Origin of the sequence: Ochrobactrum sp. C6C9 (assembly GCF_022627935.1) — a bacterium.
Lineage (GTDB): Bacteria > Pseudomonadota > Alphaproteobacteria > Rhizobiales > Rhizobiaceae > Brucella > Brucella teleogrylli.
In genome coordinates this window covers 57,001-113,154 of the sequence record NZ_JABXGB010000001.1, presented here as the reverse complement: position 1 = coordinate 113,154, position 56,154 = coordinate 57,001, and the positions used below count along the sequence as shown (strand labels likewise).

Here is a 56,154-nt window from a genome sequence, read left to right as displayed (position 1 = left end):
GTTTGCGAATATCGGCAACCTGGCGCACGCCGCCACCGACAGTCAGCGGCATGAAGCACTGTTCTGCCGTACGGGCCACCACATCGAAAATTGTCTCGCGATTGTCCGAGGACGCCGTGATGTCGAGGAAGCACAATTCGTCTGCGCCCGCTGCATCATAAGCGCGGGCGGCTTCAACCGGATCGCCCGCATCGATCAGATCGACAAAGTTGACGCCCTTGACGACGCGACCGTCCTTCACATCGAGACAGGGAATTACACGTGCCTTGAGTGTCATACTGTGGCCCTCAACAATGACAGCGCTTCAGCCGGATCGATGCGACCGTCATAAAGCGCACGGCCCGAAATCGCGCCTTCGAGCTTGCGCGCATCCGGCGCGGCCAGACGCTTGATGTCGTCTATCGAAGCAAGACCGCCCGATGCGATCACCGGAATGGATACCGCTTCGGCGAGCGCCAATGTCGAATCCCAGTTAATTCCGGCCAGAACGCCGTCGCGGTCGATATCCGTATAGATAATGGCAGCAACGCCTGCGCCCTCGAACTTCTTCGCCAGTTCGATCACGCCAAGTTGTGAGGCTTCGGCCCAGCCTTCAACGGCGACCTTGCCGCCCTTGGCGTCAATGCCGACAGCGACCTGTCCCGGAAAAGCCTTGCAGGCTTCGATCACCAGCGCCGGGTCGCGCACGGCAACCGTGCCGAGGATAACGCGGCGCAGCCCCTTGGAAAGCCAGCTATCAATGTGCTGCAAGGTGCGAATACCACCACCCAGCTGCACCGGGTTTTTTGTGGCCTTGAGGATTGCCTCGACCGCTGCGCCATTGACGCTTTCGCCTGCGAAAGCGCCGTTGAGATCGACCACATGCAGCCATTCAAAGCCCTGATCTTCAAAGGCCTTGGCCTGCGCAGCCGGGTCGGTGTTGTAGACGGTGGCCTGATCCATGTCGCCAAGCTTCAGGCGCACGCACTGACCGTCTTTCAAATCGATGGCGGGAAAAAGGATCATGTCTTCAAGGCTTCCATTTCAGGAAATTGGCAATGAGCGAAAGGCCGAGCAGCTGGCTCTTTTCCGGGTGGAACTGGGTTCCCACCATATTGTCGCGACCGACAGCGGCGGTAACATCGCCACCGTAATCCGTCACGGCCAGAACCTCGTCAGCCTTCTTCGCGTCGAACATATAGGAATGGACGAAATAGGCGTGCAAACCGTTCTCGCCGGTCTTAATGCCGTCGAAAATCGGATGCGCCTGATGCGATTGTTTCACGTGAATCCGATTCCAGCCGATCTGCGGAATCTTCAGCGTCGGGTCAGACGGCGTCATTTCGCGTACATCACCCGCGATCCAGCCCAGACCTTCGGTCACGGTCTTTTCCAGTCCGCGCTCGGACATGAGCTGCATACCGACGCAGATGCCGAGAAACGGATGGCCCTTCTGGATGACAACCTCATCGAGCGCTTCAACCATGCCCGACACGGCGTGGAGACCGGCACGGCAATCGGCATAAGCGCCAACGCCCGGCAGCACTACGCGGTCGGCAGAGGCCACCCGTGCGGCATCCGCCGTTAGTTCGATTTCGGCATTTATGCCGCTTTCGCGGGCGGCACGCTCAAAGGCCTTGGTGGCCGAGCGAAGATTGCCGGAACCATAATCGATTATCGCAACACGCATTTTCAGTTTTCTCCGCGATGACCCACGAAGCCGATCGTGGAGCCAGTAGAGGAATAAGTGGGACGCAGGGACGCCTTGTCCCATCGATGGGCAGAAACCGGCTCCGATGCAGGGACAGGCTTTTCCGCGAGAGTGGTTTCAGCCGCCGCACGTCGGAAGAAATAGCGGATTTCCGCCTCGTCGAGATCACTGGCGTCGATTGCCGCCCGTTCGATATAGCCCTGACGCTTCAGTTTCGCGATTTTCCAGTTCGCACCTTCAAAGGCGACGAACAGAGAAACGATCAGCGTCAGCAGAGGAACCGCCTCGGCAATGCCGAAGTAACTCCCGGCAAAACCGAGCAGAGCCGTGACACCGAGAATGGCGAAAGCCTCGAACCAGAGGCGTTGCGCCAGAAGCCAGACAAAGGGCAGAACCAGCGCCAGAACATGGAAACCGTCACGCACGAACACGGAATGTTCAACGCTCGTCCCGCCGCGCTTCTTTTTGAAAGACGCTTCGGTTGGTTCCAGAATGACGAACTGGGCCATGAATTATCCCTTCAGCGACCCCTTGGTGGAGGGGATTGCATCCTTCTGGCGCGGATCGGTTTCCAGCGCCGTGCGCAGAACCCGGGCCACCGCCTTGAAGATCGACTCGGCGATATGGTGATTATTGGCGCCATAATGATTGTTGATATGCAGCGTAATACCTGCATTCATCGCAAAGGCCTGGAAGAATTCGCGCACAAGCTCGGTATCGAAGGTGCCGATCTTGGCCGTCGTGAAGTTGACATTCCACACCAGAAAAGCGCGACCGGACACATCGACCGCAGCCCCGGTCAGCGTGTCATCCATGGCGAGATTAAGCGAGGCATAGCGCACGATGCCGCGACGCTCGCCGAGGGCCTTGGCGACGGCCTGACCGAGCGCGATGCCGGTATCCTCAACCGTGTGATGATCGTCGATATGCAAGTCGCCCTTGGCCATGACGCGCATATCAATGAGCGAATGTCGCGAAAGCTGCTCGAGCATATGATCGAAGAAGCCGACACCGGTGGTGATGTCGAACTTGCCGACGCCATCCAGATCGACAGAAACGGCAATGCTCGTCTCTTTCGTGGAGCGTTCGATACTTGCCTTGCGGGTGCTTTCAGCGGTCATAAGCGGTCCTCATTGGGTACTGGACGCGTTCTAGAACAGCTTGCCCGCTTTGCCAAATGCTTTCGGCAATCCGGCAAGCAGCAATTCGGCATTTGCAATTCAGTATTTGCAATTCAGGGGGCTGTTCTTAAATATCCACATTGAAACGCGATTCATCCGGCAAAATCACCGGCTGGCGCGGTTCACCCTCAGATGAAGGGGCTTGTGGGATCGCCGTCCGGGATTGCATGAGCCGCCAAAGGAGCATCCATGATCGAACACAATCCCACAACGATTTACGGCACGACCATCGTGACCGTCCGCAAGAACGGCAAGGTCGTGATTGCAGGCGACGGCCAGGTCTCGCTCGGCAATACCGTCATGAAGGGCAATGCGCGCAAGGTTCGCCGCATCGGCAAGGGCAATGTCATTGCCGGTTTCGCTGGTGCCACCGCCGACGCCTTCACCCTTCTCGAACGCCTTGAAGCCAAGCTGGAACAATATCCCGACCAGCTGATGCGCGCTTCTGTCGAACTCGCCAAGGACTGGCGCACCGACCGCTATCTGCGCAAGCTCGAAGCAATGATGCTTGTCGCCGACAGCAAGGTGACGCTGGCGCTTACCGGCACCGGCGATGTGCTTGAACCGGAACATGGCGTGATGGCCATCGGTTCGGGCGGCAATTATGCGCTGGCTGCGGCCCGTGCGCTGATCGACACCGACAAGTCGGCCGAAGAGATCGCCCGCAAGGCCATGGAGATCGCAGCCGATATCTGCATCTACACCAACCACAATATCCTCGTGGAAAGCCTGGACGCAGAATGAGTTCGCTTGCGCAGGTCACCAAACCGAGTGCACAACGCTGGGGCCTGGGCGTCCTGATCGTCATTGCCATTGTTGCGGTGCAAGCCATCTGGCTGCATCTCGACGGGCGGATTGCCATGTGCGAATGCGGCACCATAAAATTATGGTCGGGTTCGCTGAAATCGGAGAATTCGCAGCATATTGCCGACTGGTATACGCTGTCGCATATCATCCATGGCTTTCTTTTTTACTGGCTGTTCACGGTTATCGCGCCCAAAGCCCCGCTCGGCTTGAGACTTGCGGCTGCGGTCGGCATCGAAGCGGTATGGGAACTGGTCGAAAACTCGAATTTCATCATCGAGCGCTATCGCGCCAATACGTCCTCCGTGGACTATTTCGGCGACAGCATCGTGAATTCAGTTTCCGATACGCTCGCCGCCGCGCTCGGCTTTCTGATCGCAGCAAAGCTGCCAACCAAAATCACCGTCGCCATCGCGCTCTTCTTTGAAATTCTGGCGCTGATCGTCATTCGCGACAATCTTACGCTCAACGTGATCATGCTGCTGCATCCGTTTGAGTTCATCAGGCAGTGGCAAAGTGGGTTGTAAAATGAGTAACTTCTCCCCCCGTGAAATCGTTTCGGAGCTTGATCGCTTCATCATCGGCCAGAACGACGCCAAGCGCGCCGTGGCCATCGCCTTGCGCAATCGCTGGCGCCGCCAGCAGCTCGAAGGGCAGATGCGCGAAGAGGTCATGCCGAAGAACATTCTCATGATCGGACCGACCGGCGTGGGCAAGACGGAAATCTCGCGCCGTCTCGCCAAGCTTGCAGGCGCACCTTTCGTCAAGGTCGAAGCCACCAAGTTCACCGAAGTCGGCTATGTCGGCCGCGACGTCGAACAGATCATCCGTGACCTCGTTGAAGTCGCCATCGGGCTCGTGCGTGAAAAACGCCGCGAAGACGTGAAGGCCAAGGCGCATCTGAACGCCGAGGAACGCGTTCTCGAAGCTCTGGTCGGCAAGACGGCAAGCCCTGCCACCCGCGACAGCTTCCGCAAGAAGCTGCGCAACGGCGAGCTGGACGACAAGGAAATCGAAATCGAGGTCGCCGATACCGGATCGAACTCGAATTTCGAGATCCCGGGAATGCCGGGTGCCAATATCGGCGTGCTCAACCTGTCGGACATGCTGGGCAAGGCGATGGGCGGGCGCACCAAGACGCGCAAGACCACGGTGAAGGATTCCTATGCGATCCTCGTCAATGATGAATCCGACAAACTGCTCGATCAGGACCAGATCGTGCAGGAAGCGCTGCGCGTCACCGAAGACGAAGGCATCGTGTTCATCGACGAGATCGACAAGATCGCCTCCCGCGAAGGCGGGGGTGGGGCTGGCGTTTCACGCGAAGGCGTGCAGCGCGATCTGCTGCCGCTCGTCGAAGGCACCACGGTTGCGACCAAATACGGGCCGGTGAAGACGGACCATATCCTCTTCATCACCTCCGGCGCGTTCCACGTGTCGAAGCCGTCCGATCTTCTGCCGGAATTGCAGGGCCGCCTGCCGATCCGCGTCGAGCTTTCCGCTCTGACGCGCGAAGACTTCCGCCGTATCCTCACAGAAACGGAGGCAAGCCTGATTAAGCAGTATATTTCGCTGATGCAGACGGAAGAAGTGACGCTGTCCTTTACCGACGACGCCATTGACGCTCTGGCCGATATCGCGGTCGATCTCAATGCGACGGTCGAAAATATCGGCGCGCGTCGCTTGCAGACGGTGATGGAAAAGGTTCTGGACGAGATTTCGTTCACCGCTCCGGACAAGACCGGCGCGACCTTCACCGTCGACGCCAATTACGTGAAGGACAAGGTGGGCGCTCTGTCGAAGAACACCGACCTGTCGCGCTTCATTCTGTAAACCGCGACAATAAAGTGACCGGAAAGCCACGGCCCTAGTCGCTTTCATGCTTCTAAAAAGAAACCCCTCGACTTGCGTCGGGGGGTTTTCTATTTTGCCCGCGAATTGACGATCCATTTACCATATTGGGACTGCTTCCGCACAATGATGAGCAACAGTACACTGAACCGCATTGCTGGCTTTTGTTTCCGCGCCATGTCCAATGCAAAACCGGTTTCCGCTGTTGCTGGCGCTGCCTTGGCCTTCATGCTTGCAAGCCAGAGCGCCTATGCGGTGACGGTCGTGCCGCCCGGCAACCGCAATGCAGAGCAGCCGCCCATTCCCGGCGCTTCGGCCAAGCGCACGCGGGAACTCAGTACCACCTATGAGAAGAAGTACCAGAAGATCTATAATCTTCTGAAGAAGGACGCCTCGCTGCGCTCGAAAATCCGGTCGACCGCCGCAGCCTATGGCATCGATCCCATTCATATCGTTGGCGCGATTGTTGGCGAACACACCTATAATGTCGATGTCTATGACCGGCTTCAGACCTATTATGTGAAAGCCATGTCCTATGTGAATCAGGGCGTGAGCTTCGGCTATAATGGCGAAAGCATCGGGCAATTCATCAAGCGGCCTGAATTTGCCGACTGCCTGAAGTTCAAGGATAGCTATTCGCTGTGGTCCTGCCGGGAAAATGTCTGGAACAAGACTTTTCGCGGCAAATCGGTGGGCGGGAACTCTTATCCCAACAATCGGTTCAGCGCCGTGTTCTTCCAGCCCTTCTATGCCGGGCAGACATTTGGCCTTGGCCAGATCAACCCGCTGACCGCCTTGCAGATGTCCGACATGGTGAACCGCGTTTCCGGCCTGCCGAAACTCGATGCCGAAGACGGCAGCGTCGTCTACAAGACCATCATGGACCCGGACCTGACGCTGCCTTACATCGCGGCGACACTGAAACAGTCGATCAATTCCTATCGCCAGATTGCCGGTTTCGACATTTCCAAAAATCCGGGTCTCACCGCCACGCTCTATAATACCGGCGGCGCCGATGCCCGCGCCCGTGCGCTGGCAAATGAGAATGCTGGGCGCTCCGACCCGCAATTGCCGCAGGAAAATTACTATGGCTGGCTGGTCAATACCAAGCTGGATGAACTGAAGGCGCTGTTCTGACAGGAAGTCGCATTCAGGCCTTCGGTATGATGCCCCGGCGGCGCTTGCGCGCCGTCTCTATATCATCGCTCAGGCGTTTGATGGTTTCCTTGTCGATGATGCGGATATTGCGCGCCAGAAGATTGGCAAGCTCCGTTGCCTGCGGCGACAGGCCTGATGTATCGATCACCACGCGCGGATGCGAAACAGCCGCAAGGCTTTGCAGCTCTTCCGCTTCATCCCAGATGATATTGAAAAATGTGATGATGCGCTGGAGCAAATCCCAGGTCGGTTGACCGCGCCGTCCATGTTCCAGCGCCGAGAGATAGGCGGGTGAAACGCGCAGCGCCGCCGCCATTTCCTTCTGCGTCACGCCGCGCTCTTCGCGCAGTTCCCGCAATCGCTTTCCAAACGGGGTCATCGCTGCGGCCTGCCTCCGCTCAAACCGCCCAAGCCACCACCAAGCAGGTTCTGCTGGGTCTGGCGGCGCAACCGCACATAAAGCGCGCCGTGACCACCATGATGGCGCGCGGCGTCTTCATAGGCGCTGACCAGCAAACGGAACAGCGGCGTGGAGAACCAATGCGGCACGGCCTGACGCAAAATGCCCTCGCTGCCAAAAGACCGGCCTTTGCCGGTAATCACCATTACGTGGCGCAGACCGCGGGCATGAGCGCTGACCAGAAAGCTGTAGAGAAGCCCATGCGCCTCATTCTGGGTGAGGCCGTGAAGATCGATCCGCGCCTCGATATCGACCCGGCCTTTGGCGATCTTGCGATGGGTCGGCTTGTCCAGCGACTGGATTTGCATTTCACTGAGCGACGACAGGCCCTTTTTCGGCTTGTTTCCTTCATCGGCAGAGGTTTGCGGCATTTTCAGCGCCGGACGCTTTTCTTCTTCTGCCACCAGGGTCTTGAAATCGGGCAGCTCTTCCGCGACCGGTTTCTGCCGCGACAAGGGCTTCGCAGTCTTCGCAACCGTTTCCCAGAGAATGCGGTCTTCGGGCCGCAGATAATCCTTGCCGGATTTTTCGGTGTCGCGCGCCATGGTCACGCTCCCACCAGCTGGCGCGGCACGAGCGCGTAGAAATCCGCAGCGCTCTTGATGCCGCCCGCAATTTCGCCCGCTGCATCGCCGGAACCGGCGAACAGATCGCCGCGTGCCGGGCCGACAATGGCCGTACCGGTATCCTGTGCGATCATCAGGCGGGCGAAAGGCGCACCATCGAAAACAGTGACGGTCGGCGCATCGACATAAAACGGCGTGCCGAATGTATGCAGCAGCCGGTCAACAGCCAGCGACCGGCCCGCCGTCAGCGGAACCTTGGCGGCTGCAATCGGACCGGCATCGACATCGTCCACCGGCGCTTCCCGAAAGAAGATGTAGGACCGGTTCTGCCAGATCAGCGCATCCGCCTTGTCGGGATGATCCTTGAGCCAGCGGCGGATTGTCTGCATGGAAATATCGGCTGCGGGAATTTCGCCATTCGCCACCAGGATGCGCCCAATGCCCGTAAATGGATGCCCCGCCTTGGCGGCATAGGTGATGCGCATCATGCTGCCATCGTTGAGTTTCAGCCGGGCAGCGCCCTGAACATGGGCGAAAAATGCATCCACCCGGTCGGCAACGAAGGCAATCTCCAGTCCCCGCCCGGCGAGACTTCCCTGTTCGATCTGGCGGCGGTCGTCATATTCGACAAGCCCGGTATCTGTCTGGCGCGCAAAGGCGTAGGTCGGATCGAAACCTGCGGGACGGTTATCATCCGTCACCTTGACGAGATCGCCCGGTTTTCTCAGAAACGGCACCGTGAACCGTTCATCCGCAGTAAGGGATGCTTCGATTTCCGGCTCGTAAAAGCCGGTGACAAATCCCTGTTCCTGTTCGGGAACAATCTGGCATGGCACGAAATGCTGTTCGAAAAAGGCGCGGGCGGTGATCGTATCGGGATCATCCAGAAGCCGCGCTGCCGCAAAAACAGGTTCCAGCGCCTCAAAACTGATGCCGAGACTGCCGCTATGATAGGTGTTTTTAGCAGCGTAATCGGCGGAACGGCGGAAAGCGGCAAATGCCAGCGCCTGATCGTCCCGGTCCCAGCCGGGGCAATCGGAAAAACCCACCGGGCGGAAAATCCTCGCCAAGTCGCTCACAGCTACATCCGCTATCAAGTAAAAACAAAAAGGCCGCTGAAATCAGCGGCCCGATTCATAAGCCTTCTCTTAATCTTCCGCTTCGGTCGCGACAAGCTTCCAGTTCGGATCACGCGAGCGCGTATCGCGGGCAAAGGTCCACAGGTCCTTGATCTCGACCACATTTTCCAGATCGCCGTCGATCAGCGTGCCTTCCTTGTCGAGCGTCGCCGAAATCATCTGGCTGACGATATTCAGCGTCACATGCGCCTCCGAGCCCTTCATTTCAGCAGCCGCGATTTCCGCCTTTTCGATGCCCACGAAGGAAGAGCGCACGCTTTCGCCGCGCTGCTCGCGCTCCTCGATGGCCGAAACGAAGCCTTCATAGACTTCCTTCGACAGAAGATTCTTCAAAACCTTGCGATCGCCATCGGCAAAGGACATCACAATCATTTCATAAGCGATCTTCACGCCATCGACGAAACGGGCTGGTTCGAAGGTGGGATCGGCGGCGTAAATGGCCCGCAGACCGTCATTGATCGGCGTTCCCGCCGCAGCAATCTTGTCGATTGCCGTAAAGTCCTTCTCACCGGCACGGCGCGGCAGAGCCACGACATTGTCAGTATCCGACCCGGCGGGCGCGGCATTGTCGGCGCTTTTGGCCGATGTATAGGGATCGAAGGGCGGCTTTTCATTTCCAGTACGGCGGCCAAGAACATTCCTCAGCTGGAGAAAAATGATCACCGCTGCGATGAAGAAGAAGATTGTGCCGAAGTCGAAAAATTCCATGCCGCCTGCCATAGATTGAAGGAGAGGGCGTCAAATCCCTTCCAATCGTGAATTTCTGTTTCATACATATAGATCGGCAGGCGCAATCATTCAAATCCCGATCACGCGTACCTATTTGATATTTCATGTTAACAGTTTCATTTTCGTTCCGAACCTGAAAAAGCTACATTTGTCGCTATGTTCGCAACGTCAATCACACAACAAAAGGTCCTGACTCACGTGTCGTCTTCTTTCGCCCCTCTCGTCATGCTGGCAATGCCTTTCATCGAGATCGCCGGTTTTGTGATCGTCGGCAGCCATATCGGCGTATTCGCGACACTGGGTCTGGTGATCTTGAGCGCCATGCTGGGCTTTTTCCTGCTGCGTGTGCAGGGGATCGGCCTTCTCCAGCGCATCCGCACCGAAACGGCGGCAGGCCGCGTGCCGGATCGCGAAATGGTGCATGGCGCCATGCTGGTTCTGGCCGCGATCATGCTGATCGTGCCGGGCTTCGTGACCAGCACCATCGGCATTTTGCTGTTCATCCCGTTCATTCGCGATATCGTCTGGGAAAAATTCGTGCGTGGCCGCATGGTCGTCGCCACCTCGGCGCGCTATTCGGACGGCTATGGCCAGTATAAGCAACCGCGTGAAGATCGTGTCATCGATCTTGACCCCGAAGATTATACGACCAAGCCGAATGACAATTCGCCATGGAAAGGCGAGCGCAAAGACGGCTAACAGCAGCAATAGCTAACGTTAAAAGCCTTCCTTGCCTCATTCCCGTTCACATGCTAGCCAAGCATTCCAGTGGAGTTAATTTGACGTTTGAACGCCGTTCGACATAAGCGCAGCTTCAAACGTCAAATTTGAAAACTCCACTGAAGATTTAAAGTTGCTGGTGGTCTTTTGATTCCGACATTTGCCCAGCGGCTGTAGCACGGAAAGCAAATGTCGGAATCAGACCACCAGCCTTTTGGGGCAACGAGTTTAATTACCGAAAAGAAGGCATACCGATAATGAGCGATAAGGCCGCTGCGGGCGAAGTAAAGAATGGCAATGGCGCGACCGCCGAGCCGTCCCTCAACATTCTGGCGCAATATGTGAAGGATCTGTCCTTTGAAAGCCCGGGTGCGCCGCTGTCGCTGCGCCCGCGCGATAAGGCTCCTTCGATCAACATCAATGTCAACGTGAACGCCAATCCGCTTTCCGAAACGGATTTCGACGTCGTTCTGACGCTGGAAGCCAAGGCTATGGACGGCAAGGACGTTCTGTTCAACACGGAACTGGTCTATGGCGGCGTTTTCCGCATTGCTGGCATCCCGCAGGAACACATGCTGCCGCTGCTGTTCATCGAATGCCCGCGCCTGCTGTTCCCGTTCGCGCGCCAGATTATTTCTGACGCAACGCGCAATGGCGGCTACCCGCCGCTGATGATCGACCCAATCGATTTCGCGCAGATGTTCCAGCAGCGCATGGCCGAAGAACAGGCCAAGGCCGCCGTCAAAAGCTGAGCTCTACATACGGCTTGCAATAAAAACCCGGCTCAAGGCCGGGTTTTTTGTCATATTCATCCAAAAATTCAGGCCAAATATTTTTTCCAGATTGCCTTGTCACCCATACCCTCAATCAGTGCGGCATGGGCTGCACGTTCCGTTTCGCTGATGCGGGGAGCAAGCGGGGCAGGGCGCACCGCCAGCACAATGGCGGCGCTGCCATCGGCTGCATTATCCCTGTTTGCCCCACCATCCTGGCTGAGACCAAGCGCCGTCTGCTTGCCGCCGATCAGCTCGATATAGACTTCCGCCAGAATCTGGGAATCGAGCAAAGCGCCGTGCAGCGTGCGGTGCGAATTGTCGATGCCATAACGCTTGCACAGTGCGTCCAGCGAATTCGGCCCCATCGGATGTTTGCGGCGCGCCAGCGCCAGCGTATCCACAATGCGCTCCGCAGCGATTTCCGGTTTTCCAAGACGCGCGAGTTCGGCATTCATGAAGCCAAGGTCGAACATGGCATTGTGCGCGACCAGCTTGGCGCCGTCGAAGAATTCCAGAAACTCGTCCAGAATTTCAGCAAAAGTCGGCTTGTCCAGCAATTGCTCATTGCTGATGCCATGCACGGCCAGCGCTTCCGCATGCACCTGACGTCCCTGCGGATTGATGAATTTATGGAATGTGCGGCCTGTGGGAAACTTGTTGATCAGTTCCACGCCGCCAATTTCGATCACGCGATCCTCCAGCCTTTCCAGACCGGTGGTTTCGGTATCGAAAACGATCTCACGCATTGAAGAACCTCTCAAGGGATTATCTCGAACCTTATAGCACGACGAATGCGGCTATTCGGTCGCGACCGCCGGCTTTCCACTCAATTTCTCGATGACCGCTGTAATCTGCTGACGCAAATTGTCAAAACTGCCGCTGGTATCGAGCACGAAATCGGCACGGGCGCGCTTTTCGGCATCCGGGATCTGACGCGCGAGAATGGCGTCGAGCTTTTCTTCTGTCATGCCGGGCCGCGCCAGAACGCGGGCGCGCTGAATATCGGCAGGCGCAGAGACGACTACGATCCTGTCCACGCGCTTTTCGCCGCCGGTTTCAAAAAGCAGCGGAATATCGACCAGAGCGATGGCCGAGCCTTGCGCTTCCGCCTCACGCAGAAACGCTTCTTCTTCCTCGCGCACCAGCGGATGCACGATGGCTTCCAGCTTCTTCAGGGCATCCGGCTTGCCGATCACCGTAGCGGATAGTTTTTCACGGTCCACGGTGCCGTTCGTCACCGTTCCGGGAAAAGCCGCCTCGATCAGCGGCGCGGCACGGCCTGAATAAAGCCGGTGGACTGCATCGTCGGCGCTATAAACAGGAATACCCGCCTCGGCAAACATATTGGACGCCGTGGTCTTTCCCATGCCGATGGAGCCTGTCAGTCCGAGAATGATCATAGAGCGCCAGCCTTTGCCATATCCGCCAGAATATGCTCCCGCAGCGCCGCCGTCACCTCAGGCTTTTGGCCAAACCAGCGTTCGAAACCCGGGACTGCCTGATGCAACAACATGCCAAGCCCGTCCACGGTGTTCAGTCCGGCCTCTTCCGCAGCTTTCAGAAAGGGCGTTTTGAGCGGAACATAAACAATATCGGTCGCGATGACGCCTTCCGCTGCGACGCTCAGATCAAGCGGAAACCTGCCTTCGTCATCCTGATCGCCGCCATGACCGCTCATGCCGAGCGAGGTGGTGTTGACGATCAGCCCGGCATCAGCAACGCGTTGCTGCGCGGCATCCCAGCCGGAGGCCGAAACGGCAGCGCCGAAATGCGCGGCCAGTTCTTCTGCCCGGCTTGCCGTGCGATTAGCGATCCAGACCTTTGAAAAGCCGCGCGACAAAAGCGCGTGAACGACGGCGCGGCTTGCGCCGCCCGCACCCAGAACAAGCGCCGTTTCGGCGTTGTCCCAGCCCGGCGCATAATCGTCGAGATTGGCGGCGAAGCCATAGGCATCCGTATTGCCGCCGCGCAGCCTGCCGCCTTCAAACCACAGCGTGTTGACCGCGCCGATGGCCGTTGCGGCACCATCAAGGCTTTCCGCTGCCGCAAAAGCCGCTTCCTTATGCGGGATCGTGACATTGCCGCCCGCGAAACCATTGGCTGCAAGCGCTGCGGCGAAAGCCGCGAAATCTTCCGGTTTGACCTCGATCGGTTGGTAAGAACCGTCAATGCCGAGCGTTTCCAGCCAGAATCCGTGGATCAATGGGGAACGCGAATGTTTGATCGGAAAGCCGGTGACGAAAGCCTTCGGTCCCGCCACGGATGTCGTGTCAGCCATCGATAAGTTGTTCCTTGCGCAGTTCGGCAAGCAGCGGCAGCAGCGGCAGGCCGACAATCGTGAAATAATCGCCTTCGATTTTTTCGAAAAGCTGGATGCCCGGACCTTCCACCTGATAGGCGCCGACGCTGGAAAGCGCGCTGTCGCCAACCCGACCGAGATAGCGCCCGATAAAAGCCGGGCTCAATGCCCGCATTGTCATGCGCGCCACCGAAACGTGACGCCATAGAGTCTCGCCGTCCTTCACCAGAACCACCGCGCTGTTGAGCTGGTGCGTCTTGCCGGAAAATTGCAGAAGCTGGCGACCCGCCGCTTCCATATCGGCGGGCTTGTGGAAAATATCTTCACCGAGCGAGAGAGTCTGGTCGCAGCCGATCACCACGGCGCCAGGATTTTTCTCGCTCACGTCCAGCGCCTTGGCTTCAGCCAGAACCTGCGCCACATCTTCCGGCGTAGCGCCCGTTTCATAAAGCGGGGCTTCGACGGCGCGCTCATCGATATCGGCACTTTCGTTCGAAAATTCGATACCTGCATTTTTCAACAGCGCAGAACGGAACGGGCTTTTGGAAGCAAGAATGAGCCTGGTTGTCATGACTGAAATCCTTCGTTCTTTCCAGATCGCAAAAGCGCCAATATGGCGGCTGCCGTTTCCTCGATGGAACGGCGCGATACATCGATGATCGGCCAGCTGTGCCGGTTGCAGATGTTACGCGCATAGGCCAATTCTTCAGAAATTGACACCCGGTCCGTATAAAGTCCCGTATCGAGCGACGGCACACTGCCAAGCGGGCGGTTCTGGCGGATTTGCGAAATCCGCTCGGCGGTCGCCACCAGCCCCACAATCAGCGGTCGCTTGGCCGTGAACAGCACTTCGGGAATAGGAATGCCCAATACGATTGGCACATTGGTCGCCTTCACGCCGCGATTGGCCAGATAAATACTGGTCGGCGTCTTGGACGTGCGCGAAATACCGACCAGAATGACGTCCGCCTCCTCGATATCGAGCGGCAATTGCCCGTCATCGTGCTCCATCGTGAAATTGAGCGCGTCGATCCGGCGGAAATAATCGGCATTGAGCACATGCTGCGCGCTGGCGCGGCGGTGTGCGGGCGCGCCGAGATAGGATTGAAACGTGGTCAGCACCGGTTCCAGCACAGACACGCTTGGAATACCCATTTCCGCACAGGACTGATCGATGATCGCAGCCAGTTTCTGATCCACAATCGTATAAAGCACAATGCCAGGTTCGGCGTCGATGCCTTCCAGAACCTTGCGCAACTGCTTCTCGGTGCGGATCAGTGGATAAATATGCTCGATGGCCCGCGCATTGGCATATTGCGCCGCCGCAGCGCGCCCGGCTGCAAGGAGAGTCTCTCCGGTCGCATCAGAAATCAGATGGAGATGAAAGTAGGAAAGCGGTCTGGTCACAGTTTTGTTGCCCTCCTGTTGACGGCTGTGCGTAAGCCCGAGGCTTCTTCCACAAGCCATGGCAGGCCGTGGAAAAATTGGCAAGTCATCCACAGCGGGCGAACATGTGAGAAGCCGCCATCAACATGTGTGGACAAGACTCGCAAAATCGGGAAACCTCTCAATAATTCCCAGCTTTTCCACAAAAGCTCATGAACTGCGTCAATTGGTAACCCTTTATATTAAAAGAGGGAATTGAGTTTTTTCCGTTTTCGGTCAGACTGGCGGCGAAAAATTGCACAGGATGCGTTGGCAATTTCTGAACTGTGGGGAAAACCGGAACAGACCTTAATCCCCGATTCCAACAGACTCTAAGAATCAAAAGATTCCTGAATCATCCTTTCTTTATGAGAACCGGACTGGATAACTTCAGACCAAAACCGGATCAGACAACCAACAGGGCGGAAAAAAATCAGATGAAGCGCAAAGTCTTGAGAGTGATCGACGGTGAAGCGGTCTTTCCACCTCCCATCTGGATGATGCGTCAGGCCGGTCGCTACCTTCCGGAATATCGCGAGACACGGAAGAAGGCAGGGAGCTTTCTCGATCTGTGTTATTCACCCGACCTGGCAGTCGAAGTGACGCTTCAGCCGATCCGCCGTTTTGGCTTTGATGCAGCCATTCTGTTTTCCGACATTCTGGTCATCCCTCACGCCCTTGGACGTGACCTTCGCTTTGAAGAAGGCAGGGGGCCTTTGATGACCCCGATCGACGCGGACGAGATATTCTGGCTTGAGACCGAAGGTGTCGCCAAACGGCTGGAGCCGGTCTACGAAACGGTTCGGCTACTGCGCGAGCAACTGCCCGACGAAACGACGCTGCTTGGCTTCTGTGGCGCGCCCTGGACCGTTGCGACCTATATGATCGCCGGTCACGGTACACCGGATCAAGCGCCAGCCCGCCTTTTCGCCTATCGTTTCCCGGAAGCCTTCGAAAAGCTTTTGAATGATCTGGCGGATGTGTCCGCCGAATATCTCATCGAACAGCTGGATGCAGGCGCGGACGCCGTACAGATTTTCGATTCCTGGTCTGGTGTTCTGGACGAAGATTGCTTTGAGCGGTTCTGCATCCAGCCGGTGGCGCGGATCGTTCAGAAAGTTCGCGCGGTCTATCCCGAAGCCCGCATTATCGGTTTCCCGAAGGGAGCCGGAATGCTTTATGCGGGCTACCGCGAAAAGACTGGCGTGGACGTGCTCGGCCTCGACTGGTCGGTTCCGCTCAATTTCGCCGCCGCCTTGCAGGAAGATGGCGCCATTCAGGGCAATCTCGATCCGTTGCGCGTTGTCGCGGGCGGTTCGGCACTCGATGAAGGTGTAGACGCGATCCTGGAACGTCTCGGGAAAGGTCCGCTGATCTTCAATCTCGGACATGGTATTACGCCGCAAGCGCCGGTCGAGAATGTCCAGCGCATGATTGATCGCATTCGTGGAGAAAAATCGTGAGCCAGCCGACCTCGAAGGGCAGCACCAAGGCCGCCTATATTCGCATGATCGCAGCGCTTGTCATCGTGGTGCTTGGCGTTTGGGCATTGTTTCACGTGAATCCAACCGATGCCTATCTCTGGGTAAAGGCGGTTCACGTCATTGCCGTCATTGCCTGGATGGCCGGAATGCTCTATCTGCCACGGCTTTTCGTCTATCACACAGCGGCCGAGCCGGGCTCAGAAGCTTCCGAGACTTTCAAGGTGATGGAAAAGCGACTGCTGCACTTCATCATCAATCCCGCCATGGCGGTGACCTGGATCGCCGGTATCTGGATGGCATGGGAGATTTTCCGCTTCCAGGGCGGGTGGCTGCACGCCAAGCTGCTGCTGGTCGTGCTGATGTCCGGCATGCATGGCTATCTTTCGAAAGCGACACGCCTTTTCGCGGAAGACAAGAACACGAAATCGGCAAAGCACTGGCGAATCGTTAACGAAGTGCCAACGGTGCTGATGGTCCTGATCGTCATTCTGGTGATCGTGAAGCCATTTTAATTGCGGTTTTAAATGAAAAAGAAACCCGTTTGGTCGGGTTTCTGCCATTTTCTCGTTGCAGAATTTTTGCGCAGTCACTACATGTGACTTGCTCTTCATATTGCAAATCGATATGAAGGAAACCTCTTCCCTTCCTGATCGCAGGCCTTCGATGCCGGTCAAGCCAACCAGCTGACCAACTTTCCGAACAACTGCATTTTCTCCTTATATTTCAAAAGAGTTCCTCATCCATGCAGGAAATGAAACTACAAGAACTAAAAAATAAAACACCGGTTGAGCTGCTTGCTTTTGCCGAAACCCTTGAAGTCGAAAATGCGAGCGCGATGCGCAAGCAGGAACTGATGTTCGCGATTCTCAAGAAGCTGGCTTCGCAGGATGTCGAGATCATCGGTGAGGGCGTTGTCGAAGTGCTGCAGGACGGTTTTGGCTTCCTGCGCTCCGCCGACGCCAATTATCTGCCAGGCCCCGACGATATTTATATTTCCCCTTCGCAGTTGCGCCGCTTCTCGCTGAAGACCGGCGATACGGTTGAAGGCCCGATCCGTGGCCCGAAGGAAGGCGAGCGTTATTTTGCGCTTCTCAAGGTCAATTCGATCAATTTCGAAGACCCGGAAAAGATTCGCCACAAGGTCCACTTCGACAATCTGACGCCGCTCTATCCCAATGAGCGCTTCAAGATGGAACTCGAAGTTCCAACCTCCAAGGATCTGTCGCCGCGCGTCATCGATCTGGTTGCGCCGCTCGGCAAGGGCCAGCGCGGCCTGATCGTCGCTCCGCCGCGTACCGGTAAGACCGTTCTGTTGCAGAATATCGCGCATTCGATCACCGCCAATCATCCGGAATGCTATCTGATCGTTCTTCTGATCGATGAACGTCCGGAAGAAGTGACCGATATGCAGCGTTCGGTGAAGGGCGAAGTCATTTCGTCAACCTTCGACGAACCGGCTGCGCGTCACGTTCAGGTTGCCGAAATGGTCATCGAAAAGGCCAAGCGCCTCGTGGAACATGGCCGCGATGTCGTGATCCTGCTTGACTCGATCACCCGTCTTGGCCGCGCTTACAACACTGTTGTTCCGTCGTCGGGTAAAGTCCTGACCGGTGGTGTGGACGCCAATGCGCTCCAGCGTCCGAAGCGTTTCTTCGGTGCTGCGCGTAACATCGAAGAAGGTGGTTCGCTTACCATCATCGCGACCGCGCTGATCGATACCGGCAGCCGTATGGACGAAGTGATCTTTGAAGAATTCAAGGGCACGGGTAACTCGGAAATCGTTCTCGACCGCAAGGTTGCAGACAAGCGTATCTTCCCGGCTATGGACATTCTCAAGTCCGGTACGCGTAAGGAAGATCTGCTCGTCCCACGCGCCGATCTCCAGAAGATTTTTGTTCTCCGCCGTATCCTTGCGCCGATGGGCACGACCGATGCAATCGAGTTCCTCATCGACAAGCTCAAGCAGACCAAGAGCAATGGCGAGTTCTTCGATTCGATGAACACGTAAGCTCCTTGCAGCTTTGCTAATCAAAAGCCACGCTGGGTAGCCGGCGTGGCTTTTTTGGTGTTCATGCTCCGCCGGTGAGAAGAATGCGCAAGGCTTCGCCGTTTTCCACGGGTGGCAGGCACACATGGCCTTTGCAGAACCACGCGGAGGGCTTGTCCGCCTTGGCTGTGCCGCCTGTGGGCAGGTTGATCTCAGCATCCGCTGTGAAACTGACGATCTTATCCATACGCCGCGGATCAGGGTTTCGATTCGCTATCGTAACAAGCTCATCCTGTTGGGATTGCGCGGCGACAACGAGCGACAGCGGTTCGGCTGCCATACGCGCAGCATTCAATATGCCGATCTGTCCATATTGCTGCGCGAATGCGCGGCCCAGTGCCTGCTCAATCAACGTCTCATTGCTTTGATAAAGCGCCATATCGCCGGTCGCGAGGAAAAGCCGCGTCAGCGCTTCAATGATCTGGCTGGTCGCACTGGGGATCGCCTCGTCATAATCGCCATAGGCGTGAAGAATAACATCGTCGGCATCGAGTGCCGAGAGGCGATAATTGCCGGACGCGTCCCGGTGATGTGCGTCGAGCGCTTGCTTCAGCTTCTGCGCATCATCCACATAAGCGCGGTCAGCACTTGCTTCATAGAGCGCCAGCGCTGCATTGATCATGCCGGCATAGTCTGTCGAAAGGGCAGGGTAGACCAGCCGATCTTCCATACGACAATGCGCCATTTGTCCCGCACGAAACGGCGCCATGATGGCGTGATAGGCTTCGATGGCGAGCGTGGTCCAGTCCGGTTTTGAAAAGCTCCGCCCTGCCTCTGCGAGTGCCCGGATTGCCAGTGCGTTCCAGTCGGTGAGCGCCTTATCATCCCGTCCGGGGCGAATGCGTGTTTCACGCTGTGCGAAAAGCTTCGTCTTGGCATCCCGTATCAACGGCGGAACCGACCCTCCACCATCGACGTCATGCAGGCGGTTCAGAATAGTATGGCCTTCCCAGTTGCCACTCGGTGTAACGCCATAGAAGGTCTTGAAAGCTGCGCTGTCTCCTCCCAGAACGCGGTCGATCTCTGCTTCGCTCCAGACGTAGAATCTTCCTTCCTCGCCTTCGCTGTCGGCATCCAGACTGGATGTGAAACTGCCGTCCGGCAGGCGCATTTCACGAACCAGCCAATCGATAGTTTCTTCGATTCGGTTACGGAACAAGTCATCCTTGGTTTCCGCATAGGCATAATTAGCGTGACGGATCAGTTGGGCATTGTCGTAGAGCATCTTTTCAAAATGTGGCACCAGCCAGTCCGCATCCGTGCTGTAGCGACAAAGACCACCGCCGAGATGGTCGTAAATGCCACCTTGCAGCATGGTTTTTAGCGAGTGGATAAACTTGTCCCTGCTATCGCTGTCGCGATTATAAAGCCAGGATAGCCACAGAGCGTCCATGAAAGGGGCATTGGGAAATTTCGGAGCGCCGTCAATACCACCCCGGACGGGATCGAACATGGTCGCGATCCGTGTGGCGATCGCATCGAAACGGGAAACTTCGTTCTGGCTACCTTCGCTCTGCGCAGCGAGCCTGCCTTCCAAATGATTGAAGACCGCTTCGGCATTATGTTTAATTTTTTCTTTATTTCCCTGCCAGAGACCATTCACCGCGTTCAGTACGTCGACAAAGCCCGGCATGTTGTAGCGCGCATGTCGCGGAAAATAGGTGCCGCCCCAGAACGGCTTGCCGTCAGGGCGCAGAAACATGGTCAAGGGCCAGCCGCCCTGCTGTCCCATGGCGCCAAGCGCTGCCATATAGATCTGGTCGATATCCGGTCGCTCCTCGCGGTCTACCTTCACATTGACGAACAGGTCGTTCATGACTGCTGCAACATCGGCATCTTCAAAAGACTCGTGGGCCATGACATGACACCAGTGACAGGCGGCATAGCCGATTGAAAGCAGGATAGGGCGGTTCAATTCCCGCGCTGCGTCGAGGGCTTCCTTTCCCCAGGGCTGCCAGTGAACCGGGTTGTCCGCATGTTGGCGCAGATAGGCACTGGGTTCCGCAGACAGCCTGTTTCTGCTGATATCCGTCATGAGGCTTCCCTTTCAGCGTTTGAATGAATATGCACTGAGCTTAATTTCAATCCTCTTGGCAAGATTGATATAGGTCAGGAAACGCAATGAACGACACCGCCGTGCATCACGATACGATTTTCGCACTGTCCAGTGGAAGGCTCCCGTCCGGTGTTGCTGTCGTGCGTGCGTCCGGCCCCAAAGTTCGATTCATTATCGAAACGATTATCGGCGGCGAAATCAAACCGCGCTATGCGGCCTATAAGACATTCCGTTCCCGAAATGGAGATGCGATCGATCGCGGATTGGCGCTCTTTTTCCCTGGACCGCATAGTTTTACCGGCGAAGACTGCGTTGAATTTCATCTTCATGGCGGTATCGCCGTCGTAGAAAAGCTGTTGCAGGAACTGAGTGAACTTGCCGGATGCCGCATTGCAGAAGCGGGCGAATTTACGCGTCGGGCCTTTACCAACGGAAAGATGGACCTGACAATTGCCGAAGGTCTCGCCGATCTGATTGCCGCAGAGACCGAAGGCCAACGACGCCTTGCCTTGCAGGTCGCTTCCGGCGCGCAACGTCAACTCTATACGGAATGGCGACAACGGCTTGTCCGTGCGCGTGCCTTCATTGAAGCCGAACTCGACTTTGCGGATGAAAGCGATGTGCCGGGTTCTGTTTCTGATCAGGTATGGCGATCTTTGCAAGCGCTGCATAAGGAAATTGAGCTGCACATTGCCAGCGGCAAACGCGCAGCCATGCTTCGCGACGGATTGCATGTGGTAATTGCTGGCGCTCCAAATGCCGGTAAATCGAGCCTGTTGAATTTTCTCGCCGGGCGTGAAGTGGCCATCATTTCCGATGAAGCGGGCACCACGCGCGACCTTCTGGAAGTCAAACTCGATCTCAATGGCATCCCGGTTTATGTCACCGATACGGCGGGGCTACGCGAGACCGAAAGTGTGGTGGAAAAAATCGGCATTGAGAGAGCTCGTGAAAGAGCGTCGGAAGCAGACCTTATTCTTCTGCTTGAAGATATGAGCGATCCGATTGACGTGGCGCTGGACGAAGCCGATGCCGAGATTTGGCGGATTGGAACAAAGGCCGATCTGACTGGTGCCCAAACCGAACAATGGACATTTCAAATCTCCATCAAAGACGGTTCAGGATTGGAAGAGCTTCTAGCCAAACTCCTGACGTTTGCCGAAGAACGCATTGGTCAGATCAATGATGCTGTTCCCACACGACAGCGCCATATAAATTTGCTCCGCTCGACACTGAGCGAGATCGAAATCGCTGCCAGCCGGGATGATCTTCCGCTGGAACTGCGTGCCGAGAACATGCGCCGAGCCTCGCAATATCTGGGACGTATCACAGGCGATGTGGATGTCGAAGAAATTCTGGATGTGATCTTTTCGCAGTTCTGCATTGGCAAGTGATTCACGTGAAACATTGCCTCGCGAAGCACCGATAAAGCTCGTGGAATGTTTCACGTGAAACATCTGTGGAATCCGCTGATGCCGGTTGACTCCATCTGATCTTCATGAGTCAGCGATCTCGAACGCTTTTAATTGATCGCCTGTCACGCTTTTATCCTTCCGTTTCAAACGCATTCATGGCAAAAGCTGTCTCTTAATCCAGGGATGCGAGAAATGAGTTCGGCTGAGTCTACAGTCTTCGATGTTATTGTTGTCGGTGGCGGTCATGCGGGCTGCGAAGCTGCGTCGGCTGCCGCGCGCGCTGGCGCACGCGCGGCATTGGTGACACATCGCTTTGATACCGTTGGCGTTATGTCCTGTAATCCTGCCATTGGTGGTTTGGGCAAGGGGCATCTTGTCCGCGAGATTGATGCGCTGGACGGTTTGATGGGTCGCGTTGCCGATAAGGCAGGCATCCAGTTCCGCTTGCTGAACCGACGCAAGGGACCAGCCGTTCGCGGCCCTCGTACTCAAGCTGATCGCAAACTGTATCGTCTTGCGATGCAGGAAATAATTGGTGCGCAAGAGAATTTGACGGTCGTTGAAGGTGGTGCCTTCGATATCAAAACCGAGAATGGTAACATCACTGGTGTCGTGTTGTCAGATGGTCGGCTGCTGAACTGCGCCGCAGTAGTGCTGACGACGGGCACATTTTTGAACGGCCTCATTCACATCGGCGAGAAGAAGATACCGGCTGGGCGCATGGGTGAGAATCCGGCACTTGGGCTTTCGGATACTTTGAAGACGCTTGGCTTTGCATTGGGGCGCCTCAAAACCGGCACGCCACCGCGTCTTGATGGACGGACTATCGATTGGGAAAGCCTCGAAACCCAGTCTGCCGATGAGAACCCGGTCCCGTTTTCTTTGATGACGGATCGCATTACGATACCGCAGATCGATTGCGGTATTACGCGCACGACGCCGGAAACCCACGCGATTATTCGCGCCAATCTGCATCGCTCGGCCATGTATTCCGGCTCGATTGAAGGTATCGGCCCGCGCTATTGCCCTTCGGTTGAAGACAAGATCGTCAAGTTCGGGGATCGCGATGGCCACCAGATATTCCTGGAGCCGGAAGGTCTGGATGACGATACCATCTATCCGAATGGTATTTCGACCTCTTTGCCGGAGGATGTGCAGCTTGAAATCCTGAAGACCATACCCGGTCTTGAGAAGGCAGTAATGCTTCAGCCGGGTTATGCAATCGAGTATGACTTCATCGATCCGCGCGAGCTGAAGCGCAGTCTGGAAACGCGGCGCGTCAATGGTCTGTTCCTGGCTGGCCAGATCAATGGCACGACAGGATATGAGGAAGCGGGCGCCCAAGGTCTTCTGGCCGGCTTGAATGCTGCGCGGCGGGCAGGGGGCGATGAGCCGATCATCATTCAGCGCACTGAAGCCTATATTGGCGTGATGGTGGACGACCTCACATCTCGCGGTGTCAGTGAACCTTACCGCATGTTCACATCACGCGCGGAATTCCGTCTTTCTTTGCGTGCGGATAATGCTGATCAACGTTTGACGCCGCTGGCAGATCGTCTCGGTATATTGGGCGCAGAGCGCAAGAAGCGGTTTGATGAACGTCAGGAAGCATTGTCAAACGCACGTGAATTGACACAATCGCTGTCGATTACGCCAAATCTTGCGAGCCGATATGATCTGCATCTCAATCACGACGGTGTTCGCCGCTCGGCTTATGATCTGCTGTCTTATCCCGATATTGACCTGACGCGGTTGAATCCAATCTGGCCTGAACTGGGCTCAATAGATCCGTTCACGCGCGAAGCGCTGGAAATTGAAGCGCAATATGCGGTCTATATGGAACGTCAGCAGACGGATATCGCTGTCATGGAACGCGAAGAGCGTTTGTTGATTCCCGCTGGTCTGGATATCGACGCGATTTCGGGCTTGTCCAATGAGTTGAAGCATAAGCTCAAGCAGCGTAAACCGGAAACGATTGCCGAAGCGCAACGCGTCGACGGGATGACACCAGCTGCTTTGGCGCTGTTGATCGCACAAATCAAGAAGCATGGCTCGCGCCGACAGGTTGCCACGGAACTGGCGGAAGGGAAGGGCGCGGCGTGAGTGCTATTATGAGTGCGGATCGTCGTTATGAAAGCCTTCGCCGGATCAATCCCACTGTTTCACGTGAAACAGCGGATCGCCTGATTGAATTCGAAGAGCTGTTCCGAAAATGGTCAAAAGCGATCAATCTGGCCTCTCCATCGACATTGGCGGACCTTTGGAGCCGTCATATTCTCGATAGCGCGCAGGTTTTCCCGCTAGCGCCAAACGCTAAACGCTGGCTCGATATCGGTTCCGGGGGCGGATTTCCCGGCATCGTCACGGCCTGCTATCTGGCGGATCAGCCTGATAGCCGTATTGATCTGGTGGAAAGTGCGGGCAAAAAGGCTGCTTTTCTGCGTACCGCTGCCGGACATTTGAATGTTCCCGCCCATATTCATGCGGCTCGCATCGAGTCGATGTGGGAAAAAATCGAAACGCCGGACGTTGTTACCGCCCGCGCGCTCGCCTCATTGAATGATCTTTTCGGTTTGACGGAGCCCTGGCTCGTCAACGGCGCCAAGGCGCTTTTCCAAAAAGGTCGGGATTACCAGAGGGAAATCGATGAAAGCCGTGTCGGTTGGGATTTCGATCTGGTAAAACATCAAAGTGCTATCGATCAGACTTCGGTCATCCTCGAAATCAGCAACTTGCGACGCAAAGCAAATTGAATCCGAGAATTTGGCAGATCTGGAAAGCGGCAGGGCGACGGTAATGAACAAGATGTCCAGGATCATAACCATTGCAAACCAGAAAGGCGGCGTGGGTAAAACCACGACGGCGATCAATCTGGCCACGGCATTGGCGGCAATAGGCGAAACGGTTCTCATCGTTGATCTCGATCCGCAGGGTAATGCCAGCACGGGGTTGGGGATTGACCGTCGCAACCGTCCGCTGTCTTCTTATGACGTGCTGACGCAAGAGGCGTCAGTGCCGGAAGCTGCGATGCAGACCGATGTGCCCAATCTTTTTATCGTGCCTTCGACGCTCGATCTGTTGGGTATCGAGATGGAAATCGCACAATCCGCAGACCGTACGCGCCGTCTGCGCGATTCTCTACGCTTCGATTCCAGTGTTTCCGAACGGTTTTCCTATGTTCTGGTGGATTGCCCGCCATCATTGAACCTGTTGACGCTGAATGCCATGGCCGCTGCGGATTCCGTGCTTGTGCCGTTGCAGTGCGAGTTCTTCGCGCTGGAAGGCTTGAGCCAACTGTTGCAGACGGTCGATCAGGTGCGCTCGACCATCAATGCCGAGCTTTCCATCCAGGGCATCGTGCTGACGATGTTCGATAGCCGCAACAATCTGGCTTCCCAGGTGGTGGATGATGTCCGCGCCTTCATGGGCGAAAAGGTCTATCGCACTGTCATTCCGCGCAATGTGCGCGTATCGGAAGCCCCATCCCATGGCAAGCCGGCCATTCTCTATGATTTGAAATGCGCGGGAAGTCAGGCCTATTTGCAGCTTGCGTCGGAAGTTATCCAGCGCGAGCGGCAGCTGAAAGCCGCATAGCAAGCCTATCGATTCGACTACGTAACAATTGCAGGAATTTGCCGAACGATGAACGACGATCCTTCAAAGAAGCGCCTTGGCCGCGGACTGGCCGCCCTGATTGGTGAGATCGACCGTCCGGTCGAGGAGCGCAAAACGCCAGTTCCGATTGAACGTAATGTGCCCATCGAGTTCGTCACGCGCAATCCGCGCAATCCGCGACGCATGTTCGCGGAAGCAGAACTCGAAGATCTGGCCCAGTCGATCAAGGAACATGGTGTTGTTCAGCCAATCGTGGTGCGTCCCGCGCCCGGTCAGCCGGATCATTTCGAGCTTATCGCCGGCGAACGCCGCTGGCGCGCATCGCAGCGCGCAGGCGTCGATACGATCCCCGTTATCGTCCGCGATGTGGATGATCGCGTCGCTCTTGAGATAGCGATCATTGAAAACGTTCAGCGCGCAGACCTGAACGCAGTCGAAGAAGCGTTGGGATATCAACAGCTTATCGATAATCATGAGTATACACAGAACGATTTGGCGCAGGTGATCGGCAAGAGCCGTAGCCATGTGGCCAATACGTTGCGCCTTCTCAAGCTGCCGCAACCGGTTCAGGACTTTATCGTTGATGGCGCGCTGTCTGCCGGACATGCGCGCAGTCTCATCACGATGGACAATCCGACGGTTCTGGCAGAGCGGATTGTCAAGGAAGGCTTGTCCGTCCGTCAGGTGGAAGCTCTTGCGCAGGCCGAAGCGCGGGGCGGGGCGGAACCGAAACCGGGCAAAGCTGCGCCGGTGGAGAAAGATGCCGACACCAAGGCGCTGGAAAAGCTGCTTTCCGATGTGACCGGCATGAAGGTCGAGATCAACCATCGGGACCGGGGCGGCGAGGTGAAAATCCGCTACAGCTCTCTGGAGCAACTCGATGAAATCTGCCGCCGCCTTCAAAGCTGATTTGTTCGTTTGTGGAATACAAGAACCCCGGTATCCATACCGGGGTTTTTATTTGCGGATTGTTTCACGAGCAGGCAGTTAGCGCCGAGCGTTGCGCATAGCTTCCACACCGATGGCCATCAGGCATTGGCGGATGATCGGAATGGCAAGCGCGGAATTCTGACGACTTTCCAGCACGGCACGCTGGAGACGCTCCAAAACGCGTGAAAGGCTTTCGCCGCTCCAGCGTCCGACAGCTGTTTCGATCAGCCTTTTACGATTGAAGAAGATGGGTGGCCTTGCACTCGCCACGACAACGGACGCGCTTTTGCGTTCGCTATCCATAATATAGCGCAGGCCCTGTATCTGCTGGAATTGCCGCATGGCTGTGTTCAGCACCAGAAAAGGCGCTGTGCCGGATTTCACGACACGGTCGAATGTGATTTCAAATCGCTGCAAATCACCGGCAATGACTGCATCCACGACCTCTTCTGTCGACAGGCCTGCAACATCGCCCACCGCTTCGCGCACATCGTCAATGTCGATGCGTTCCTTGCCGCGCGCATAGAGGCAGAGCTTTTCCAGTTCGCCGCGGGTGGCAAGGCGGTCGCCGCCAAGGCTGGCGCGAAGCAGCTGACGTCCATCGAGGGTGATCTGCAGCTTCCATTCGGCCAGCACATCATCGATGACACCATCGATGCCGCGCGCATCGTCCGTATAGCAGGGCAGCGCCATGCCCGCTGAGGCGTTCTCGACGGCACTGCGCAACCCTGCGCCCTTCTTCAGATCACCGGCTTCCACAAGGATGAAGGTTTCATGCGGCGGTTCGGTTGCCAAGAGCTTGACCGCATCGGCGAGTTTCTTCTGCCCGGCGGCGTTCTTGATCCAGATCAAGCGGATGCCACCGAACATCGAAATAGTACGCGCTTCATCGGCGAGCTTCGAAGGATCTGCGTCGATCTCGTCGGCTTCCATGCGAATGACGGCAAAGGGATCGTCGAGCGGCAGCTTTGTCGCCTCGGCATAGCGGCGCGCTCGCTCACTCACCAGCCCTTTATCCGGGCCATAAAGAAGCACGACCGGAAATGAGCTGCTCGGTCTGCTCAGGAAACCATCGACTTCATTTGCTTTTTTCTGGGCCATAGTGGGTTCTTAGAACATTTCGGCCAGAAACAAAACAGCCGCCGGTCACGGGATGAACGACGGCTGTGAAAAGCGAATAGTGGACTATTATTCGATCAGCAGGGCATCGTCGTCGAGCGTCTGGCCGCGCACCTTGCGGAACATCTCGATCAGGTCTTCCACGCCCAGCGTCTTGCGCTTGTCGCCGGTAACATCGAGCAGAATCTTGCCGCCATGCAGCATGATGGTGCGGTCACCATAGTCGAGCGCCTGACGCATGGAATGGGTGACCATCAGCGCCGTCAGCTTGTTTTCGGTGATGAGCGTACGGGTCAGTTCCATGACGAATTCAGCCATGCCCGGATCGAGCGCTGCGGTATGTTCGTCGAGAAGCAGAACTTCCGAACCGGCCAGCGTTGCCATGATCAGCGAAAGCGCCTGACGCTGCCCGCCGGAGAGAAGCTCCATGCGGTCCTGCATCCGGTTTTCAAGGCCGAGATTGAGGCTCGCCACGCGCTCGCGAAACCATTCGCGACGATTGGAATTCAGCGCATGGGTGAAGCCGCGCTTCTTGCCACGCGATGCGGCAAGCGCGAGGTTTTCCTCAATGGTCAGGGTGCCGCAGCTGCCAGCCAGCGGGTCCTGAAACACGCGTGCGACGAGACCGGCGCGTTCGGCGGTGGATTTGCGGGTCACATCCTTGCCACTGATCACCACCTTGCCGCCGGTCGGGATGACATCGCCCGCAAGCACACCGAGAAGGGTGGATTTGCCAGCGCCATTCGAGCCGATAACGGTGACAAAGGAACCGCGATCCATGGTCAGGTTGATTTTGTTCAGAACCTGCTTTTCCAGCGGGGTGCCGCGACCGAAGACGACATCGAGATTGGATACTTCGATCATGCGGATGCTCCCCCGCGGCGCATGCGCGGCAATATCAGGGCGAATGTAACGAGAAGCGCGGTGGCGATGTTGAGATCGGACGCCTGCAGGCCGAATGTGTTGCCGTTCGAAAGTGCAAGCTGGATGGCGATGCGGTAGATGACGGAGCCGAGCACGCAACCGATCAGGATCACCAGCAGGTTGCGCGTGCGCAGGATGGTTTCACCGATGATGACCGCTGCGAGACCAACGACGATGGTACCAACGCCCGAGGTGACGTCCGCAAAACCGTTCGTCTGGGCGAAAAGCGACCCGCCAAGCGCGACGAGCGCGTTGGACAGCGCCATGCCGATATAGATCTGGCGATCCGTCTGTACGCCTTGCGCGCGCGCCATTTTCGGATTGGCGCCGGTCGCACGCATGGCAAGGCCCATATCGCTTTCCAGAAAGCGCCAGACGATGAAGACCGCGATGGCCACCAGCACGAAAAGAAAAGCCGGGCGAACGTAATATTCCGGGATACCGTGGCCGAAGAAGGGGCTGAGCATCGTGTCCTGATTGATGAGCGCGATATTCGGCCGACCCATCACACGCAGGTTCACCGAAAACAGCGCGATCATCGTCAGAATGGAAGCGAGCAGATTGAGAATCTTGAAGCGGACATTCAGCGTGGCGGTCACGAGACCGGCTATCGCGCCAGCAACCATGGCGATTGCGGCGGCGAGCCATGGGTTGAGGCCTGCGAGGATCAGAACGCCGGTTACAGCTGCACCGAGCGGGAATGAACCGTCTACCGTCAAGTCGGGAAAGTCGAGGACGCGAAACGCCAGATAGACGCCAATGGCGACAAACGCGAAAACGAGGCCTAATTCGACCGCACCCCAGAAGGCGATCTGACTCACAACGACATTCCTTGTACTTTGCCGCAATCGGCAAGGATGAAGCCGGTTTTCCGGCATAAGACCATCCGCAAGCCTGCGGGCATCGAGGCTTCGTGCCTCCGATTGCCCAAAAGGCTTTCACCAATCGCGACCGGTTTTGGTTTGAGTGTATCCGGCGGGCGAGGCCCGTACGGATCGTTTCCCGGCTAGATCATTTGTTCCCGTTATTATTCCAGTGGGATTACAACTCTCGTAATCCCGAGCGCAAGCCCAAACCGCGCCAAAGGCCCGCAAATGCGGCTTTATGTGCGGCTCACGCAACATTCGTGCGGTATTGCCTCACCTTGGGTATTGTTTGGAACTCCTTTGGCCTTTGTCCAAAAAGAAGAAGGGCGAGAGTTTTCACTCTCGCCCTCTTTTTCTGCGGTCTGATCGATGATCAGTCGATCTTGCTGGTAGCGCGGTCGATCACGGCCTTCGGGATTTCCACGCCCATCTTCTTGGCGGCGCCAAGATTGATGACGAGATCAGTGCCCTTGGCGATTTCAACTGAAATGTCGCCCGGCTTTTCGCCCTTCAGGATGCGTGCAACCACAGCGCCGGTCTGCTTGCCGACGTCGTAATAGTTGAAGCCGAGTGCCGCCATCGCACCGCGCTTCACGGAATCCGTATCGGCGGTAAAGAGCGGCAGCTTGCTTTCCTCGGCAACGCCGACAGCGCTTTCGAGAGCCGAAACAATGGTGTTGTCGGTCGGCACATACATGGCATCGGCGCGGCCGACGAGAGCCTGCGCAGCGCCCTTGACTTCAGCCGACTTGGTGGCGGCGGATTCAACGATTTCGATGCCGTCAGCAGCAGCAGCTTCCTTCAGCGCAGCTAGAAGCGAGACCGAGTTGGTTTCGCCGGAATTATAGAGATAGCCGAGCTTCTTGATGTTCGGCATCACTTCCTTGATGAGCTTGATATGTTCGGCCACCGGCGACATGTCGGAGAGGCCAGTTACATTGCCGCCCGGCTTTTCCATGCTCTTGACGAGCTGTGCGCCGACCGGATCGGATACGGCGGTGAACACGACCGGAATGTCGCGCGTGGAAGAAACCACGGCTTGGGCCGACGGAGTGGAAATCGGAACGATCACATCCGGGCCTTCGCCGACGAACTGACGTGCGATCTGTGCGGCGGTTGCCGGGTTGCCCTGTGCGGACTGATAGACGAATTTGAGATTTTCGCCTTCCTTGAAACCGGCTTCGGCCAGAGCATCCTTGACGCCGTCACGGGCGGCGTCGAGCGCCGGATGTTCGACGATGGCGGTCACGGCGACGGTAACGTCTTTTGCCTGGGCCGAAGTGGCAATGGCCGTTGCGGCCAGCAATGCCAGAAGTACAGAACGCATGAAAATCTCCCCTAATTGGTTTCTATGCTGTTGATTGCTTAATCAAGTTGATAGCCGAAATCAATCAGCACGGAAACCAGACAAGATTGCACGGGGGAATGCGGGTTGCTTGATGAAGCGGCTGTCAGCTTTGTTCCACCCCATGGGTTTCCAAAAGCGACTTCATGCGTTTCACGGCAAGCTCCGGCCTGTCGAGGACGTTGGCCTTGTCGGCCAGCTGAAAAATGTCGGCATAATGGACAATGCCGCGCGCCGACTGCATTCCGGCTGGCATGGTGAAATGCGTCTGGTGGCCATTGAGCCAGGCGAGAAATACAATGCCCGCCTTGTAATACTGGGTCGGCGCTTCGAAAATCTTGCGCGATAGCGGCACGGTCGGCTCGATGATGGCGCGGAAACGGGCGCTGTCGCCTTTGGCAAGCGCTGCCAATGCGCTGGAGGCCTGTGGCGCCACCGCATCGAAAATGCCGAGCAGGGCATGGCTGTGCCGGTTGCCGTCGCCTTCGATCAGCGGCGCATAGTTGAAATCATCGCCTGTGAAACAGAGTATGCCCTCCAGCAACCGGTCGCGCAGGGCCAGTTCGTAGCGCTCTTCCAGCAGCGAAATCTTGATGCCTTCCACCTTGTCGCGGTTGGCCTCGATAATGCCGATGACCGTATCCAGCGCATCATCGAAATTCGAGGCTCCCCAGTAGCCCATAAGCTGCGGATCGAACATGTCGCCCAGCCAGTGCAGCACGACTTTCTCGCGGGCATTGGAGAGAATGTGTCCATAAACCTTCGCATAGTCGTCGGGCGAGCGGGCGATACGGGCAAGGGCGCGGCTTGCCATCAGGATGAAGCGCCCGCCGTGTTTCTCGATGAAACCAGCCTGTGTTTCGTAGGCCTTGATGATGTCATCAAGGCTCTTGGCATCCGCCGGATCGAGATGGTCGGTGCCAGCACCGCAGGCGAGATCGGTCCCCGCTACGGTCTTGCTTTCAGCCAGCGAGCGGCGGATCAGCTCCTGCGCGCCCGCCCAGTTGAGGCCCATGCCGCGCTGCGATGTGTCCATCGCTTCGGCGATCCTGAAACCGAGCCTCCAGAGATGATGACGAAAAGCCATGGTCGCATCCCAGTCGAGCGCGGGATTGTTCCAGGGCGTCGTATCTTTTCGCGGGTCGGAGACAACATGCGCTGCCGCATAGGCGATGCGATTGAATTGCGGGGGAGCGGACGGTCTTTCGGTCGGCGTTCCGACAAGCCGATAGGAAAGCAGGGTTCCACCGGCCTTCGGCAAGGTCAGCATAGTGTCGAATGCAACGCCCATCATCGTCCTCCCATGAACCTCAGTCTTGATAATTTAGAACGTTCCAAATGGCAAGGAATAAGCCTATTTCAAACAGATATAGCCCAGTCTTTTGAGAATTCCGCCTAAAAAAGGCCAAACAACAAGGCGATATCATGGCAATATTACGGCTAAATTTATCTAATTGACAATTTTGGAACGTTCCAATTAACTTAGCGGCAGAAGTCGAGGAAAGCCATGAACAAGAGCAGCGTTACGGTCATCGATATTGCACGCGAGGCAGGCGTGTCCAAATCGACCGTGTCGCTCGTGCTGCGTGACAGTCCGCTGGTTCACGCTGAAACGCGGGTCAAGGTACAGGCGGCAATCGAAAAGCTCGGTTATGTCTATAACCGCAGCGCCGCAAATCTGCGTCAGGCGAAGTCGAAGATCATCGGGCTGGTCGTCAATGATCTGACCAACAGTTTTTTCGCTGAACTGGCGGTGGGCATAGACCGCGTGATGCAGTCGGCGGGCTATGTGCAGTTTTTGGCCAATACCGGCGAAAGCATCGACCGCCAGCGCGAGGTGATCGCCTCTATGCGCGAACATGGCATTGCCGGGCTGATCGTTTCACCAGCACGCGGTACGGAATCAGGCGATCTGAAGCCGCTGGCGAAAAGCGGCCTGCCGGTCGTGCAGATGGTGCGCGATGTGCCGGGTTCCGGTGTTTCGTCCATTCTGTCCGACAATCGCGGCGGTGTCGCGAAGGCCGTCGAGCATCTGGTTGGTCTGGGTCACAGGAACATCGCCTTCATGGGCGGCTATGCGGATACCGCGGTGTTTTCGGAGCGTGTTTCCGGATATCGCGCTGGTCTGGAGCAGGCGGGTCTCGCCTTTGACGAGGCGCTGATCTTCACATCGGCGCCGTCGCGGGCAGGTGGTGTGGAAGCAGTCGAGCGCATGTTGCTGCACGGCGCAAAACCAACGGCCACGGTGTGTTTCAACGATGCGGTGGCGTTTGGTGTTTGTGACGGCCTGCGCGCCGCGCATCTGGAACCGGGTCGCGATTTCGGCGTGGTCGGCTTTGACGATGTGATCGAAGCAAAGACGGCGGTGCCCGCATTAACAACGGTGTCGGTCGATCCGCAGGGGATGGGCGAACGGGCGGCACAGCTTCTGTTGAAGCAGATCAACTCGGAACGGGTGGAGGCGGAGGCGCAGCGTTTGGCGGTGCGTCTTGCGGTGCGCGCAAGCTGTGGCGCGCAGACCAAAAAGGAGGAGAAACACCAATGGCAAAGTGGGGCCTTATAGGCGCAAGCACGATTGCGAAGGAATGGGTGATCGGAGCCATTCGCGCGACCGGCGGCGAAGTCGTTTCGGTTTACAGCACCAATGCCGCGCGCGGCGAAACCTATGCGCGCGAAAACGGGATTGCCCGCTCGGTGACAAGCCTTGATGCGCTGCTTGCCGATCCGGAAATCGAAGCGGTCTATATCTCCACCACCAATGAACTGCATCGAGATCAGGCGATTGCCGCAGCAAAGGCCGGCAAGCACATTCTGTGCGAAAAGCCGCTGGCGCTGACCCTTGGCGATGCCCATGCCATGTTGAAGGCCGTGCGCGAGGCAGGCGTTGTGGCTGGCACCAACCATCATCTGCGCAATGCTGCAAGCCACCGCGCTATGCGCGACGCCATCGCCCAAGGCAGGATCGGCAAGGTGCTTGGGGCGCGGGTTTTCCATGCGGTTTACCTGCCGCCGCATTTGCAGGGCTGGCGCATTCAACGACCAGATGCCGGTGGCGGCGTCATCCTCGATATCACCGTGCACGACGCGGACACGCTGCGTTTTGTGCTGGGCGAAAACCCGGTCGAAGCCTTGGCTTTCAGCCAGCAGGGGGGCCTCAGCGGCGATGGTCTGGAAGACGGTGTGATGGGTGTGCTGCGCTTCTCCTCCGGCGCGATTGCCCAGTTCCACGATGCTTTCACCGCCAAATATGCCGAAACGGGCTTTGAAGTGCATGGCAGCGAAGGCTCGCTGGTGGCGCGCAATGTGATGACGCAAAAGCCGGTCGGCACCGTGCTGCTGCGTGATCAAAACGGTGAGCACGAATTGCCGCTCGACCAGAAAAATCTCTACGAAACCGCCTTGCAGGCATTCCACAACGCGATTGCGGGCAAGGGCCAGCCTTCTGCAACACTCGAAGACGGCATCTGGTCGCTCGCCACCGGGCTTGCGGTCGCGGAAGCCGCCAAGACTGGCAAGGCAACCGCCGTTCAATCTGGACTCTGAACACCATGAACAAGCATATTTCGGCTGCGGAAGCGGCTGCACTCATCCCCGACAATGCTGTCGTTTCGGTCTCCTCATCAAGCGGTCTTGGCTGTCCCGACCTGACGCTGAAAGCGATTGGCGAGCGGTTCGACGAGACGGGCCACCCGAAGAACATCACCACGCTGCACCCAATTGCGGCAGGCGATATGAGCGGCATCAAGGGCGTCGATTACATCGCCAAGCCCGGTTTGTTGAAGAAGATCATCGGAGGTTCCTATCCGTCCGGCCCGTCGAGTGCCGAACCGCCGCTGATCTGGCAGATGATCACCAATAATGAGATTCCGGCCTATAATGTCCCATCCGGCATTTTGTTCGACATGCACCGTGAAGCGGCGGCCAAGCGCCCCGGCGTGCTGACCAAGGTAGGGCTCGATACATTCGTCGATCCCAAGCGTCAGGGTACGGCGATGAATGACAAGGCTACACAAGAGCCGGTGGTGAAACATGTCAGCTTCGAAGGCGAGGACTGGCTCTATTTTCCGGCCATCATCCCGCAGGTGGCGATCATTCGCGCGACGACGGCGGATGAACGCGGCAACCTCACCTATGAGCATGAAGGCGCTTATCTCGGCGGTCTCGATCAGGCGCTGGCCGCGCGCAACAATGGCGGCATCGTCATTGCGCAGGTGAAGCGCATCGCCAAGGAAGGCACGCTGAAGCCGCATGACGTTCGCGTGCCGGGCGTTCTGGTCGATTATATCGTTGTCGATCCCGACCAGAAGCAGACCACGCAGACGCTCTACGACCCGGCGATTTCGGGCGAGATTTTCCGCCCGCTGGATACATTCCGTCTCGCCGAATTCAATATTCAAAAAGCGATTGCACGGCGTGTCGCGCAGGAATTGCAGGCGGGCAGCGCGGTCAATCTCGGCTTCGGCATTTCCGCCAATGTGCCACGCATTTTGCTGGAAGAAGGCCTGCACGGTGCCGTGACCTGGGTGATCGAGCAGGGTGCTGTCGGCGGCGTGCCGCTTCTGGACTTCGCTTTCGGCTGCGCGTCCAATGCCGATGCCTATATGCCGTCACCCTATCAGTTCACCTATTTTCAGGGTGCCGGTTTTGATGCCTCGCTGCTCTCGTTCCTTGAGATCGGGCGCGACGGTTCGGTCAATGTGTCGAAACTTTCATTCCGTCCGCATGTCACGGCGGGAGCGGGCGGCTTTGTCGACATTACCGCACGCGCCAGGAAGATCGTCTTTTCCGGCATGTTCAATGCGGGTGCGAAATTGTCGGTCGCTGACGGTAAGCTGGTGATCGAAAAAGAAGGCAAGCTCAAAAAACTGGTCAATGAGGTCGAGCATGTCACCTTCTCAGGCCCCCGCAGCGTCGCGCAGGGACAGGACATTACCTACGTCACCGAACGGGCGGTGATGAAGCTGACGCCGGAAGGTATCGTGCTCACCGAGATTGCGCCGGGTGTCGATTTGCAGGCGCATATTCTAGATCAATCCGAATTTCCGCTGATCGTTTCCGACCAGCTCAAGACCATGGATGAAGCGCTGTTCCGCGAGGAGCCAATTGGACTTGAATTGCCGCAAAAACCGGCGCGAAAGCTGGAGGCGTGACATGGCTGATCGGATAGAAATTTCGACCGAGAACCACATCGCGGTCATGACCATCAGGCGGCCCGAAAAGCTCAATGCGTTTGATATTGAGCTTTTGCAGGAACTCTCTGCCGCCTGCGACCGTGTGGAGGCCGATCGCAGCGTGCGCGTTGCGATCCTGACCGGCGAGGGAAAAGCCTTTTCAGCAGGCGGCGACATCAAGGCCTGGGGCGGCATGGAACCGCAGGAATTCGGCCATGCCTGGGTGCGCTATGGTCATCGGGTGTTCGAGCGGCTTGCGACTTTGCGTGTGCCGCTGATCGCGGCGATGAACGGCCATGCTTTGGGCGGCGGTCTGGAACTGGCAGGCGCCGCCGATATCCGCATTGTCGAAAAACAGGCGAAGATCGGTCTGCCGGAAACATCGCTGGGCATGATCCCCGGCTGGTCGGGCACGCAGCGTCTTGTACACCGCTTCGGCGCGCAGATCGTGCGGCGCATGGTGCTGGGCGGCGAGATGTTCACGGCTGAGGAAGCGCTCTCGCACGGGTTGGTCGATGCCGTTGTGGAAACGGGCGCAGCCTTGCAGGCGGCGCAGGATTATGCGGCGCGGGTGGCACAACGCGGACCGGCTGCACTGGAAATTTCCAAACTGATGCTGTCCGTCGCCAATGGCGAGGACAACGGAACCGCCGTCGAGGCGCTGGGTTCCATCCTTGTCGCCAAGACCGGCGATCTGAAGGAAGGTGTGCGCTCGTTCAGCGAAAAGCGCGAAGCAAATTTTAAAGGAGAATGGTGATGAGCGTTATTGTAAAGCCGCAACCGCTGGCCGGACTGGCCGTCCGCGAATTCTCCATGCTGATCGATGGCAAATGGGTGGGCAGCCAGAGCGGCCAGACCATTGAGCGCGTGGCCCCCGGCCATGGTGTCACGGTGAGCCGTTATCCGGCGGGTAACAAGGCCGATGTGGAGCGCGCCGTAGCAAGCGCACGCAAGGCTTTCGATGACGGGCGCTGGTCGTCTAAGACTGCTTCGCAGCGCTCGCTGGTTCTGCTGAAGGCTGCCGAGCTGATCGAGGCGCGGGCCGAAGAGCTTGCCTATCTCGATGCGATTGAAGCTGGAAAGCCGATCAGTCAGGTGCGCGGCGAGATCGCCGGTTCCGTCGATATCTGGCGCTACGCGGCAGCGCTTGCGCGTGATCTGCACGGCGAAAGCTATAACACGCTGGGCGATGGTACTTTGGGTGTCGTGCTGCGTGAGGCGATTGGTGTTGTCTCCATTATCACGCCGTGGAACTTTCCGTTCCTGATCGTCGGACAGAAGCTTCCTTTCGCGTTGGCTGCAGGCTGCACAGCGGTCGTCAAGCCGTCGGAACTCACCTCCGGCTCGACGCTGGTGCTCGGTGAAATTCTGGCCGAGGCGGGCGTGCCGGATGGCGTCGTCAACATCGTCACCGGAACGGGTGCGGATGTCGGCCAGCATATGAGCACGCATTCGGATGTGGACATGGTGTCTTTTACTGGTTCCACTGGCGTCGGCAAGCTGACCATGGCCAATGCCGCTCAGACCCTGAAAAAAGTGTCGCTGGAGCTTGGCGGCAAGAACCCGCAAATCCTGTTCCCGGATGCGGATATGGATGCCTTCATCGACGCGGCGGTGTTCGGCGCATGGTTCAATGCGGGCGAATGCTGCAATGCCGGTTCGCGGCTGATCGTGCATCGCTCGATTGTCGATGAGATTGTCGAGCGCGTCGCCGATCTGTCGAAAAAGGTCATTGTCGGCGATCCGCTCGATGTCAGCACACAGGTGGGCGCGATTATCACGCCGCAGCATCTGAGCAAGGTTGGCGCCTATGTCGATCAGGCCAGAAAGGCCGGTGCGGCGCTGGCGCATGGCGGCGAAGTTCTGGATCTCGGCCTCGGCCAATATATGGGGCCAACCATTCTGTCCGGTGTGAAGGCCGACATGGCCGTGGCGCGTGAAGAAGTGTTCGGGCCGGTTCTGTCGGTATTGTCCTTCGACAGCGTGGATGACGCAATCTCGATTGCCAATGCGGTCGATTACGGTCTTTCGGCAGGCGTGTGGAGCCGCGATTTCGATACCTGCATGACCATCGGCCGCAAGGTGCGTGCTGGCACAGTCTGGATGAACACTTTCATGGACGGCACGCCGGAACTGCCTTTCGGCGGCTATCGCCAGTCGGGTCTGGGCCGTGAGCTGGGCCGTCATGCGGTTGAGGATTATACCGAAACCAAGACGCTCAACATGCATATCGGTGCGCGGACGGCCATGTGGATGCCACAGGCAAAATAGGAGGAGACGGCTTTGGGAGGACAGCCGGATATCGTCATCATCGGATCGGGTATCGGCGGCGCGACGATGGCTGCCGGTCTTGCTGCGTCGGGTGCCGAAATTCTCATCCTTGAGGCGGGGGAGCATTTGCCGGACAGGCCGGAAAACCGTGACCCGCGCGCTATTTTCCAACAGGGCTTCTTTCGTCCGAAAGAGTTCTGGTACGAGACGAACGGTACGCCGTTCAATCCCGGCAATTATTACAATGTCGGCGGCAATTCCAAATTCTTTGGCGCGGTGCTGATCCGCTACCGCCGCGAGGATTTTGCAGAAATGGCGCATCTGGAGGGCGTCTCGCCCGCCTGGCCCTTTTCCTATGAAGAACTGGAGCCGTGGTATAGCCGCGCCGAACAGCTGTTTCAGGTGCGGGGTGAACTGGGCGGTGATCCGACCGAGCCAGATCATTCAAAGTCTTATCCCTATCCGGCGATCCGCGACGAACCAGCCATTGCCGATGTGCGGGCGCGGTTGAAGCAAGCCGGATTGCATCCGGCATCGCTGCCGCTGGGGGTCGATATCGACCGTTGGCTGGCACAGGCCAAAACGCCGTGGGATGCGCATCCGAATAGCAATGACGGCAAGATGGATGCGGAAACCTGTCCGCTCGCGGTTGCCCTCAAGCATCCCAATGTCCGGCTCGAAACTTCCGCACGGGTGACACGGCTGGAACCCGGGCCGGATGGCAAGACCATTGCCACCGTGCATTATGTGAAGAACGGAGAGGCGCTGGTCCTGCGCCCGAAGCTGGTCATTCTGTCCGCCGGTGCGGTGCAATCGGCGGCGCTCTTGTTGAGGTCAGGACTGGCCAATCGCTCCGATCAGGTGGGGCGCAATTTCATGAACCACAATGCGAGCGCCGTAATCGCTTTCGATCCGCGCTATCGTAATGACAGCATCTACCAGAAGACCTTTGGCTTCAACGATTACTATCTGTCGGACGGGGCGGGCGGGCCGCCGCTCGGCAATGTGCAACTGCTGGGGCGCATCTCGGGTGCGATCCTCAAATCCAGTATGCCACGAGTGCCGGAATGGCTGTTGAACCGGGTTGCCGGACACACGATCGATTTCTACGCCATGAGCGAAGATCTGCCGTCGCCGGAAAGCCGCGTGACGGTGGATGGCGACCGCATTGTCCTGCATTGGGTGCGCAGCAACTGGCAAGCGCATCTGATGCTGGTGGAAAAGCTCAAATCCGCTCTGCGGGCAGCAGGTTTTCCGGTCGTGCTGTCGCGAGCCTTTGACCGGCGCACGCCGTCGCATCAATGCGGGACGGTGCGCATCGGCAACGATCCGGCGACAGCGCCGCTTGATCCCTGGTGCCGTGCCTATGATCACCTTAATCTCCACGTGGTCGATGCATCGTTCCTGCCGACATCGGCGGCGGTCAATCCGGCGCTGACCATTGCCGCGCAGGCGTTGCGCGTGGCGGACCACTTGAACCGGGAGGTTCTGGCATGAACCGTCAAAGACCTGTGGCGCTGGTAACCGGCGGACGTCGCGGCATCGGGCTTGGCATTGCCCGCGCCCTGGCGGCAAAGGGTTTTGATCTGGTGATCACCGATATTGAGGACGACGAGGCCGTCATTCACGAATTGCGCGGCATGGGCGGCAGGGTGGCTTTCTTCAAAAGCGATCTGGCTGCCGTCGAGACGCATGAGGCGACCATTGCCGCTGTGCTGAAGGAGTTTGGCAGCATCGACTGTCTCGTCAACAATGCGGGCATGGGGTCGGTCGAGCGCGGCGATTTTCTTGGGCTGAAGCCTGAAAATTTCGACACCATCATGGGGGTCAATTTGCGCGGCACAGTGTTTTTCACGCAGGCGATAGTGAAAGCCATGCTGGCGGTAACCGATGTGCGTTTTCCACGCAGCATCGTGACGATCAGTTCGGTTTCATCGGTGATGAGTTCGCCGGAAAGGCTCGATTATTGCATCAGCAAGGCGGGGCTGACCGCCTTCGTGCAAGGGCTGGCGCTGCGTCTGGCCGAGGCGCCGATTGGTGTGTTCGAAGTGCGTCCCGGCATCATTCGTACCGATATGACGGCCAAAGTCTCCGAGCGTTACGACGCGCTGATCGAAGGCGGTCTGGTGCCGATGAAGCGCTGGGGCGAAGTGGGCGATGTTGGCGCCATCGTGGCCGGGCTTGCGGACGGAAATTTCATCTTCGCCACCGGATCGGTGATCAATGCCGATGGCGGCCTTTCGATAGCGAAGCTTTAAGGGAAGTGCGCGATGAACTACGATTATATCATCGTTGGCGGCGGGCCTGCCGGTTGTGTTCTCGCCAATCGCCTCAGCGAAGATGCGTCTGTAAAAGTGCTACTGCTAGAGGCGGGCGGAAGCGACTGGAATCCGCTGTTCCATATGCCTGCGGGCTTTGCCAAAATGACCAAGGGCGTGGCGAGCTGGGGTTTTGAAACCGTTCCGCAAAAGCATATGAAAAACCGCGTGCTGCGCTATACGCAGGCCAAGGTGATCGGCGGCGGTTCCAGCATCAATGCGCAGATTTATACGCGCGGTAATGCCGCTGATTACGATCTTTGGGCCAATGAAGATGGCTGCACCGGCTGGGATTATCGCAGTGTGCTGCCCTATTTCAAACGCGCCGAGGACAATCAGCGTTTTAACGACGATTATCATTCCTATGGCGGCCCACTGGGCGTTTCCATGCCGTCCGCACCGCTGCCGATCTGCGACGCTTATATCCGCGCCGGGCAGGAACTGGGGATACCCTACAACCCGGATTTCAACGGGCGCGAACAGGCGGGCGTCGGCTTCTATCAGCTGACGCAGCGCAACCGCCGGCGGTCGTCCGCCTCGCTTGCTTATCTCGCATCGATCAAGGGACGGCGAAACCTGACGGTCAGGATCAATGCGCCAGTCCGTAACATCGTGCTGGAAAAGACGCGCGCCACAGGCGTGGCCCTGATGAGTGGCGAGGTGTTGCGCGCATCGCGGGAGGTCATCATTTCATCGGGCGCTATCGGCTCTCCAAAACTTCTGCTGCAATCGGGCATCGGTCCCGCCGATCATCTGAAACAGGTTGGCGTTGCGGTGAAACACGATCTGCCCGGCGTTGGCGAAAATATGCAGGATCATCTCGATCTGTTCGTCATCGCTGAATGCACTGGCGATCACACTTATGACGGCGTGGCAAAGCTGCACCGTACGCTTGGCGCGGGGCTGCAATATATCTTTCTGCGTTCCGGCCCTGTAGCGTCCAGCCTCTTTGAAACCGGCGGCTTCTGGTATGCTGATCCGGATGCCCGCTCACCGGATATTCAGTTTCATCTGGGGCTTGGTTCGGGCATTGAAGCTGGCGTCGAGAAGCTCAAGAATGCAGGTGTGACGCTCAATTCCGCTTATCTGCATCCGCGCTCGCGTGGAACCGTGCGGCTGGCTTCCAGCGACCCGGCTGCTGCACCGCTGATCGACCCGAATTACTGGAGCGATCCGCACGATCTGAAAATGTCGCTGGAAGGGCTGAAGATCGCACGTGAAATCATGCAACAGGCCGCATTGAAACCCTATGTCATGGCCGAGCGGCTTCCGGGACCGAAAGTGGTCACCGACGATGATCTGTACGACTATGCCTGCGCCAATGCCAAGACCGATCACCATCCGGTCGGCACGTGCAGGATGGGCACCGACGCTTCAGCCGTGGTTGATCTGGAACTGCGGGTGCACGGTCTGGAGGGGTTGCGGGTGTGCGACAGCTCGATCATGCCGCACGTGCCGTCCTGCAACACCAATGCGCCAACGATCATGGTCGGCGAAAAGGGATCGGACATTATTCGTGGACGCGATCCGCTGCCGCCGACCGTCTTCTCCTGGGAGAAGAATGACCGGCGACGAATGGCTTGATTAAACGGCGGTGCTAGAGCGGTTCCGGTTAAAATGGAATCGGGGAACCGCTCTATCTATTTGTTTTTACGCATTATCCTACGCAAAACCGCTACGCACTTTTGCTGGAAATGCTCTACGGGCAATTCATGGAAGCCTGGATGCCACCAAACTCGTATACCGATACATCCGGCGCGGAAAAGCCGACATTGCCGGTTATTTCTTGTCCCGGCTTCAATATTCCGGTGTTGAGTTTTTCCTCAACGGTATCGACTTTGGATTTGTTGGTCGGGTCATCGGCGAGAAAAAAGCATACATTTTTCAGATCGACATCCGTTGTCCCAACATTTCTCAAAGAAATGAGGACCAGGTTTTTAAAGAAAATGACACCTCCCCGGTTTGCCGTGCTTCCCTTCGAAGACTTTTCCATGATCTGTAAATCTTTCGAAGGGGGGCTGCCTGTTTCAGAAGCAAAAGCGTGTGAAGCCATGAAAGCAAAAAGAAACTGAAGTAAATAATATTTTTTCATGAAATAACTCCATGGAAAATAATAAATACTTATAGTGTTGCTTTATGTCTTTTTATTGATCTGATTTGCTGTAATTATTGCTCACTATCACTTTGGTCTGCTTCAGTGTAGCGCAAATAACCCACAATACCCGATCCCTTGCGGTTCGGCGTGTCTGACGGGTGATTGACGCCGTCATTGACCGGAATGACTTTGAAATCGAAAGGTGAGACGCCTTCCAGACATGCCGCATTCACACCGAACTGGTGTGGATTGGAGCGGCGCTGGTGATGCGTATAAATTCCGCATTTGGAGCAGAAGTAGTGCTTCGCGGTGCCGGTATTGAAAGTGTAGAGCGTCAGCGCATCTTCACCTTGCAGAATTTCCAGTCCGCCCACTTCTGCTGTTACGGCAACCGCTCCACGCATCCGGCAATAGGAGCAGGTGCAACGTCGCGCACTGTGCAGGCCATTGGACAATTTTACGCGAAAACGCACCGTTCCGCAGTGACACGCGCCCTTGGCTTCCGTGATGTCCGGATTCATTTTTCCCTCCATTCTGCTTATGGGGACGATATTTTCTTTTCTGCCAGTTTACCACCGGCGAAAACCGATTAAGTTCGGTTTCGGAAATGCTTCAGGGAGGGAGCGGCATGAGCGAATTCGCAGTCATCACAGGCGGCAGCACGGGGATCGGCAGACATCTGGTTACGGCTTTTGCCGATGCGGGCTATGCGGTGGCTTTCAGCTTCAAGGATGACGACGACGCAGCCCAGTTTCTGGTCGAGGCGATTGAAGCGGGCGGCGGTCAGGCGCTTGGGCTTGCCTGTGATGTCGGCGTTGGAGCCGAGGTCGAAGCTTTCTTCGACGAGGCGTGCAGCTGGTTTGGCGATGCGCCGGACGTGCTCGTCAACAATGCCGGTATCCAGACATGGAAATCATTGCTGGAACTCGCCGAAGACGAGTGGGACGATGTCATCCGCACCAATCTGAAAGGGTGCTTCCTCAACACGCAGGCTGCGGCCAAGCGGATGGTGGATGCCGACAAGAGCGGCGCGATCATCAATATCGGTTCGGGCTGCAACAAGCTGGCTTTCCCGAAACTTGTTTCCTACACGGCCTCCAAGGGCGGCATTGAGCAGTTCACCAAGGTTTCGGCGGTGGAACTCGGGCCGCATGGCATTCGCGTGAATTGTGTCGCTCCCGGCGCGATCCTCAATGAGCGCACGGCGCTGGAACAGCCCGATTATGCGGGCACATGGGCCAAGGTGACGCCATTGCGCCGGGTCGGCAGCGCTGAGGATCTGTCCGGTCCGGTGCTGTTCTTTGCTTCCGAGGCGGCGCGTTTCGTGACGGGCCAGACATTATGGGTCGATGGTGGCGTCTTTTCGCAGGCCAACTGGCCTTATGATAGGTGATTTTTAAGTGGTGATCCCGACTGGATTCGAACCAGTGGCCTACAGATTAGGAATCTGTCGCTCTATCCTACTGAGCTACGGGACCGACCGTTAAACCATCCGCTGTTGCCAGTGATGCCAGCATGTTCGGATATTTTCGACACATACTGGGTTTCATGGCGGTAGCCAACCCCGCAAAAAGCGGGGTAGACGGATTTTCTCAAGTTTGGAGTGACGTCAGGCGGCAAGCGCCGTCTCGGCGACGGACACGAAATAGCTGACGCCATAGGGAATAGCGTCGTCGTTGAAATCGTAGGCCGGGTGATGCAGGCCCGGCGTATCGCCATTGCCGATGAAGATATAGGCGCCGGGGCGTGCTTCCAGCATGTAGGAAAAATCTTCCGCAGCCATCATCGGCTCGACATTGGCGTTGACCTTGCCTTCACCTGCAACGCCGGTGGCGATGCGCTCGGCAAATTCCGTCTGCGCATCGTGGTTGAAGGTGACCGGATAATTGTTCTTATAGCGCACGGTAATTTCTGCGCCCGTGGCGGCGGCGATCCCGGCAGCCACTTCGCGGATACGGCGTTCGGCGAAAGCGCGGGTTTCCTTTTGCAGCGTGCGCACAGTGCCCGACAATGTCGCCTTTTCCGGGATCACATTGTAGGCCTCGCCCGCGATGAATTTCGTGACCGAAATGACGAGTGAATCCAGCGGATCGGTATTGCGTGAGACGATGCCCTGCAAGGCGATCATCAGCTGCGAACCGGCGAGGATCGGATCAATCGTGCGGTGCGGCTGTGCCGCATGGCCGCCGCGACCGCTGACGAAGAGATCGAATTCGTCGGTTGCGGCCATGATCGGTCCCTTGCACATGGCAAACTGACCCACGGGCAAACCCGGCATATTATGCACGCCATAGACTTCCGAAATGCCGTAGCGATCCATGACGCCGTCCTGGACCATGGCGAGGCCGCCCGCGCCGCCTTCTTCGGCAGGCTGGAACAGCAACGCGACCGATCCGCGGAAATTGCGGGTCTCGCTCAGATATTGTGCAGCGCCCAGCAGCATGGAAGTGTGCCCGTCATGGCCGCAGGAATGCGCCTTGCCGGGAATTTTCGATGCCCATTCGACGCCGCTGGTTTCATTGATTGGCAAAGCGTCCATGTCGGCGCGCAGGCCGATGGCCGGGCCGTCGCCGTGGCGGCCCTTGATGATGCCGACCACGCCGGAGCGTCCGACGCCGGTTTCCACATGGTCGCAGCCGAAAGCTTTCAATTTTTCCGCGACGAATTTTGCAGTGTCGTGCACGTCGTAGAGCAGTTCGGGATTCTGGTGAAGCTGGCGACGCCAACCGGCGATTTCCGCCTGTGTTTCTACGGCACGATTAAGCACTGGCATTTCGGAGAGGCTCCCGTATTGGGTCTATATAGGCATGGGTATCAGGTGTGATTTGAAGGGTACAGGATATGACGTTTCGGTGAAATCCGGCAATCCCTGTTTGCCTTTTCCTCGCCACATGGCATAGATAAGAGCAACGCAAATCCTCCTTATATGACCGAACGTGTCGTGTGTCGTCCTGATGGCGATTTGGAACCATTGAATTGAGCCGTGCAAACGGAGACCCGCAGAAGTTGCGGGCCATTATTGATTGGAACTGCGCAATGTTGTCGAAGTCGTTGAAAATCCTGGTTGCTGCCGCAGCAATGGCTGGCACGGCGATGGGAGCGGCAGTTGCCAATCCATCAATCGCCGTCGATGTGGCGACCGGCAAGGTTTATGCCCAAAAGGATGCGTTCCAGCGCTGGTATCCGGCTTCGCTCACCAAGATGATGACCGCCTATGTGGCGTTTCGCGCGCTCCAGTCCGGTCGCATGACGCTTGAATCTCCGGTGCCGATGACGGTTCGTGCCGCCAAGGAGCCGCCGAGCAAGATGGGCTACAAGCCGGGCTCGGTCATGACGCTCGATACCGCGCTGAAGATCATGCTCGTCAAATCCGCCAATGACGTCGCCGTCGCCGTGGGCGAGGCAGTCGGTGGCAGTGAAGCTGGCTTCGTACAGCTCATGAATGCGGAAGCGCAGCGTCTCGGCATGGTCGGATCGCATTTCGCCAATCCTAATGGTCTGCACGATCCGAACAATTATACGACGGCGCGCGATCTTGCGGTGCTCGCTGTGCAGCTGCGCCGTGAATTCCCGCAATATGCGCATTATTTTGCCACCGAGGCCATCGATCCAGGTGCGGGGAAGAAAATTCAGGCCAATTACAACATTCTGCTTGGCCGTTATGACGGTGCGGACGGCATGAAGACCGGTTTCGTCTGTGCGTCGGGCTTCAATCTGGCCGGGTCCGCCACGCGCAACGGTCGCACGGTGCTTGCCATCGTACTCGGCGCGGATCGTCAGGAAGCGCGCGCCGTGCAGGCTGCGCAGCTGATGACCGATGCATTTCGCGCCAGTGCGTCCGGCGGCGCAACGCTTGCGACACTGCGACCAATCGCAGGCGGCAATCTCAATGAGGCTGTCGATATGCGTAAGGCGATTTGCAGCAAGGAAGCCATGGCCGATCGTTGGGATGGACGCGATGTCGAGGGCAAGCTGAAGATCAACTCGCCCTATATTCACGCCATGGATCACGATCCGGTTGCGGTGCAGGTCGGACTTGTTTCCGAACCCGGCCCGGTCACAAAGCCGAGCCAGTTGCATATTTCGCAGGTGCCTGTGCCGATGCCGCGTCCGCAGCGTGCGGTGGGTATAAAGACGACCGCGATCAACTGATCCACCATAATATTGGGTTGATAGGGTCAACTCTGTCAGTCGTGTTCCTGAAGTGTCGCGCCCTCAAAGTGTGAAGTGTTTGCCATGCCAAATCCTATTCCCGTCTCCGTGTTGACCGGCTTTCTGGGCTCCGGCAAGACAACGCTGCTCAACCGGCTTCTGAAAGACCCGGCCCTGAGCGACACCGCCGTCATCATCAACGAATTCGGTGAGGTGGGTATCGATCATCTGCTGGTCGAGCAGGCGAGCGAAGGCGTTATCGAGCTTTCCGACGGTTGCCTCTGCTGCACGGTGCGCGGCGAGCTGGTCGATACGCTGGCTGATCTGATCGACCGCTTGCAGACCGGGCGCATCAAGGCGCTGAAGCGGGTCATCATCGAAACCACCGGTCTTGCCGACCCGGCGCCGGTGCTGCATTCGATCATGGGGCATCCGGTGCTGATGCAGGCCTTCCGTCTTGATGGCGTGCTGACGACCGTTGACGCCGTGAACGGCATGGCGACACTCGACAACCACGAGGAAGCGGTCAAGCAGGCGGCGATGGCCGACCGCATCATCCTGACCAAATCGGATCTGCCGGAAGCACAGGCGGGTTTGCCAGCGTTGAAAACACGGTTGCGGGCGCTCAATCCGGGTGCGGAAATTCTGACGGCAGGCGATCAGCGTACCGGCTTTGCGGCCTTGTTCGAATGCGGATTATATAATCCCGAGACCAAAACGGCGGATGTGCAGCGCTGGCTCAAGGCGGAAGCCTATGAGCATGATGACCATCATCATCACGACCATACGCATCATCATGATCACGGGCACGATCATGACCATGTTTGCGGCCCGAATTGCGACCACGATCATCATCATGCGCATCACCACCATCATGACGATGCCATCCGCTCGTTTTCGCTGCGGCATGATGCGCCCATTCCGCTCTCGAGTTTCGATATGTTCCTCGATCTCTTGCGCTCGACGCATGGCGAGAAGCTGCTGCGTGTCAAAGGCATCGTCCAGATCGCCGAAGACCCGGAACGTCCGGTGGTGATTCATGGCGTCCAAAAAATCTTCCATCCGCCAGCGCGCCTGCCGCAATGGCCGCAAGGTGAGAAGCAGACGCTTCTGGTGATGATCGTCAAGGATCTGCCGGAAAGCTATGTGCGGGAGCTGTTCGACGCATTTCTGGGTCGTCCAAGCCTCGACCGGCCTGATCGCGCAGCGCTGATGGAAAACCCGCTGGCAATCCCGGGCTTTTCACCGAAGCACTGAATCTTATTTTTTCCGGATCAGGAAACGCTGCACGGTTTCGCTGCGCTCATGTTCAATGAGCGCATGGCCTTCCTGCGCGCAGAAATGCGGCAGGTCGATACCGGAAAGCGGGTCGGTCGCCTCCACCCAGAGATATGCGCCGCTTGGCATTTTCTCCAGACGATGACGGGTCTTCAAAACCGGGAGGGGGCATTTCAGCCCCCTCAGGTCATAAACGGGAATGTGCGCCTCGGTAGTGGTCAGTTGCCGATGATCTTCCACCATGGCTTTTTCGCTTCCGGTGCAGCCACAGGTGCGGGCTGATCGATATTCTGTGCAACCGTGCTGCCGGTCGTCACTGGCGAAACGTCGGCAGGCATTGCGGGGCTCTGGGCGGGGTTTTGCTGCGGTGTCGGCACAGAGGCGGTGACCGGAGCGGCTACCGGAGCTGCAACGGGAGCCGTTGCGGCAATTGCGCTCGCTGGCTGCGCAAGTGCAGGCGTAGCAGGACGAATATCCGGTGCGCCAGCCTTTTCAGCCGATGATGGCGTGAGCGACGGCGGTTCTCGCGTTACCTTTTCGCCGCGGGCGCGGGCAGCGCTCCAGGCCGAAACGAGCTTGGCTTCGGTCAGGCCCTGAATCGATGGAGCAGGCGCTTTCTGCGAAGCGCTGAAGGCGCTCTGGAAGGTCTTTTCATAAGATGCGTAGGCCGTCGACATCGCGTCGGTGTTGGCCGATGGCGGGCAGGCATCCGTTGCCGAGAGTGGCTTTCCGTCTGGCGAAGCGACGTTGAACACGTAGCGCTTCTCGCAAACATCAACCTTCGGTGGAACCTTGGTCACTTCGAAGGCGTCATAGCCCTGCTTCAGCATTTTCCAGAAGCCGTAATTCGGGTCGCTCTTGTAGCGCGCCATGTTGGCATTGGTCATGCGGAACGGGAAGGCCTGAATCTGGAAGTCGCGCTGGCCGCCCTTGAAGGCGTCGCGTCCGAAGGCGTAGATTTCAGAAACGCTTTCGTCGGTCATCGAATAGCAGCCCGACGAAGAGCATGCGCCGTGCACCATCAGGTTCTGGCCCGTGCGCCCGTTGGCGCGGTCATAGGCGTTGGGAAAACCGATGTTGAAGGCGAGATAATAATTGGATTTCGGGTTCATCTGCGTCGGGTGGACGGTGTAGAAACCTTCCGGAGCCTGACGGTCACCCTCGATATATTTCGGTCCGAGCTTGCCCGACCATTTGCAGATTTCATAAGAGGCAATCTGGTCGTATTTGCCGTTATTCTTCTGCTTCCAAACTTCGAGAACGCCTTCTTCCTTGAAGATTCTGACCAGAATCGGCGAGGTGCGGGTCATGCCCTTCGCCTTCATCTTGGTGACGATCTTCTCGGGAAGCGGCTTTTCAGCGCGCAAGCTCAGGTCGGATACGGACGAGCCCTGACACCCCGCGAGAAGCGCGGTTGCCATGACGGTTCCAAGTATTGCGGTTCTGATCTTCATATCGCATCGAGTCTGTTAGAACGGTGCAAGAGACGATTTCCTGCAAGGGTGATTTTGACAACCAAACCTTACGGTATCGTTTACAAATCCTTGCCTGGATATCTAAAAATTAACGCGACGGCAATATGGCGGAAATGACGTGAAGATGCAAATCCGGGATGCGAAGAACATCCCGGATGAGAAATGCCAAAACTGGCAGGGCTTTATTAGAGATTACGGCCGATCTGGAGGAATTTCTGACGGCGTTCCTGCTTCAGCGTTTCGCCGTCGACATCCTTCATCGACCGTAACGATGCCGTGATCATGTCGCCCGCCGCATCGATGACAGCTTCCTTGCCGCGATGCGCGCCGCCCAGCGGCTCAGGAATGATACCGTCGATGACCTTGAGATCGAACAGATCCTGCGCGGTGATGCGCATGTTGGACGCGGCATCCTTGGCGCGGGTGGAATCGTGCCACAGGATCGAGGCCGCGCCTTCCGGCGAGATGACCGAATAGATCGAATGTTCGAGCATATAGACGCGGTTGGCGACGGCAATCGCGATAGCACCGCCCGAACCGCCTTCGCCGATGATGATCGAGACCACCGGCACGCGCAGACGCAGGCATTCGGCGGTGGAACGCGCAATGGCTTCCGCCTGGCCGCGTTCCTCGGCGCTGACACCCGGATAGGCGCCTGCCGTATCAACCAGCGTGATCAGCGGCAGCTGAAAACGGTCGGCCATTTCCATGATGCGGACGGCCTTGCGATAGCCTTCCGGGCGGGCCGAGCCAAAATTGTGCTTGAGGCGCGTCTTGGTGTCCGAGCCCTTTTCCTGACCGAGAATGGCGACCGGCTGTCCGTTGAAACGGGCAAAGCCAGCCTGCAGCGCTTCGTCATTGGCGAACTGGCGATCACCGGCCAGAGGCGTGAATTCCGTAAACAGCCGGTCGATATATTCCAGGCAATGCGGACGATCCGGGTGGCGGGCGATCTGCGCCTTCTGCCACGGGGTCAGCTTGCGGTAGATATCTTTCAGCGCATCGGCCGAACGCTTCTCGAGGCGGCGAATCTCGTCGCTCATCTCAACGCTGCCTTGTTCCTGCGCGAGCTTCTTCAGCTCAAGAATCTGGCCTTCGAGATCGGCGACGGGTTTTTCAAAATCGAGATAGTTGTACATCGGGCCTGACTGTTCGTGCGTTTCCAACGAGATCGCCGCAATAGCGTGCCTGAAGAAGGCTGTTTTACGGCGCCTTACATATTCACTGCGGGCTCAACTTGCAAATTTTGCTTTTCTCATAACCGGAGCAGGCTCAATCGGCAAGCGGATGATGTTCACTGACGAGCTTATGCAGTCTTTCCTCAAGCACATGCGTATAAATCTGCGTGGTCGAAATATCGGCATGGCCGAGCAATTGCTGAACCGTGCGCAAGTCAGCGCCGTTCTGCAAAAGATGGCTGGCAAAGGCGTGGCGCAGAACATGGGGTGAAATGGCGGCGGCGGAAAGATTGGCGCGGGCGGCCAACCCCTTCAATTCGCGGGCAAAAACCTGTCGCGCCAGATGCCCGCTTTCGGAGAAGGCTGGAAACAGCCACGGGTTCTCTTCGCAGGCGGGCAGGGAATCGCGCAAGGCCAAAAAGGTCTGCAACGCATCCCGCGCCTTGGTCGACAGCGGCACCATACGATCTTTCGAGCCCTTACCCCGCACCAACAAAAAACGGTGATCGGTGCGCGCAACGCGGACCGGCAGGCCCACCAGCTCCGAAACACGCAAGCCCGTGGCATAAAGCGTTTCAATCAGCGCATGAAGCCGCAGTGCCTTGATGCGCTCGCCTTGTTCTTGCGCTTCGCCTGCTTCCAGCGCCGCCCGGTCGAGAAGGCGGGTGACCTGATCGACGCTCATGATTTTTGGCAGCGGCTTTTGCTTCTTCGGCGCATCGATGACGCTGGTGGGGTCGTCCTGCCGAAAGCCTTCCGCATAGAGAAAGCGGAAGAACTGGCGCAGCGCGGACAGCCGCCGCGCCTGCGATGTCGCGGCAAAGCCTTCTGTCGCCATGCCGTCAAGCACCGAGCGAATGTGATCGGCCTCAGCTTCCGCTAGATTGATGCCGCGCTCAGCCAGTGCTTCGGCGGTCATGGTGAGGTCGCGCGCATAGGATTCGAGCGTATTGCCTGCCGCGCCCCGTTCAGCGCTCATCATTTCAAGGAAATTTTCAATCGCCAGCGATGCGCGCATCATTATTCCTGTGAAGGCGTGGTTGTTTCAATAGCTGGCGTCTCGCTTGCGGCGGTTCCAGCATTTGAAGGTGGTGGCGCAATCGGCACTGGGTTTAGTTTGGAGGCTGGAATCTCCACCCGCATTTCCTGGGTCTGCGGCTCGACGAAATTCGCAAGCGCATACATCGCAGCATAGACAATGGCTGCGATCAGGACGACGAAAGCGATGAGGCGCGTCAGCGTAGGCATCTGTCGTTTATGATGCGGCATTGCGGTGAAAGCAAGAATGTCGGTGGCGTCGCTGCAAAAAGCCGCCATTCCTCCTTTCAGATTCCATGAAAGCAATTGACGCCGCCCGGTTTTTCATGTGGAACCATCCCAAATGGATGAGGTTGATGAGCAGTATAGAAAAACAAGCCAATTCACATGAAAAGGCTGGGCTGCATGAGAAGGCGGGGCTCCACGGGCGAGCCGACGCCATCCGTGGTCTGCTCGGTACGAAGGTTCTGGTGCTGGTCGGCCTGATGGGCGCTGGCAAGTCCACCATTGGCCGCAAAATGGCTTCGATGCTCGGCCTGCCTTTCCGCGATGCCGATACGGAGATCGAAGCTGTCTCGCGCATGACGATCCCCGAACTGTTCGAAGCCTATGGCGAGGTTGAATTCCGCGACCTTGAACGCCGGGTGATCCTGCGTCTTCTCGATGACGGCCCGATGGTGCTTGCCACGGGCGGCGGCGCTTACATGAATGCCGAAACGCGCACGGCCATAGGCGCTGCGGGTGTTTCCATCTGGCTCAATGCCGATATCGATGTGTTGATGGACAGGGTTTCCCGCCGCCAGAACCGGCCGCTTCTTCGCAACAGCGATCCGCGTGCCGTCATGCAGAAACTGATGAATGAGCGCTATCCGGTTTATGCGCTTGCCGATCTGCACATGATGACGCGCGAAGAGAAGAAAGAAATCATCGCCGACGAGCTGATCGAGGTTCTCGCCCAGCATCTGGAAAAACGGCATCTGGAAAAATCGACTGGAGAATAGAATGAATGCGCCTTCGTCCGCACATGACAGTGTTACCGTGCCGGTTTCGCTGGGAGAGCGCTCTTACGATATCCTGATCGGCAAGGGCCTCGTTGACCGTGCGGGCGCGGAAGTTGCCAAGCGCCTGAAGGGCGCGCGCGTTGCCATCGTCACCGATGAAAATGTCGCCAGAGCGCATCTTGAACGGCTGCGGACAAGCTTTGGCAATGCCGGTATCGAAGCCACGCCCGTTATTGTGGCACCGGGCGAAAAATCCAAATCCTTTGCGACGCTTGAAACCGTCACCAATGCCATTTTGGCGGCCCGGCTGGAGCGCGGCGATGCGCTGGTGGCTTTCGGCGGCGGCGTGGTGGGCGATCTGTCCGGCTTCGTGGCCGGGATTGTGCGGCGCGGCATGAATTTCGTGCAGATGCCGACCTCGCTTCTCGCGCAGGTGGATTCGTCAGTTGGCGGCAAGACGGGCATCAACACTGCCTATGGCAAGAATCTCGTCGGTGTTTTCTACCAGCCGCAGCTGGTGCTGGCCGACACGGATGTTCTGGACACGCTGAGCCCGCGTGAATTCCGCGCCGGTTATGCGGAAGTTGCCAAATATGGCCTCATCGACCGCCCGGAGTTCTTCGCCTGGCTGGAGAAAAACTGGCAGGAAGTCTTTGCCGGTGGTGCGGCGCGAGCGCAAGCGATTGCCGAATCCTGCCGTTCCAAGGCCGCCGTTGTGGCGCGCGACGAGCGTGAAACCGGTGATCGTGCGCTGCTTAATCTCGGCCATACATTCGGACACGCGCTGGAGACGGCGACGGGTTATGATTCGAGCCGTCTGGTGCATGGCGAGGGTGTCGCCATCGGCATGGCGCTGGCGCATCGTTTTTCGGTCAAGATGAATCTGGCCGGTGTGGAAGCAGCGGAACGGGTCGAGGCGCATCTGAAGGCCGTTGGCTTGCCGACGTCGCTTGGCGAGGTGCCGGGCGGCCTTCCGCCTGCGGAAAAGCTGATGGACTATATCGCGCAGGACAAGAAAGTGGCGCGCGGCGCGCTCACCTTCATCCTCACCCACGGGATCGGCCAGTCTTTCATCGCCAAGGATGTGCCGCCCGCCGCCGTGCTTGAGTTTTTGAAGGAACGTCTCGCGGACGCATAATTTTCATAGCGCAACCGGTCGGCGCGGACGGAAAAGGAGATCGACGGAATGGTTTTCGAACTCTGGATCATGTGCGGGATCATCCTGCTTTGTGTCATTCTATCCGCCTTTTTCTCCGGTTCCGAAACGGCGCTGACGGCTGCGTCCCGCGCGCGGATGCATTCGCTGGAAAACCAGGGCGACGAGCGTGCCGAGGTCGTGCAGCAATTGATCAGCCGGCGCGACCGGCTGATCGGCGCGCTGCTGATTGGCAATAATCTCGCAAATATCCTCGCATCCTCGATTGCCACCAGCATTTTCCTGACCTTCTTCGGTGACGCCGGTGTGGCCTATGCCACTATCGCCATGACGATCATTCTGGTGATCTTCGCGGAAGTGCTGCCAAAATCCTGGGCCATTTCCGCGCCCGACCGCTTTTCGCTGGCGGTGGCGCGCAGCGTATCCTTTGTGGTGACGGTCATCGGCCCGGTTTCATCGGTGGTGAACTGGATCGTGCGCGTCATCCTGCGGCTGTTCGGCATCAATCTGGCGGCAGGGCGTTCGATGCTCTCAGCGTCCGAGGAGATACGCGGCGCCGTCGCTGTGCTGCATCGTGACGGTTCGGTGATCAAGGAAGATCGCGACCAGTTGGGCGGTCTTCTCGATCTCAAGGAGCTGGAAGTCAGTGACATCATGGTGCATCGCACCGCGATGGGAACGATCAATGCCGACGCGCCCGCCGAGCAGATCGTCGGCGATATTCTGGCAAGCCCGCACACGCGCATGCCGGTCTGGCGCAACGATATCGACAATATTGTCGGCATCATTCACACCAAGGATCTGGTACGGGCGCTTTACGACGTCGATAATGATTTTACCCGCATCGACATCATGAAAGTGGCGAGCAAGCCGTGGTTCGTGCCGGATACCACGACCTTGCAGGATCAGCTGAATGCGTTTTTGCGCCGCAAGGCGCATATCGCGATCGTCGTGGACGAATATGGCGATGTGCAGGGTCTGGTGACGCTGGAAGATATTCTGGAGGAAATTGTCGGCGATATTGCCGATGAGCACGATATCGACATGCAGGGCGTGCGGCTGCAACCGGACGGTTCGGTCATTGTCGACGGATCACTGCCGATTCGCGATCTGAACCGCGCGCTCGACTGGTCGCTGCCCGACGAGGAAGCGACGACGATTGCGGGGCTGGTCATTCATGAAACCCAGTCAATCCCGGAAGTGAAACAGGCTTTCACCTTTCATGGCAAGCGGTTCTCCGTGTTGAAAAAGGAGAAGAACCGCCTGACTCGTCTGCGTATCGTGACGCTGGATGCCGATGGAAAGCCGGTCGTGGCCGTTGGCGTTCTGCCGCAGCGTACCTAAATAGGGGATCACCGGCGCGTCGGTTCGCCGGGGGCAGAAGGTTCAAGCGCCAGCGCATGAACACCGTTGTTCAGCTCGTCCTTGAGGACTTCGTTGATGGCGCGATGGCGCTGAACGCGACTCAGGCCCGTGAAGGCATCGGAGACGATCCGGACGCGAAAATGCGTCTCGCCGGAGCCGTCAAAAGCGGCATGGTGATCGCTGTCGTGATGATGATGGCCAGCGTGAAGGTGGCTTTCATTAATGATTTCAAGTCGTTCTGGCGCAAAAGCTGCCGTCAGCTTCGCTTCCATCACGTCTTGTTTGCTATTGTGAATGGACATTTGGGCTCGTTCTCCCCATATACACGCTGTGCTTCATATAGACTCAAGCCCCGACGGCCCAAGGTGGGGCAAATCCGCACAGGAACCAGATCCGCTTCAAAATTTCGCCCAGTTGAAATGGCCAAAAGCCCAACCGGACGAAATGTCAATTCTTGTTTAGCAACCCCTTAATCCGCATAATTGATTCGATGACCACGAACTCCAAACTTTTCGACAGTATCCGCATCCGCCCGAAAAAGACGCAGCAGGCCAAGTCCAGCGGCCCTTGCTGCCAGTGGGACGGTTGTGACAAGCCCGGCACGCATCGCGCGCCGGTCGGACGCATGCGCGAAGGGGAATATTTCCACTTCTGCATAGACCACGTGCGGGAATATAATAAGAATTTCAACTATTTCTCCGGTCTTGCCGATGGAGATATCGCCAAATTCCAGAAGGATGCGGTCACTGGCCATCGTCCAACCTGGTCCACGACGGCGAATTCGACGGCCAAGGCGCGCACTTCCCCCGACATGGCCAAGATGCGTTCCGGCTCGGCTTCCTATCACAATCGCATTCGCGATCCATTCAATTTCGTGAAAGAAGCAAAAGGGCAGGAGCCGGGGGCAACAGCTAAGCGCAAGCCGCGCACGCTGGAAATCAAAGCGCTCGCTACACTCGGACTTGAACCGAATTCGACTAGCGATAAAATCAAGGCGCGCTATAAAGAGCTGGTAAAACAGCACCATCCCGATGCGAATGGTGGTGACCGCGGTTCT

Annotated in this window: 58 protein-coding genes and 1 tRNA gene (2 of these 59 cut by a window edge); 29 read left to right on the top strand and 30 right to left on the bottom strand. The window is 57.5% G+C overall.

The features are described 5' to 3' along the window. The 5 genes in view from hisF to hisB are tightly spaced (at most 4 nt apart) and all read right to left on the bottom strand, a layout consistent with a single transcriptional unit that may run on beyond the window. Positions 1-277, bottom strand: the 5' portion of a protein-coding gene (gene hisF / locus HWD97_RS00555) for an imidazole glycerol phosphate synthase subunit HisF (protein WP_371834578.1). Its footprint begins 509 nt before the window's first position; the window shows 277 of its 786 coding nt (coding positions 1-277); the start codon lies at positions 275-277; its stop codon lies beyond the left edge, outside the window. Next, positions 274-1,005 carry a 1-(5-phosphoribosyl)-5-[(5-phosphoribosylamino)methylideneamino]imidazole-4-carboxamide isomerase gene (gene hisA, locus HWD97_RS00550; RefSeq protein ID WP_371834577.1) on the bottom strand — a complete coding sequence of 244 codons (732 nt, stop codon included), beginning with the start codon at positions 1,003-1,005 and terminating at the stop codon, positions 274-276. The genes hisF and hisA overlap by 4 nt, the downstream gene beginning before the upstream one ends. Positions 1,006-1,009: 4 nt before the next feature. Continuing rightward, a complete protein-coding gene (gene hisH, locus HWD97_RS00545; protein ID WP_109370035.1) occupies positions 1,010-1,669 on the bottom strand; it encodes an imidazole glycerol phosphate synthase subunit HisH in 660 nt (219 codons plus the stop codon). Between the two features lie 2 nt (positions 1,670-1,671). After that, entirely contained in the window at positions 1,672-2,199 is a 528-nt protein-coding gene (locus HWD97_RS00540; protein WP_371834576.1) for a DUF2628 domain-containing protein, read from the bottom strand. A gap of 3 nt (positions 2,200-2,202) precedes the next feature. Further along, a complete protein-coding gene (gene hisB / locus HWD97_RS00535; protein ID WP_109370033.1) occupies positions 2,203-2,811 on the bottom strand; it encodes an imidazoleglycerol-phosphate dehydratase HisB in 609 nt (202 codons plus the stop codon). Positions 2,812-3,060: 249 nt separating this feature from the next. Between hisB and hslV the strand changes: the two genes are divergently transcribed. The 4 genes from hslV (at position 3,061) to HWD97_RS00515 (ending at position 6,663) form a co-directional block, all read left to right on the top strand. Then, complete coding sequence (gene hslV, locus HWD97_RS00530) at positions 3,061-3,615, top strand: ATP-dependent protease subunit HslV (protein ID WP_078337637.1); 555 nt, start codon at positions 3,061-3,063, stop codon at positions 3,613-3,615. Further along, positions 3,612-4,202: a DUF2585 domain-containing protein gene (locus HWD97_RS00525; RefSeq protein WP_109370032.1), complete on the top strand. Its 591-nt coding sequence runs from the start codon at positions 3,612-3,614 to the stop codon at positions 4,200-4,202. The genes hslV and HWD97_RS00525 overlap by 4 nt, the downstream gene beginning before the upstream one ends. A 1-nt stretch (position 4,203) precedes the next feature. Next, positions 4,204-5,508 (top strand): ATP-dependent protease ATPase subunit HslU, encoded by a 1,305-nt coding sequence (hslU, locus tag HWD97_RS00520; protein ID WP_109370031.1) that lies wholly within the window; start codon positions 4,204-4,206, stop codon positions 5,506-5,508. Positions 5,509-5,655: 147 nt separating this feature from the next. Beyond that, positions 5,656-6,663, top strand: a complete 1,008-nt coding sequence (locus tag HWD97_RS00515; RefSeq protein ID WP_109370030.1) for a DUF1402 family protein — start codon at positions 5,656-5,658, stop codon at positions 6,661-6,663. 13 nt (positions 6,664-6,676) lie between these two features. Here the strand turns inward: HWD97_RS00515 and HWD97_RS00510 are convergent, their stop codons facing one another. From HWD97_RS00510 to HWD97_RS00495, 4 genes are all read right to left on the bottom strand, one after another. Next, a complete protein-coding gene (locus HWD97_RS00510) occupies positions 6,677-7,063 on the bottom strand; it encodes a helix-turn-helix domain-containing protein (protein WP_109370029.1) in 387 nt (128 codons plus the stop codon). Further along, on the bottom strand, positions 7,060-7,689 hold the full coding sequence (locus HWD97_RS00505; RefSeq protein ID WP_109370028.1) for a Smr/MutS family protein: 630 nt from the start codon (positions 7,687-7,689) through the stop codon (positions 7,060-7,062). The genes HWD97_RS00510 and HWD97_RS00505 overlap by 4 nt, the downstream gene beginning before the upstream one ends. A gap of 2 nt (positions 7,690-7,691) precedes the next feature. After that, positions 7,692-8,789 carry a murein transglycosylase A gene (locus HWD97_RS00500; RefSeq protein WP_109370027.1) on the bottom strand — a complete coding sequence of 366 codons (1,098 nt, stop codon included), beginning with the start codon at positions 8,787-8,789 and terminating at the stop codon, positions 7,692-7,694. Positions 8,790-8,858: 69 nt separating this feature from the next. Then, a complete protein-coding gene (locus HWD97_RS00495; RefSeq protein ID WP_109370338.1) occupies positions 8,859-9,557 on the bottom strand; it encodes a Tim44/TimA family putative adaptor protein in 699 nt (232 codons plus the stop codon). Positions 9,558-9,776: 219 nt separating this feature from the next. Between HWD97_RS00495 and HWD97_RS00490 the strand changes: the two genes are divergently transcribed. Further along, positions 9,777-10,277, top strand: a complete 501-nt coding sequence (locus HWD97_RS00490; RefSeq protein WP_109370337.1) for an FxsA family protein — start codon at positions 9,777-9,779, stop codon at positions 10,275-10,277. Between the two features lie 278 nt (positions 10,278-10,555). Then, positions 10,556-11,050, top strand: a complete 495-nt coding sequence (secB, locus tag HWD97_RS00485; RefSeq protein ID WP_109370026.1) for a protein-export chaperone SecB — start codon at positions 10,556-10,558, stop codon at positions 11,048-11,050. Positions 11,051-11,118: 68 nt separating this feature from the next. Here secB and dnaQ read toward each other — a convergent pair whose 3' ends face one another. From dnaQ to HWD97_RS00460, 5 genes are read right to left on the bottom strand one after another with little or no spacing between them, the layout of a single operon-like run. After that, the gene (dnaQ, locus tag HWD97_RS00480) at positions 11,119-11,820 is read right to left on the bottom strand and encodes a DNA polymerase III subunit epsilon (RefSeq protein WP_109370025.1); all 702 of its coding nucleotides are present in this window, start codon (positions 11,818-11,820) and stop codon (positions 11,119-11,121) included. A gap of 51 nt (positions 11,821-11,871) precedes the next feature. After that, positions 11,872-12,474: a dephospho-CoA kinase gene (gene coaE, locus HWD97_RS00475; protein WP_109370024.1), complete on the bottom strand. Its 603-nt coding sequence runs from the start codon at positions 12,472-12,474 to the stop codon at positions 11,872-11,874. Beyond that, positions 12,471-13,352: a shikimate dehydrogenase gene (locus HWD97_RS00470; RefSeq protein ID WP_109370023.1), complete on the bottom strand. Its 882-nt coding sequence runs from the start codon at positions 13,350-13,352 to the stop codon at positions 12,471-12,473. The genes coaE and HWD97_RS00470 overlap by 4 nt, the downstream gene beginning before the upstream one ends. Next, positions 13,345-13,944, bottom strand: coding sequence for a Maf-like protein (locus HWD97_RS00465; protein ID WP_109370022.1), 600 nt, complete (start codon positions 13,942-13,944; stop codon positions 13,345-13,347). Before HWD97_RS00465 ends, HWD97_RS00470 begins: the two co-directional genes overlap by 8 nt. Next, positions 13,941-14,780, bottom strand: coding sequence for a pyruvate, water dikinase regulatory protein (locus HWD97_RS00460; protein WP_109370021.1), 840 nt, complete (start codon positions 14,778-14,780; stop codon positions 13,941-13,943). The genes HWD97_RS00465 and HWD97_RS00460 overlap by 4 nt, the downstream gene beginning before the upstream one ends. Positions 14,781-15,235: 455 nt before the next feature. Here HWD97_RS00460 and hemE point away from each other — a divergent pair, with 455 nt between their 5' ends. The 3 genes from hemE (at position 15,236) to rho (ending at position 18,290) form a co-directional block, all read left to right on the top strand. Then, positions 15,236-16,261 (top strand): uroporphyrinogen decarboxylase, encoded by a 1,026-nt coding sequence (gene hemE, locus HWD97_RS00455; protein ID WP_109370020.1) that lies wholly within the window; start codon positions 15,236-15,238, stop codon positions 16,259-16,261. 44 nt (positions 16,262-16,305) lie between these two features. Next, positions 16,306-16,794: a protoporphyrinogen oxidase HemJ gene (gene hemJ / locus HWD97_RS00450; RefSeq protein ID WP_109370335.1), complete on the top strand. Its 489-nt coding sequence runs from the start codon at positions 16,306-16,308 to the stop codon at positions 16,792-16,794. Positions 16,795-17,024: 230 nt separating this feature from the next. Further along, on the top strand, positions 17,025-18,290 hold the full coding sequence (gene rho / locus HWD97_RS00445; protein ID WP_109370019.1) for a transcription termination factor Rho: 1,266 nt from the start codon (positions 17,025-17,027) through the stop codon (positions 18,288-18,290). Positions 18,291-18,351: 61 nt separating this feature from the next. Here the strand turns inward: rho and HWD97_RS00440 are convergent, their stop codons facing one another. Beyond that, on the bottom strand, positions 18,352-20,364 hold the full coding sequence (locus tag HWD97_RS00440) for a thioredoxin domain-containing protein (protein ID WP_124915137.1): 2,013 nt from the start codon (positions 20,362-20,364) through the stop codon (positions 18,352-18,354). Positions 20,365-20,450: 86 nt separating this feature from the next. Between HWD97_RS00440 and mnmE the strand changes: the two genes are divergently transcribed. The 5 genes from mnmE (at position 20,451) to HWD97_RS00415 (ending at position 26,324) form a co-directional block, all read left to right on the top strand. After that, the gene (mnmE, locus tag HWD97_RS00435; RefSeq protein ID WP_109370017.1) at positions 20,451-21,779 is read left to right on the top strand and encodes a tRNA uridine-5-carboxymethylaminomethyl(34) synthesis GTPase MnmE; all 1,329 of its coding nucleotides are present in this window, start codon (positions 20,451-20,453) and stop codon (positions 21,777-21,779) included. Between the two features lie 213 nt (positions 21,780-21,992). Further along, entirely contained in the window at positions 21,993-23,903 is a 1,911-nt protein-coding gene (mnmG, locus tag HWD97_RS00430) for a tRNA uridine-5-carboxymethylaminomethyl(34) synthesis enzyme MnmG (protein WP_371834575.1), read from the top strand. Between the two features lie 8 nt (positions 23,904-23,911). Then, complete coding sequence (gene rsmG, locus HWD97_RS00425; protein WP_371834574.1) at positions 23,912-24,553, top strand: 16S rRNA (guanine(527)-N(7))-methyltransferase RsmG; 642 nt, start codon at positions 23,912-23,914, stop codon at positions 24,551-24,553. A 43-nt stretch (positions 24,554-24,596) separates the two neighbouring features. Next, positions 24,597-25,394 carry a ParA family protein gene (locus tag HWD97_RS00420; RefSeq protein WP_109370014.1) on the top strand — a complete coding sequence of 266 codons (798 nt, stop codon included), beginning with the start codon at positions 24,597-24,599 and terminating at the stop codon, positions 25,392-25,394. Positions 25,395-25,442: 48 nt separating this feature from the next. Further along, positions 25,443-26,324: a ParB/RepB/Spo0J family partition protein gene (locus HWD97_RS00415; protein WP_121536860.1), complete on the top strand. Its 882-nt coding sequence runs from the start codon at positions 25,443-25,445 to the stop codon at positions 26,322-26,324. Between the two features lie 78 nt (positions 26,325-26,402). Here HWD97_RS00415 and holA read toward each other — a convergent pair whose 3' ends face one another. The 5 genes from holA to HWD97_RS00390 form a co-directional block, all read right to left on the bottom strand. Further along, positions 26,403-27,446, bottom strand: coding sequence for a DNA polymerase III subunit delta (gene holA / locus HWD97_RS00410; protein ID WP_371834573.1), 1,044 nt, complete (start codon positions 27,444-27,446; stop codon positions 26,403-26,405). 87 nt (positions 27,447-27,533) lie between these two features. After that, positions 27,534-28,328 carry an ABC transporter ATP-binding protein gene (locus HWD97_RS00405; protein ID WP_140026249.1) on the bottom strand — a complete coding sequence of 265 codons (795 nt, stop codon included), beginning with the start codon at positions 28,326-28,328 and terminating at the stop codon, positions 27,534-27,536. Beyond that, positions 28,325-29,209 (bottom strand): ABC transporter permease, encoded by an 885-nt coding sequence (locus tag HWD97_RS00400; RefSeq protein ID WP_109370010.1) that lies wholly within the window; start codon positions 29,207-29,209, stop codon positions 28,325-28,327. Before HWD97_RS00400 ends, HWD97_RS00405 begins: the two co-directional genes overlap by 4 nt. A 418-nt stretch (positions 29,210-29,627) precedes the next feature. Next, on the bottom strand, positions 29,628-30,581 hold the full coding sequence (locus HWD97_RS00395) for an ABC transporter substrate-binding protein (RefSeq protein WP_109370009.1): 954 nt from the start codon (positions 30,579-30,581) through the stop codon (positions 29,628-29,630). A gap of 124 nt (positions 30,582-30,705) precedes the next feature. Continuing rightward, the gene (locus HWD97_RS00390) at positions 30,706-31,890 is read right to left on the bottom strand and encodes a dihydrodipicolinate synthase family protein (RefSeq protein WP_371834615.1); all 1,185 of its coding nucleotides are present in this window, start codon (positions 31,888-31,890) and stop codon (positions 30,706-30,708) included. A 216-nt stretch (positions 31,891-32,106) separates the two neighbouring features. Here HWD97_RS00390 and HWD97_RS00385 point away from each other — a divergent pair, with 216 nt between their 5' ends. Genes HWD97_RS00385 through HWD97_RS00350 form a run of 8 tightly spaced genes read left to right on the top strand, consistent with a single transcriptional unit; the run spans position 32,107 to position 41,943 of the window. Next, a complete protein-coding gene (locus HWD97_RS00385) occupies positions 32,107-33,162 on the top strand; it encodes a LacI family DNA-binding transcriptional regulator (RefSeq protein ID WP_121536855.1) in 1,056 nt (351 codons plus the stop codon). After that, positions 33,141-34,142 carry a Gfo/Idh/MocA family protein gene (locus HWD97_RS00380; protein ID WP_371834572.1) on the top strand — a complete coding sequence of 334 codons (1,002 nt, stop codon included), beginning with the start codon at positions 33,141-33,143 and terminating at the stop codon, positions 34,140-34,142. Before HWD97_RS00385 ends, HWD97_RS00380 begins: the two co-directional genes overlap by 22 nt. Positions 34,143-34,147: 5 nt before the next feature. Next, positions 34,148-35,749 carry an acyl CoA:acetate/3-ketoacid CoA transferase gene (locus HWD97_RS00375; protein ID WP_371834571.1) on the top strand — a complete coding sequence of 534 codons (1,602 nt, stop codon included), beginning with the start codon at positions 34,148-34,150 and terminating at the stop codon, positions 35,747-35,749. Position 35,750: 1 nt separating this feature from the next. Further along, a complete protein-coding gene (locus HWD97_RS00370) occupies positions 35,751-36,527 on the top strand; it encodes an enoyl-CoA hydratase/isomerase family protein (protein WP_109370004.1) in 777 nt (258 codons plus the stop codon). Then, positions 36,521-38,041, top strand: coding sequence for an aldehyde dehydrogenase family protein (locus tag HWD97_RS00365; protein ID WP_124915135.1), 1,521 nt, complete (start codon positions 36,521-36,523; stop codon positions 38,039-38,041). The genes HWD97_RS00370 and HWD97_RS00365 overlap by 7 nt, the downstream gene beginning before the upstream one ends. Before the next feature lie 12 nt (positions 38,042-38,053). Then, positions 38,054-39,538: a GMC oxidoreductase gene (locus tag HWD97_RS00360; protein WP_371834570.1), complete on the top strand. Its 1,485-nt coding sequence runs from the start codon at positions 38,054-38,056 to the stop codon at positions 39,536-39,538. Then, entirely contained in the window at positions 39,535-40,299 is a 765-nt protein-coding gene (locus HWD97_RS00355; protein WP_109370001.1) for a 3-ketoacyl-ACP reductase, read from the top strand. Before HWD97_RS00360 ends, HWD97_RS00355 begins: the two co-directional genes overlap by 4 nt. Positions 40,300-40,311: 12 nt before the next feature. Then, positions 40,312-41,943: a GMC family oxidoreductase gene (locus HWD97_RS00350; RefSeq protein ID WP_109370000.1), complete on the top strand. Its 1,632-nt coding sequence runs from the start codon at positions 40,312-40,314 to the stop codon at positions 41,941-41,943. Positions 41,944-42,058: 115 nt separating this feature from the next. Here HWD97_RS00350 and HWD97_RS00345 read toward each other — a convergent pair whose 3' ends face one another. Together HWD97_RS00345 and HWD97_RS00340 are read right to left on the bottom strand one after the other, a co-directional pair. Continuing rightward, entirely contained in the window at positions 42,059-42,451 is a 393-nt protein-coding gene (locus tag HWD97_RS00345) for a DUF4354 family protein (RefSeq protein ID WP_109369999.1), read from the bottom strand. A 74-nt stretch (positions 42,452-42,525) separates the two neighbouring features. Next, positions 42,526-42,975, bottom strand: coding sequence for a GFA family protein (locus HWD97_RS00340; RefSeq protein WP_109369998.1), 450 nt, complete (start codon positions 42,973-42,975; stop codon positions 42,526-42,528). Positions 42,976-43,082: 107 nt separating this feature from the next. Here HWD97_RS00340 and HWD97_RS00335 point away from each other — a divergent pair, with 107 nt between their 5' ends. Beyond that, the gene (locus HWD97_RS00335; protein ID WP_109369997.1) at positions 43,083-43,847 is read left to right on the top strand and encodes an SDR family NAD(P)-dependent oxidoreductase; all 765 of its coding nucleotides are present in this window, start codon (positions 43,083-43,085) and stop codon (positions 43,845-43,847) included. Positions 43,848-43,855: 8 nt separating this feature from the next. Here HWD97_RS00335 and HWD97_RS00330 read toward each other — a convergent pair. After that, positions 43,856-43,932: transfer RNA gene (locus HWD97_RS00330), tRNA-Arg, on the bottom strand. A 131-nt stretch (positions 43,933-44,063) separates the two neighbouring features. Further along, positions 44,064-45,227, bottom strand: coding sequence for a M20 aminoacylase family protein (locus HWD97_RS00325; RefSeq protein ID WP_109369996.1), 1,164 nt, complete (start codon positions 45,225-45,227; stop codon positions 44,064-44,066). Positions 45,228-45,490: 263 nt separating this feature from the next. Between HWD97_RS00325 and HWD97_RS00320 the strand changes: the two genes are divergently transcribed. Continuing rightward, positions 45,491-46,606, top strand: a complete 1,116-nt coding sequence (locus HWD97_RS00320) for a D-alanyl-D-alanine carboxypeptidase family protein (protein WP_109369995.1) — start codon at positions 45,491-45,493, stop codon at positions 46,604-46,606. Positions 46,607-46,690: 84 nt separating this feature from the next. Next, positions 46,691-47,863 carry a GTP-binding protein gene (locus HWD97_RS00315; RefSeq protein ID WP_109369994.1) on the top strand — a complete coding sequence of 391 codons (1,173 nt, stop codon included), beginning with the start codon at positions 46,691-46,693 and terminating at the stop codon, positions 47,861-47,863. A 3-nt stretch (positions 47,864-47,866) separates the two neighbouring features. Here the strand turns inward: HWD97_RS00315 and HWD97_RS00310 are convergent, their stop codons facing one another. From HWD97_RS00310 to HWD97_RS00290, 5 genes are all read right to left on the bottom strand, one after another. Then, on the bottom strand, positions 47,867-48,124 hold the full coding sequence (locus tag HWD97_RS00310; RefSeq protein ID WP_244597188.1) for a sulfurtransferase TusA family protein: 258 nt from the start codon (positions 48,122-48,124) through the stop codon (positions 47,867-47,869). Then, a complete protein-coding gene (locus HWD97_RS00305; protein WP_109369992.1) occupies positions 48,103-49,338 on the bottom strand; it encodes a murein L,D-transpeptidase family protein in 1,236 nt (411 codons plus the stop codon). Before HWD97_RS00305 ends, HWD97_RS00310 begins: the two co-directional genes overlap by 22 nt. Positions 49,339-49,544: 206 nt before the next feature. Continuing rightward, positions 49,545-50,498 (bottom strand): acetyl-CoA carboxylase carboxyltransferase subunit alpha, encoded by a 954-nt coding sequence (locus HWD97_RS00300; RefSeq protein WP_109369991.1) that lies wholly within the window; start codon positions 50,496-50,498, stop codon positions 49,545-49,547. A 133-nt stretch (positions 50,499-50,631) separates the two neighbouring features. Next, positions 50,632-51,555 carry a site-specific tyrosine recombinase XerD gene (xerD, locus tag HWD97_RS00295; RefSeq protein WP_109369990.1) on the bottom strand — a complete coding sequence of 308 codons (924 nt, stop codon included), beginning with the start codon at positions 51,553-51,555 and terminating at the stop codon, positions 50,632-50,634. Positions 51,556-51,557: 2 nt separating this feature from the next. Continuing rightward, on the bottom strand, positions 51,558-51,785 hold the full coding sequence (locus HWD97_RS00290) for a hypothetical protein (RefSeq protein WP_109370334.1): 228 nt from the start codon (positions 51,783-51,785) through the stop codon (positions 51,558-51,560). Between the two features lie 146 nt (positions 51,786-51,931). Between HWD97_RS00290 and HWD97_RS00285 the strand changes: the two genes are divergently transcribed. From HWD97_RS00285 to HWD97_RS00275, 3 genes are read left to right on the top strand one after another with little or no spacing between them, the layout of a single operon-like run. Continuing rightward, a complete protein-coding gene (locus HWD97_RS00285; RefSeq protein ID WP_109370333.1) occupies positions 51,932-52,576 on the top strand; it encodes a shikimate kinase in 645 nt (214 codons plus the stop codon). Position 52,577: 1 nt separating this feature from the next. Beyond that, the gene (aroB, locus tag HWD97_RS00280) at positions 52,578-53,714 is read left to right on the top strand and encodes a 3-dehydroquinate synthase (RefSeq protein WP_109369989.1); all 1,137 of its coding nucleotides are present in this window, start codon (positions 52,578-52,580) and stop codon (positions 53,712-53,714) included. A gap of 48 nt (positions 53,715-53,762) precedes the next feature. Next, positions 53,763-55,076 (top strand): HlyC/CorC family transporter, encoded by a 1,314-nt coding sequence (locus tag HWD97_RS00275; protein WP_109369988.1) that lies wholly within the window; start codon positions 53,763-53,765, stop codon positions 55,074-55,076. Between the two features lie 8 nt (positions 55,077-55,084). Here HWD97_RS00275 and HWD97_RS00270 read toward each other — a convergent pair whose 3' ends face one another. Next, complete coding sequence (locus tag HWD97_RS00270) at positions 55,085-55,399, bottom strand: BolA family transcriptional regulator (RefSeq protein WP_109369987.1); 315 nt, start codon at positions 55,397-55,399, stop codon at positions 55,085-55,087. Positions 55,400-55,587: 188 nt separating this feature from the next. Between HWD97_RS00270 and HWD97_RS00265 the strand changes: the two genes are divergently transcribed. Beyond that, positions 55,588-56,154: the 5' portion of a J domain-containing protein gene (locus HWD97_RS00265; protein ID WP_109369986.1), read on the top strand. 63 nt of this gene lie beyond the right edge of the window; only the first 567 of its 630 coding nucleotides appear in the window; its start codon is at positions 55,588-55,590; its stop codon lies off the right edge, out of view.

Coding starts and splice junctions, on each gene's coding strand:
- HWD97_RS00515 (WP_109370030.1), top strand. CDS start 5,656: ATGAGCAACAGTACACTGAACCGCATTGCTGGCTTTTGTTTCCGCGCC.
- HWD97_RS00385 (WP_121536855.1), top strand. CDS start 32,107: ATGAACAAGAGCAGCGTTACGGTCATCGATATTGCACGCGAGGCAGGC.
- HWD97_RS00510 (WP_109370029.1), bottom strand. CDS start 7,063: ATGACCCCGTTTGGAAAGCGATTGCGGGAACTGCGCGAAGAGCGCGGC.
- HWD97_RS00440 (WP_124915137.1), bottom strand. CDS start 20,364: ATGACGGATATCAGCAGAAACAGGCTGTCTGCGGAACCCAGTGCCTAT.
- HWD97_RS00345 (WP_109369999.1), bottom strand. CDS start 42,451: ATGAAAAAATATTATTTACTTCAGTTTCTTTTTGCTTTCATGGCTTCA.
- HWD97_RS00370 (WP_109370004.1), top strand. CDS start 35,751: ATGGCTGATCGGATAGAAATTTCGACCGAGAACCACATCGCGGTCATG.
- hisA (WP_371834577.1), bottom strand. CDS start 1,005: ATGATCCTTTTTCCCGCCATCGATTTGAAAGACGGTCAGTGCGTGCGC.
- HWD97_RS00315 (WP_109369994.1), top strand. CDS start 46,691: ATGCCAAATCCTATTCCCGTCTCCGTGTTGACCGGCTTTCTGGGCTCC.
- HWD97_RS00395 (WP_109370009.1), bottom strand. CDS start 30,581: ATGCGTTCTGTACTTCTGGCATTGCTGGCCGCAACGGCCATTGCCACT.
- hslU (WP_109370031.1), top strand. CDS start 4,204: ATGAGTAACTTCTCCCCCCGTGAAATCGTTTCGGAGCTTGATCGCTTC.
- HWD97_RS00380 (WP_371834572.1), top strand. CDS start 33,141: ATGGCAAAGTGGGGCCTTATAGGCGCAAGCACGATTGCGAAGGAATGG.
- HWD97_RS00365 (WP_124915135.1), top strand. CDS start 36,521: ATGGTGATGAGCGTTATTGTAAAGCCGCAACCGCTGGCCGGACTGGCC.
- HWD97_RS00405 (WP_140026249.1), bottom strand. CDS start 28,328: ATGATCGAAGTATCCAATCTCGATGTCGTCTTCGGTCGCGGCACCCCG.
- hisB (WP_109370033.1), bottom strand. CDS start 2,811: ATGACCGCTGAAAGCACCCGCAAGGCAAGTATCGAACGCTCCACGAAA.
- hemJ (WP_109370335.1), top strand. CDS start 16,306: ATGATCGCAGCGCTTGTCATCGTGGTGCTTGGCGTTTGGGCATTGTTT.
- HWD97_RS00470 (WP_109370023.1), bottom strand. CDS start 13,352: ATGGCTGACACGACATCCGTGGCGGGACCGAAGGCTTTCGTCACCGGC.
- HWD97_RS00305 (WP_109369992.1), bottom strand. CDS start 49,338: ATGAAGATCAGAACCGCAATACTTGGAACCGTCATGGCAACCGCGCTT.
- HWD97_RS00350 (WP_109370000.1), top strand. CDS start 40,312: ATGAACTACGATTATATCATCGTTGGCGGCGGGCCTGCCGGTTGTGTT.
- hisH (WP_109370035.1), bottom strand. CDS start 1,669: ATGCGTGTTGCGATAATCGATTATGGTTCCGGCAATCTTCGCTCGGCC.
- mnmE (WP_109370017.1), top strand. CDS start 20,451: ATGAACGACACCGCCGTGCATCACGATACGATTTTCGCACTGTCCAGT.
- HWD97_RS00420 (WP_109370014.1), top strand. CDS start 24,597: ATGAACAAGATGTCCAGGATCATAACCATTGCAAACCAGAAAGGCGGC.
- HWD97_RS00495 (WP_109370338.1), bottom strand. CDS start 9,557: ATGGAATTTTTCGACTTCGGCACAATCTTCTTCTTCATCGCAGCGGTG.
- HWD97_RS00285 (WP_109370333.1), top strand. CDS start 51,932: ATGAGCAGTATAGAAAAACAAGCCAATTCACATGAAAAGGCTGGGCTG.
- HWD97_RS00415 (WP_121536860.1), top strand. CDS start 25,443: ATGAACGACGATCCTTCAAAGAAGCGCCTTGGCCGCGGACTGGCCGCC.
- HWD97_RS00270 (WP_109369987.1), bottom strand. CDS start 55,399: ATGTCCATTCACAATAGCAAACAAGACGTGATGGAAGCGAAGCTGACG.
- hemE (WP_109370020.1), top strand. CDS start 15,236: ATGAAGCGCAAAGTCTTGAGAGTGATCGACGGTGAAGCGGTCTTTCCA.
- HWD97_RS00540 (WP_371834576.1), bottom strand. CDS start 2,199: ATGGCCCAGTTCGTCATTCTGGAACCAACCGAAGCGTCTTTCAAAAAG.
- rsmG (WP_371834574.1), top strand. CDS start 23,912: ATGAGTGCGGATCGTCGTTATGAAAGCCTTCGCCGGATCAATCCCACT.
- HWD97_RS00465 (WP_109370022.1), bottom strand. CDS start 13,944: ATGACAACCAGGCTCATTCTTGCTTCCAAAAGCCCGTTCCGTTCTGCG.
- HWD97_RS00390 (WP_371834615.1), bottom strand. CDS start 31,890: ATGGGCGTTGCATTCGACACTATGCTGACCTTGCCGAAGGCCGGTGGA.
- dnaQ (WP_109370025.1), bottom strand. CDS start 11,820: ATGCGTGAGATCGTTTTCGATACCGAAACCACCGGTCTGGAAAGGCTG.
- HWD97_RS00290 (WP_109370334.1), bottom strand. CDS start 51,785: ATGCCTACGCTGACGCGCCTCATCGCTTTCGTCGTCCTGATCGCAGCC.
- HWD97_RS00320 (WP_109369995.1), top strand. CDS start 45,491: ATGTTGTCGAAGTCGTTGAAAATCCTGGTTGCTGCCGCAGCAATGGCT.
- holA (WP_371834573.1), bottom strand. CDS start 27,446: ATGGCCCAGAAAAAAGCAAATGAAGTCGATGGTTTCCTGAGCAGACCG.
- HWD97_RS00505 (WP_109370028.1), bottom strand. CDS start 7,689: ATGGCGCGCGACACCGAAAAATCCGGCAAGGATTATCTGCGGCCCGAA.
- coaE (WP_109370024.1), bottom strand. CDS start 12,474: ATGATCATTCTCGGACTGACAGGCTCCATCGGCATGGGAAAGACCACG.
- HWD97_RS00525 (WP_109370032.1), top strand. CDS start 3,612: ATGAGTTCGCTTGCGCAGGTCACCAAACCGAGTGCACAACGCTGGGGC.
- aroB (WP_109369989.1), top strand. CDS start 52,578: ATGAATGCGCCTTCGTCCGCACATGACAGTGTTACCGTGCCGGTTTCG.
- HWD97_RS00275 (WP_109369988.1), top strand. CDS start 53,763: ATGGTTTTCGAACTCTGGATCATGTGCGGGATCATCCTGCTTTGTGTC.
- HWD97_RS00300 (WP_109369991.1), bottom strand. CDS start 50,498: ATGTACAACTATCTCGATTTTGAAAAACCCGTCGCCGATCTCGAAGGC.
- HWD97_RS00375 (WP_371834571.1), top strand. CDS start 34,148: ATGAACAAGCATATTTCGGCTGCGGAAGCGGCTGCACTCATCCCCGAC.
- HWD97_RS00325 (WP_109369996.1), bottom strand. CDS start 45,227: ATGCCAGTGCTTAATCGTGCCGTAGAAACACAGGCGGAAATCGCCGGT.
- hslV (WP_078337637.1), top strand. CDS start 3,061: ATGATCGAACACAATCCCACAACGATTTACGGCACGACCATCGTGACC.
- rho (WP_109370019.1), top strand. CDS start 17,025: ATGCAGGAAATGAAACTACAAGAACTAAAAAATAAAACACCGGTTGAG.
- HWD97_RS00355 (WP_109370001.1), top strand. CDS start 39,535: ATGAACCGTCAAAGACCTGTGGCGCTGGTAACCGGCGGACGTCGCGGC.
- mnmG (WP_371834575.1), top strand. CDS start 21,993: ATGAGTTCGGCTGAGTCTACAGTCTTCGATGTTATTGTTGTCGGTGGC.
- xerD (WP_109369990.1), bottom strand. CDS start 51,555: ATGCGCGCATCGCTGGCGATTGAAAATTTCCTTGAAATGATGAGCGCT.
- secB (WP_109370026.1), top strand. CDS start 10,556: ATGAGCGATAAGGCCGCTGCGGGCGAAGTAAAGAATGGCAATGGCGCG.
- HWD97_RS00335 (WP_109369997.1), top strand. CDS start 43,083: ATGAGCGAATTCGCAGTCATCACAGGCGGCAGCACGGGGATCGGCAGA.
- HWD97_RS00340 (WP_109369998.1), bottom strand. CDS start 42,975: ATGAATCCGGACATCACGGAAGCCAAGGGCGCGTGTCACTGCGGAACG.